This is a genomic window from Streptomyces sp. NPDC007983, from assembly GCF_042958345.1.
Taxonomy (GTDB): domain Bacteria; phylum Actinomycetota; class Actinomycetes; order Streptomycetales; family Streptomycetaceae; genus Streptomyces.
The window spans coordinates 230,687-287,288 of record NZ_JBIBJI010000008.1 but is presented as its reverse complement, the minus strand read 5'-3'; the positions used below and the strand labels follow the sequence as shown (position 1 = coordinate 287,288).

Here is a 56,602-nt window from a genome sequence, read left to right as displayed (position 1 = left end):
TGGCCAGCGCGGAGTCCGGCACCGTGTACAGGAAGGCCAGCTGGAGCCCGAGGTAGACCAGCACGGCGAGGCCGATGCCGGTGAGCACCGCGGCCGGTACGGTACGCCGCGGATTGCGGGCCTCGCCGGAGAAGTCCAGCGGGGCCTGGAACCCGTTGACGGAGTACACGATGCCGCCGCCGGCGAGGGCGGTCAGGCAGGCCACGTAACCGTACGGGGCGAAGCCGCCGTGTTCGGTGAGGCGCCCGGAGTGGGTGCCCGACAGGAACAGCGCGGCGACGGTGACGAGGGGGACGACGACCTTGAACACCGACACCAGGTTGTTGAGCCGGGCGAATATCCGCACGGCGAACCAGTTGAGCGCGGTGAGGACGACGCTCAGCCCGACGGCCACGCCGAGACCCGGCAGGGTGAGCCTGCCGCCGTCGTAGAGCCACGGCAGATAGTGCGCGGCGTACTGCATGATCGCGCTGATCTCCGCGGCCGTACCGCCGACGGACAGCACGACCGACCAGCCGACCATCGTGCCGACCAGCCGCCCGCTGGCGTACAGCGGCCACCGCACGGTGCCTCCGCCCTCCGGTCGGGTGGCGCCCAGCTCCACCATGACCAGGGCGATCAGGGCGCACAGCACCCCCGCCGCGATCCAGGACAGCAGCGCGGCGGGCCCGGCCGTCTGGGCGGCGTACAGGGCCGCGAACAGCCAGCCGGATCCCAGGATGTTGGAGAACCCGATCGCGGTCAGGCCCCAGAAACCGAGGTCCTTGTGGAGTCTGCGTTCCTCGGCGAGCACCGCCGGGGCGGCGATGGACTCCACCGACTGGTTCTGCGGCACGTGGCACGTCTCCTCGGGTGGTGCGGAATTCAACAGGAGCCAGGGTGCCACGCCTGCCGCCGTGCCTGGTCGCCGGATGCCGTGTGACGTGCGGATACGGCCGCGAGCGGCCGTGCCTCACCGAGCCGCGCCGCGCCGGGCCCTGAGCGGGACGTAGACGATGAGCGCCACGAGGAAGGCGGCGTAGTAGGCGAGGTCGGCGCCGTGCAGCGCGGCGGCCACCGGGCCCGTGTACAGGCTGGTGTCCATGAACGGCACCGCGGCGGCGAAGGCGGCGCCGAACGCCAGGAGCGCGGGCCACCACGGCTGCGGGCGGGCGCTCTCGGCGGCCAGGTCGACCGGCGCACCGCCCCGGGCCCGGGCGCGGGCGAACCAGTCGACGGCCACGACGGCGACGAAGCCGGGGATCCAGTAGCCGACGAACAGCAGCACGTTCTGGAAGCGGGCGGTGGTGTCGGCGGCGTGCATCCACAGCACCAGAGGGAAGCCGAGCGCGGCGGCGAGGGCCGCGGCCAGCGGCCGGGGGATGCGGACACCGGCGGTCTGCAGGGCCAGGGAGCCGCTGTAGTCGTTCATGGCGTTGCTGCACAGCGCGGCGAGCGCCACGGCCAGCAGTCCGAACGCGCCGAGCGCCCCTCCGCCCAGGGCCGCGTCGACGCCGCGGGCGGTCTGGTCGGTGAAGACGGAGGCCCCCCACAGCCCGAGCGCCTGCACGGCCACGAAGGACACGGTGACGCCGAGCAGGGTGCACCAGAACATGCGGGGCAGGGAGGTGGCGCGAGGCAGATAGCGGCTGAAGTCGCTGGCGTACGGCGCCCACGACAGCGCCAGGCTCAGGGCGATCGTGCTGGTCAGGACGAACGCGCCGACGCGGTCGGCGCCGTGGGCCGACCCGGTGGCGGCGGGGTGGACGCCGTCGAGCAGCCGGATGGCCAGGGTGGCGAAGGCGGCGGCGAGGACGAAGGTCATCAGCTTCTGCATCCGGTGGATGGCCTCGTAGCCCAGCACCCCGAGCGCCCCCTGGGCGGCCATCATGAGCAGCACCCCCAGCCAGAACGGCAGCCCGCACAGCCGGGCCAGCGCGTCACCGCCGAACAGGCCGATGAGCGCGTCCCAGGCGACCGAGGACAGCCACTGCAGGACGCCGGGCACCGCCACGCCCCGGCCGAACGCCAACCGCGCCAGGGGCAGCTGCCCGGCCCCGGTCCGGCTGCCCCACGTGCCCAGATACGCGGTGGGTACGGCGCCGATGAGGGTGCCCAGGACGACGGCGGCCAGCGCGGTGGCGAAGTCCAGGCCGAGAGAGATGCCGACGGTGCCGGTGAACACGCCGGTCATGGTCAGGTTCGGGGCGAACCACACGGTGAACAGGCGCCCCGGCCCGCCGTAGCGGTGGCTTTCCGGCACCGGCGCGATCCCGCGCGCCTCGACGCGCAGATCCCCGGGCGCGGTGGGCATCCGCCCGTCGAAGACGGATTCCGCGCCGGTGAACGCCGGATCGGTGGCAGCATGCGGCCGTGGCATCGATGACATCCCTCCGCCAGTATTAACTGGTTCAGGTTCGACGGGTGTGATCTCAGCCCCCGCGTGGGGGCACCCCGTGTCCGGTGGAGCGCCCTTAAGGCTAACCCCTCGCCCCGTGGTCCCGGCCCCGGGGGCGATCCAGGGGCCGGGCCGCGGCCGGGAGCGTGTCGAAGAACAGCGCCCCGGCCAGCAGCGCGGCGCTTCCCCGGGGCGCGACGCCCGTCTCGCGCAGCTCGGCGTCGAAGGCGGCGAGGGCGGCGGCGCCCGGGGCCGTCGCGGTGCCGCCCGCCTCCAGCACACCGCGCGCCCCGTCCTGCACCCTCCGGAGGGCGGGCGGCCCCGCCTGGTACAGCGGGCCGGTGTCCTGGAGGGTGCTCATCACGGTGAGCAGCGCGTCGAGGCGGGCCTGGGTCTCGGTGGCGCCCGCTGCGCGCGCCGCCGACAGGGCGTCCAGGGCGCGGCGTACGTGCGGGAAGGCGGCCCGCGCCTCGCCGCGCGCGCCCGCCGCCCCGTAGGTGGCGGAGACCTGCGACCCCGCCGAGGGCCTGCGCGGGGCGCCACGGTCGGCGTGGGTCGCGAGCTGCCGGGCGGTGGCGGTCAGCTCCCGGGGGGCTGCGCCGGGCTGCAGGGCGGCGGCCGCGACCAGCAGCCCCAGCACCCACAGCGCCCCGTGGTGCGGACGGCCGGTGGCCGGGCCGCCGCCGGCCCGCGCCATGGTCCACTCGGCGCAGCGGCCGATGGCGCCCAGCTCCTCGCGGAGCGCCCGGGTCGGCTCGCCGGGGCGGCGGGCGGCGGCGGCCATGGCCGTGAACCCGGGGGCCAGCGCCTTGGCCGACCAGCGCAGCGCGAGCAGATCGGTGCCGGTGGCGCGGGCCTGGAGGTCGCGGGTGTCCGCGAGGCCCGGTTTGGGGGTCAGCTCCGCCTGGGAGATCAGGGCTCGTACGGCGGTCCGCGCCAGTGCCTCGTCCATGGAACGCGTCGTGGGCATGCCCGGAGGGTAGGGGGCGAACCTTTCCCGGGCCTGGGCCCTTCCTGTGATTCCGCTGTGTGCGGGCCCGTCAGTGCGATTCCCTGGCCACGAAGGATCCGCGGGTGCCCGCGAGGAAGTCCAGTCCGGCGCCGCGGTCGGCCTGTTCGACGTGGTCGCGGTAGATCTGCTCCCATCCGCCGGTGGCCGGTGGCGCGGCGGCGGTCACGGGCTGCCGTGCGGCGAGTTCCTCGTCCGGTACGTCCAGCCGCAAGAGCCGCCGCTCGACGTCCAGTTCGACCCAGTCGCCGGTCCGCACCAGGCCCAGCGGGCCGCCCGCCGCCGATTCGGGCGCGATGTGCAGGACGACGGTGCCGAAGGCGGTTCCGCTCATGCGGGCGTCGCTGATCCGCACCATGTCCCGCACTCCGGCGCGCAGCACCGCGGGCGGCAGTGGCATGTTGCCCACCTCGGGCATGCCGGGGTAGCCGCGCGGTCCGCAGCCGCGCAGGACCAGCACATCGGACGCGTCGACCTCCAGGTCCGGGTCGTCGATGCGGGTACGGAAGTCCTCGATCCCGTCGAACACCACGGCGCGGCCCCGGTGGCGCAGCAGCTCCGGGGTCGCGGCGGCCGGCTTGATGACGGCTCCGTCGGGGCAGAGGTTGCCGCGGAGCACGGCGAGCCCGGCGTGGTGGGCGATCGGCTCCTCAGCGGTGCGGATGACGGTGAGGTCGGCGCTGGGCAGACCGGACAGCTGCTCGGTGAGGGGGCCGCCGGTGATGGTGACGGCCGGTTCCAGGTGGTCCCTGATCTGGCCGAGGACGGCGTCCAGGCCACCGGCGCGGTGGAAGTCCTCCATGAGGTGGGAGCCTGCGGGCTGCACATCGGCGAGCAGGGGGATGCCGCGGCCCGCGCGGTCGATGTCGTCCAGGCCGAAGTCCGCCCCGACCCGGCGGGCGAGGGCCAGCAGGTGGACGACCGCGTTGGTGGAGCCGCCGATGGCGGCCACCGCGCGCACCGCGTTGCGCAGCGCCTCCGCGGTCAGGACCGCGCTGGGCCGCAGGTCCTCGCGGACCATGTCGACGATGCGGTTGCCCGCCGCGTGGGACAGCTCCAGCAGCCGGCTGTCGGGGGCGGGGAGTCCCGCGTTGCCGGGCAGGGTCATGCCCAGCGCCTCGGCGGCACAGGCCATGGTGGACGCCGTGCCCATGGTGTTGCAGTGTCCCCGGCTGCGGATCATCGCCGACTCGGCCCGGCGCAGCTCGGAGCGCTCCATCCGGCCCGCCCGCACCTCCTCGCTCAGCTCCCACACCCCGGTACCGCAGCCCAGCGGGCGCCCCTGCCACGAGCCGTTCAGCATGGGGCCGCCGGTGACCATCAGGGTGGGCAGGTCGACCGACGCGGCGCCCAGGAGCAGCGACGGTACGGTCTTGTCGCAGCCGCCGAGCAGGATCACACCGTCGACGGGGTTGGCCCGGATGAGTTCCTCGGTCACCATCGCGGCCAGGTCGCGGAAGAACATCGCGGTCGGGCGCAGCAGGGTCTCCCCCAGCGACGGCACCGGAAGCTCCAGCGGCACCCCGCCGGACTCCCACACCCCCCGTTTCACATGGTCGGCGATCTCCCGGAAGTGGCTGTTGCAGGGCGTGAGTTCGGACCAGGTATTGCAGATGACGATCTGTGGGCGTCCGTCGAAGGCGTGGTCGGGGAGGCCGCGCCGCATCCAGGCGCGGTGGATGAACGCGTCGCGGGACTCGCCCTCGTACCACTGCCGCGACCGCTGCGTGCCACTCATACGAGCCTTCCGATCTGTCGACGATCCGTGCGGGGGAACGCTGCCCACAAACGCGCCGTTCAGGCCCCGGGGTGCCGGTCAGGCCCGGCGGTGGGCGTCCTCCAGGTAGTGCAGCACGGCGGCCACGCGCCGGTCGGTGCGGTCGGTGGGGGCCAGTTGGAGCTTGGCGAAGATGCTGCGGATGTGCTTGTGGACGGCGCCCTCGGTGACGACGAGCCGCTCGGCGATGGCGGTGTTGCCGAGCCCTTCGGCCATCAGCGCCAGGACGTCGCGTTCGCGCGGGCTGAGCCGGTCCAGCCGGGTGTCGGGCCGGGTGCGGGCGAAGAGCTGCGCGACGACCTCGGGGTCGATGGCGGTGCCGCCGTCGGCCACCCGGTGCAGCGCGGTCAGGAATTCCTCGACCCGGCCGACCCGTTCCTTGAGCAGATAGCCGAGCCGGGCGCTGCCGTCGGCGAGCAGGTCGGTGGCGAAGGCCTGCTCGACGTAGGCGGACAGCACGAGGACGGCCAGGTCCGGGCGGCGGCGCCGGGCCTCCACGGCCGCTGCGATCCCCTCGTCGGTGTGGGTCGGGGGCATCCGGACGTCGACGATGGCGACGTCCGGTGTGTGGGCCGCGACGGCGTCCAGGAAGTCGCCGGGGGTGCCGGTGGTGGCCACGACGTCGAGCGATTCGGCGCGCAGCAGCAGCGCGAGCCCTTCGCGCAGCAGCGGATCGTCCTCGGCGATCACAATCCGCATGGCAGGCTTACCTCCAGGGTGGTGGGCCCACCGGGTGGGCTGGTCAGGGCGAGTGTCCCGTCGTGTGCTCCGACGCGGCGGCGGATGCCGACGAGCCCGGATCCGCCGTGTTCGTCCGCTCCCCCGCGGCCGTCGTCGGTGACGCGCAGACGCAGTCGGCCGTCGTGGCGGCGGACGGTGACGGTGACGTTCCGGGCGTGGCTGTGCCGGGCCACGTTGGTCAGCGCCTCGGCCACCACGAAATAGGCGGTGGCCTCGACGGACGCGGCACACCGGCCGGGTACGCCGGCGTCGATCCGGCAGGGCACCGGGGAGTCGGCGGCCAGGCCGGTGAGCGCGTCGGTCAGGCTCCGGTCGGCCAGCACGGGCGGCAGGATGCCGCGGACGACGCCGCGGAGTTCGGCGAGCGCCTGCTCGGCGGCGCTCTGGGCCTGTTCGAGGATGGCGTCGGCGCGCGACGGGTCGCGGGCCACGGCGCGGCGGGCCGCGCCGAGCAGGACGGTGACGGCGACCATGCGGTTCTGCGTCCCGTCGTGCAGCGACCGCTCGATCCGCCGCAGCTCGGTGGCGTGGGCGTCCAGCGCGGCGGCCCGGGTCGCGGTGAGCTGGGCGACGCGCAGGGCGAGGTCGGTACCCGAGGCGGGGGTGAGCAGCCTCCGCCCGGGCCATGCCTGGAGCCACGCCAGGCTCGGTGCCACGCCCACGGCGACGGCCATCCAGCCCAGACCCAGCAGGCAGACCCCGAAGGCGCCGGGCCAGTCCGCCACGGTCCACAGCGGCAGGGGGGACGGGGTGGCCGCCTCCGGTGGCACCAGCCGCCACCACACCGGGAACGCGGCGTCGGTCGCCGCGCTGAGCGGCAGCGTCAGACCGGTCAGCGCGAGGAACAACCCGAGGGTGGCGTGGCAGACCACCCAGCGCAGCTCCCGCCGGGTGGCGGGATCCGCGACGGCGGCCCGCAGCCGGAGGGGCGCCGGGTCCGGGCCGATGATCTCCGGGCCCCAGCGGGACAGCCGGGCGCGCTCCCGGTCGGCGACGGCCCGCACCCCGCGCAGGGCGGTGGGCACCAGCAGCAGCCCCACCCCGACGAGGCACGCGAGCGCGGTGGCGATCAGCCACACCAGCATGACCAGGGCCAGGATCGCCGTGCCGAGCCCGCCGACGAGGTGTTCGAAGGCGTCCAGGGCGGTCCGGGCGCGGGCGAACACGTCCCATGGCCGGGTGGGTCCCGGGGGCGCCGAAGTGGCGTCGCGCGTGTCCATCCCCACCTCCTGGACCGCGACAATAGGGCACCGCGTGAGACGCCGTCACCTCGCCCCGGAGCGGGGTACAGCCTGCTGTACCCCGGGTCTCCCGCTGGCCGGATCGCCGGTGGCGGCGCCGCTTCGTAGCGTCGGTGTGCACCCAACCCACCGACATACGAGGAGCTTTACGTGACGGATGATCCCTACCGCGGTTTCGCGGCCCCGCAGGCACCGCGGCCCGAGCGGTCCGGCGACGGCGACGGGACCGGGTTGGTCCGTCCCGTGCTGTGGCTGCTGCTGGTGGTGTTCGCCGTCGCCAACATGGTGACGTCGTCCGTCGGGGGCCTGAACGTGTTCGTCGGCATCGGCTTCGGCCTGGCCACCCTGGCGTGCGGCATCGCGCTCGTCGTCCACCACCGCAGGCAGCGGCGGTCATGAGGCTCTTCCGCCCCCAGGACCACCAGACCCTGACCGCCCGCCGCACCCTGGCGGTGGAGCTGGACGGTGTCAGCAAGACGTATCCCGGCGGCGTCCGCGCCCTGGACGAGGTGTCGCTGGCCGTGGAGCGCGGCACGTTCCTCGCCGTGATGGGGCCGTCCGGCTCCGGCAAGAGCACCCTGATGCACTGCGCCGCCGGTCTGGACTCGCCGACCGGCGGACGCGCCTTCATCGACGGTACGGAGATCGGCGGGCTGGACGAGGCCCGCCGCACCGAGCTGCGCCGGCGCTCCGTGGGCTTCGTCTTCCAGTCCTACAACCTGGTGCCGTCGCTCACCGTCGAGGACAACATTCTGCTGCCGCTGCGGCTGGCCGGTGAGAAACCCGACCGGGCGTGGGTGAGCGGACTGATCGAGCGGGTCGGGATGGCGGGGCGGCTCGCACACCGCCCGGCCGAGCTGTCCGGCGGGCAGCAGCAACGCGCCGCGATCGCACGGGCGCTGGTGTCCCGGCCCGCGGTGGTGTTCGCCGACGAGCCGACGGGCGCACTGGATCTGCGGACCGCCCGTGAGGTGCTGGGGCTGCTGCGCGATCTGGTGGACGGCCTCGGCCAGACGGTGGTGATGGTCACCCACGACCCGGCCGCCGCCGCGCGGGCGGACCTCGCGATGGTCATGGCCGACGGGCGGGTCGTGGAGACGCTGAAGGCGCCCACCGCCGCCGAGTTGGCCCAATGCGTGACCACGCTGGAAACGGAGTGACGATGCTGTACCTCGCGTGGCACATGATGCGCCGCAGGATCGCCGCGCTGCTGGCCGTCACGTGCGCGACACTGGGCGGCGCGGCGATGGTCACCGGTATCGGTGTGCTGGCCGAGTCGGGGTGGCGTTCGCACGCGCCGGTCGACCGGCTGGCCGCTGCCGATGTCGTCGTGTCCGGCCGCCAGACCTTCCACCCGGAGGGCGATCTGCCGATCGCGCTGCCGGAACGGGCCAGGGTGCCGGGCGGTCTCGTCGGCCGGGTGGCGAAGCTGCCCGGCGTGGCCGGGGCGGTGGGCGACCGGAGCTTCCCCGCCGCGGTCGTCACCCGGGGCGGCGAGGCCGTACCGGCGGACGATCCGGGGGCCACCGGACACGGATGGTCCTCGACCGCCCTGCTGGGGCGCCCCCGTATCAGCGGTACGCCCCCGGCCGGTCCGCACGACGTGGCCCTGGACCGCCGCACCGCCGAGGCCGCGGACGTCGCGCCCGGCGACCGCGTCACGGTGGCCGCCGTCGGGCGCCCGGCCCGCTACCGGGTCTCGGCCGTGGTGGACGCCTCGGCAAGCGGTCTGTGGTTCGCCGACGCCACGGCGGCGCGGCTGACCGGCCACGGCTCGGGCTCCGACTCGGGCTCCGACTCGGGCTCCGACTCGCGATCCGGCTCCGGCTCCGTCGATCTGATCGCGGTACGTGCCGAACCGGGCGCCGGTGACTCGGTCGCCACCGAGGTCCGCCGCGCGCTGCGGGGCAGTGAGCTGACCGTGTCCACCGGGGCGGACCGCGGTGACGCCGAGGCGCCCGGCACGGCCGCCGCCCGCTCCCTGCTGCCCACCCTCGCGGGGTCGCTGGCCGGGATCACCCTGCTGGTCGTCGGGTTCATCGTGGGCGGCGCGCTGTCGGTGTCGATCGCGGCCCAGCGCCGGGAACTCGCCCTGATGCGCGCCGTCGGCGCGACACCGAAGCAGATCCGCCGCCTCGCCGGGGCCCAGGCCGCCATCATCGCGGTCACCGCGGCCGTGCCCGGTGCCGCCCTCGGCTATCCGCTGGCCGAGCGGTTCCGGCGACTGCTGGTCTCCAACGGGATGCTCCCGGACGTGCTGCCGCTTACCTTCAGCCCGCTTCCGGCGATCGCGGCCGTGCTGCTGCTGGTCGCCGTCGTATGGGTGGCGGCCCGGGGCGCCGCGTGGCGTACCTCGCGCCGGCCGGCCACCGAGGCCGTCGCCGAGTCGCGCAGCGAACCCCGCACCCCCTCGAAGGCGCGTGCCCACGCCGGTCTGGCGCTGATCGTCGCCGGCACCGGGGCGTCGGTCACTCCCCTGCTGGTCCGTTCGCAGGCCGGGGCGGCGGCCACCGCCATGGCCGGCCTCCTCGCGGCGATCGGGCTCGCCCTGGCCGGTCCCGCCCTGGTCGGCGGCGTGGGCCGGCTGCTGGCGCGGAAGCTTTCGGCGAGGGCCTCGGCGCCGACCTGGCTGGCCGTGGCCAACAGCCATGGATACGCGCTGCGCTCCGCGGCGGCCATCAGCACCCTCGCGATGGCCGTGGTGTTCACGCTCACCTACACCCTGACCCAGACCACGGTGAGGGCGGCCACCTCCGGTGACCTCCGCGACGCCACCCGGGCGCAACTCGGGGTGAGCGCACCCGCGCTCGGGGGCGTGCCCGCCGATGTACTCCCCGCGCTGCGGGACACTCCCGGCGTACGGGCGGCGGCCCCGGTCACCTCGACCACCGCCGTGTGGACGTACCGGCTGCTGGGGGAACCCGAGGTCGAGAGCAGTTCCGCGCTGGTGCTGACCCCGGAGGCCTCGGGCGTCCTCGACCTGGACGTGCGCGACGGCAGCCTGGCGGGGCTCACCGGCGCCACCGTCGCCGTCTCCACCGATGTCGCCGGGTCACGCGACGCACACGTGGGCAGCCGGGTGGACCTGGTGCTCGGCGACGGCGCCCGGGTCACCGCCCGGGTGGTGGCCACGTACGCGCGCGGGCTCGGATTCGGTCCCGTGGTGCTCTCCGGGGACCTGGCCGCCGGGCACACCACGGCGGGCCTCGACCAGAGCGTTCTGATCCGTACGGACGGCACCGAGGAGGCCCGCCACCAGGTGGCCGCGCTGGTCGCGTCCCGGCCGGGCCTGGCCCTGGACGACGACCGTTCCGGGCCGGGACTCGGAGGCGTGGGCGGCACCGCGCCGGAGCTGTGGATCAACATCGCGGTGCTCGCCGTGCTGCTCGGCTATCTGCTGCTGGGGATCGCCAACAAGCTGATCGCCACCACCACCCAGCGGCGCACCGAACTCGCCGCGCTCCGGCTGATCGGCGCCACGCCGCATCAGATCCGGGCCATGATGCGGCGCGAGGCGGCGCTGATCTCCGGTCTGGCGCTCATCACCGGGCTGGCGCTGTCCGTCGTCCCCCTGGTGCTGCTGTCCGCCGGTTTCCTGCACCGCCCGTGGCCCGCGGGTCCGGCGTGGCCGGCGCCGGTCGTCGCGGTCGTGGTGGCGGGCATCGCGTTCCTCACCATCGAGCTGCCCACCCGTCAGGCGCTGCGCGTCCCGCCCGCGCAGGCGCTCGCCCGCACCTGACGGGCCCACTAGTCCGGGTCGCCCTGGCAGATCCCGTTCTCCCAGGCCCAGGCCGCGATTTCGACACGGTTGCGGGCGGCGAGCTTGCGCTGCACATTGCCGAGGTGGGTCTTGACGGTCGAGAGGGTGACGTAGAGGTCGGCGGCCACTTCCTCGTTGGTGCGGCCACGGGCCACCCGGCGTACGACGTCCAGTTCGCGCTGGGTCAGCAGCTCGTTCAGCGCGTCCGGCCCGCCCCCTGGGGTGCGGTCAGGCCGGGTCTCGGAGGGGGCGGGGCCCCGGCGGTGGGGGGCCATCTGCGCGAGGAGACGGACGGTCACCGAAGGGGAGATCAGCGAGTTGCCCGCCGCCGCGGCCCGCACCGCCTCGGTGAGCAGCCCGGGGGCGCCGTCCTTGAGGAGAAAGCCGCACGCGCCGTTGCGCAGCGCGCGGTAGACGTATTCGTCGAGGTCGAAGGTGGTGGCGATGAGGATGTTCAGCGGGTCGGGGACGCCGGGTCCGGCGAGCAGCCGGGTGGCCTCCAGACCGTCCAGCCGGGGCATGCGGATGTCCAGCAGGCAGACGTCCGGGCGCAGGTCACGGGCCTGCTCGACCGCCTCGGCGCCGTCCGCCGCCTGGGCGACCACCCGCATGTCCGGCTGGGAGTCGATGATCATACAGAACGCGGCGCGGACCATCTCCTGGTCGTCGGCGAGGAGCACCCGGATCGTCATACCGGACATGATCGCAGGCGCCCCGGCCGTCAACCGTGCAGGGCTCAGGGGGCGTCCAGCGGCAGCACGGCCAGGACGTGCCAGCCGCCGCCGTCTCCCGGTCCCGCGGTGAGACGGCCACCGGCCCGCTCGATCCGCTCGGTCAGGCCGACCAGTCCGTAGCCGCCCCCGTTCCACGTGCCGCCCGTCCCCGCGCCGACCGCCTCCGCGCGGGCGGCCGGTGCGCCACCGCGGCCGTCGTCGGCCACCGACACCTCCAACTCCTCCGGCATGCCGGGGCGCAGCGTGACCCGCACCCGGACGCGGCCCGCCCCGGCGGCGTGTTTGCGAACGTTGGTCAGGGACTCCTGCACCACGCGGTGGACCGCGGTGGTGATCTCGGGCGGCAGCGGACGGTCGGCGAGCCGCGCGTCGAGGGTCAGTTCGGCGGAGGGGCCCACCGAGGAGAACTCCCGGGTGAGGTCGCGCAGTCCGGCCAGGCCGCCGGCGGGGCTGGTGGCGGCGGGTGCGGAGGGGTCCCGCAGGCTGGAGACCATGGCGCGCATCGACCCGAGCGCCTGCGATCCGGCCCGTTCGATGTGGGCGAGCATCTGGTCCAGGGCCTCCGGGGACTGGGTGTGACCGGCCGCCGCGGTGAAGCGCGCGGCCTTGGTCTGGGCGACGATCGCGGTGACGTGGTGCGCCACGAAGTCGTGCAACTCCCGTGCGTGTTCGAGTCGTTGGGCCTGGAGGATGGCCTCGCGCCGCCGGGCCCGGAGCGCGTCGTACAGGCGCAGGCACAGCCCCAGCACCGCCATGAACGGCACGAGACCGGCCGCGATGAGGACGATCACGCCGTTGATGTTCTCGCCCCGTTCGGCGATCCGCAGCGGAAGAACGACGGCGGCGAGGGCCGGGGCCGCGGGAAGCAGAATGGCCATCAGCGGGGAACAGCGCCGCACGACGCGGGTGACGAGCCACAGCAGGACGCACAGCTCGATCAGCCCCGGGGTGTTCTCGGGCCGCCGGGACATCCCGGCTTCCACCAGGGTCAGCGCGCCCGAGACGACCGTGGCGAGCACGGTGCACCGGACCATGAGGCGCTGCGGCACCCCCAGGGCGGCCAGGCACAGCGTCCCGGACATCGTCGCCGCCAACGCCACCGCGAGATAGGGGGCGTTCAGCCCCTCCAGGGCCATGAGGGCGACCGACACGGCACCGACCAGGCACAGCTGGACTTGCCGGAGACGGGAAAGGGCCCGGAACTCGGTGATCATGGCACGTCACGTTACGGCCGCGCCTCCCGCGCCACATCAGCCTTTCGGCCGAGGGAGAGGCGCGGCCCGGCTCGGTCATCCGGTGGATCCGGCGGCCCGTGTCCCCTCGGAAGGATCGGACCCGCTCGCACCACTGGACACCACGCTCTCCTCGAAGGCCGCCGATGCTCCGCACCGCACTGCGCACCCTCCGCTCCCACCGGCTCCGCTTCGCGATGCCCGCCCTCGCCGTCCTGCTCGGGGTGGCGTTCGTGACCGGTTCGCTGCTCTACGGCGACTCGGTGGAGGCGGCCTTCGCCCGGGCGCAGACCAACTCCCAACCCGATGTGTCGGTGACGGTCGAACCGGACTCCCCCGACCACGCCTCCCGGGTCGACGACACCCTGCTGCACAAGCTGCGGAAGCTGCCCTCGGCGGCCGCGGTCCGCGGCGTGGTGGAGGGCCGCTCCTTCGTCGCGGGCACCGACAGCGGCCTGGTGGGCGACCTGTCCCGGGCCGCGGGCGTCAACTACGTCCCCGACAGCCGTGGCGAGGACGCCCGCTATCCGCTCACCGCGGGCCGTGGCCCCCGTACCGCCGGGGAGATCGCCCTGGACCGGCGGACCGCCGAGCGGGCCGGGTACCGGGTGGGCGACCGGGCGCGCGTCGTGGTGGGCGGCACGGCCCGAAGCGCCCGGCTGGTCGGGGTCTTCACCGCCCATGACAGCCGGCTGGAGGCCGGCGGCACGCTCACCGCCTTCGACACCGCCACCGCCGAGCGGCATTTCGCCCCCGCCCCGGGCAGCTACTCCGCGATCACCCTGCGCGCGGCGCAGGGCACCTCGGACACCCAACTCGCCCGGCAGGCACGCACGTTGCTGCCGTCCGGGGTCGAGGCGGCCACCCGGGCGGAGCTGGAGTCCGCGGACGGCTCTCCCGGGGACGGCGGCAAGCTCACGCAGCTGCTGCTGAGCTTCGCCGGTGTCGCCCTGTTCGTGTCCACCTTCCTGGTCGCCAACACCTTCACGATGCTCAGTGCCGCCCGCGCCCGGGAACACGCGCTGCTGCGGGCCGTCGGCGCCACCCGGGGCCATGTGATGCGCATGGTGCTGACGGAGGCCGCCCTGGTCGGAACGGCCGCCTCGATCGCCGGATACGCGCTGGGCATCGGCGTCGCGACGCTGCTGCGCGGCCTGTTCGGCGTCACCGGAGGACCGGCCGCCCCGCTGCGGCTGCTGTCCGCCACTCCTCTGGTCGCGGCGTTCGCGGTCGGCATCGGCGTCACCGTCCTGTCGGCCTGGCTTCCGGCCCGCCGCGCGGCGGGGGTGCCGCCGGTGGCGGCGCTGCGCACCGTCGAGCCCTCGACGGCCGCCTCGCTGCGCCGCCGCACCATCGTCGGCGTGGCCGTCACGGTGTGCGGCGCGCTGCTGCTGGGCGCCGCCCTCGACGACACGGACGTGCTCTTCGGCGCCGTACCCGTCCTCCTCATCGGCCTGATCGCCCTCACCCCGCTGCTCGCCCTGGGCGTCACCGCGCTGCTGCGCTCCCCGCTGACCCGGCTGGCGGGCGTCCGCGGCAAGCTGGCCGTGGAGAACGCCCGCCGCAACCCGCGGCGTACGGCGGCCACCGCGACCACCCTCATGGTCGGGCTCGCGATGGTCACCGCCGTCACGGTGGCCGTGGCCTCGGTGAACCGCATGGACGAGCGGGAGGTCGACCGCTCCATGACCTCGGACCTGCGCGTCACGGCCGTCGACTTCGCGGAGGTCGGCGACGACACCGCCGCGCGGGTGGCACGGCTCGCCGACGCGGAGGCCGTCACCGCCCTCGTACCCACCTACTTCGACCTGTCCGGCCACGACTCCCTCCAGGTCACCGCCGTCAACCCCGCGACGGTGGAACGGCTGGCGCCGATCACCGTGCGGAAGGGCTCGCTGGCCCGCCTCGGCCAGGGCATCGCCGTCACCGAGGAGCTGGCCGCCGACCGCGGCTGGCGGATCGGCTCCCGCGTCAGCGGCGCCTTCACCGGCACGCGCAAGCGGACCACCCTGCCCGTCGTCGCGGTCTACGACGGTCCGGACGGCCTGGCGCCCGCCCTCGTCGCCGACCGGTCCCTGCCCCGCCCGGCCGGCGCCGAGAACCGGCCGTCCATCGAATCGGTGCTGGTCAAGGCCGCCCCCGGCCGTACGGACGCGCTCCAGCGGGAGATCCGGCGCGCCCTGGACAACCCCGCGCTGCTGGTGCAGCACCGCGCCGACGCCCGGGCGGCGGTCACCGCGCAGACGGCCCCGTTCCTCAACATCATGTACGCCATGCTCAGCGTCACCGTGCTGATCGGCGCCCTCGGAGTGGTGAACACCATGGGCATGGCCGTCTTCGAACGGGTCCGGGAGATCGGCATGCTGCGCGCCATCGGCCTGGACCGCCGGGGCGTCGCCTCCGTCCTGCGCATCGAGTCGGTGACCATCTCCCTCCTCGGCTCCGCGCTCGGCGTCGCCGTCGGCGGTGTCTTCGGCGCGGCGGCCGTCGCCGGCGAGGGCGTCCCCCTGGTCATCCCGTGGGGCAGGGTGGCCCTCTTCTTCGTCGCGGCCGCCGTGATCGGTGTGCTCGCCTCCCTGTGGCCGGGGCGCCAGGCCGCGCGGGTGCCGATGCTCCGGGCCATCGCCACGGACGCTTCGTAGAGCGTACGGACGTATCCTGAAATCCGAGGTACCGCGACCCGTGAGCGCGGGAGGTTGCGATGACCGTCGCCCGGAGCCTTCGTCCCTGCAGGGCGGATACACCCCGCTATCTGCCCATCGCTGAGCACGGCCTGATCGGCGATCTGCGGACCGCCGCGCTCGTCGGCACGAACGGCACGATCGACTGGTACTGCCCCACCCGGTTCGACGCGCCCAGCGTCTTCGCCTCGATCCTGGACGCCGACCGCGGCGGCGCGTTCGAGCTGGCCCCGGACGCCCCCGCCCGGACGAAGCAGTTCTACTTCCCCGACACCAACATCCTCATCACCCGCTTCTTCGCCGACGACGGGGTCGCCGAGGTCCAGGACTTCATGCCGGTCGAGGACGACTCCCGCGAGGCCGACCGGCACCGGCTGATCCGCCGGGTGCTGTGCGTGCGCGGTTCGCTGCCCTTCACCGCGCGGGTGGCGCCCCGCTTCGACTACGGGCGGCAGACGCACACGGTGAGCGACCGGCAGGGCCACCTCACGGTGTTCGACTCCCCGGACCTGTCCCTCGCGCTGACCTCCAGCGTCACGGTGGAGACCGACGGCGTCGACGCGGTGTCCTCGTTCAAGCTGGCCGAGGGCGAGGCCGCGGTGTTCGCGCTCGACCGGATCGGCGGCGCGGTGCGGCCACGGTCCTGTCCGCTGGCCGAGGCGGAGCACCTGTTCAACGCCACGGTGCGGTACTGGCGCCGCTGGCTCTCCCAGTCCCGCTACCGCGGCCGCTGGCGGGAGATGGTGCACCGCTCGGCGCTCACCCTCAAGCTCCTCACCTACGCGCCGACCGGCGCCATCGTGGCGGCTCCGACGGCCAGTCTGCCCGAGCAGATCGGCGGGGAGCGCAACTGGGACTACCGGTACGTCTGGATCCGCGATGCCGCGTTCTGCGTCTACGCGCTGCTGCGGCTCGGGTTCACCGACGAGGCCGAGGCGTTCGTGCGCTTCCTGTCCGAGGACATCCGGCTGCGGGACGGCACCGGCGGGCCGCTGCAGATCATGTACGGCATCGACGGCCGCAGCGAACTCACCGAGCAGGAACTCACTCATCTGGAAGGCCATCTGGGCTCGTCCCCGGTCCGGTCCGGCAACGGGGCCGTCGACCAGCTCCAACTGGACATCTACGGCGCGCTGGTGGACTCCCTCTACCTCTACGACAAGTGGGGGAAGCCACTGGCCAGCGACCACTGGGACACCGTGTGCGAACTGGTCGACTGGGTCTGCGACCACTGGGACCAGCCGGACATGAGCGTCTGGGAGACCCGCGCCGGACCGCAGTGCTTCCTGTACTCACGGCTGATGTGCTGGGTGGCGATCGAGCGGGCGATGCGCATCGCCACACACCGCGGCCTGCCCGCGAACATGCCCCGCTGGGCGCGGACCCGCGACCGGATCTACCGCAGGATCATGCGGCACGGCTGGTCCCCGCGGCGGCACGCGTTCGTGCAGCACGAGGGCGACGACGTACTCGACGCCTCCGTGCTGATGATGCCGCTGGCCAAGTTCATCTCCCCCGCCGACCCCAAGTGGCTGTCCACCCTGGACGCGCTGGGCGAGGAGCTGGTGTCCGATTCGCTGGTCTACCGCTATGACCCCCAGGCCAGCCCGGACGGGCTGCGCGGCGAGGAGGGCACCTTCTCGATCTGCTCGTTCTGGTACGTCGAGGCGCTGTCCCGGGCCGGACGGCTGGACGAGGCGCGGCTCGCGTTCGAGAAGATGCTGACGTACGCCAACCACTGCGGGCTGTACGCGGAGGAGATCGGCCGCACCGGTGAGCAGATCGGCAACTTCCCGCAGGCGTTCACCCATCTCGCGCTCATCAGCGCCGCGTTCAATCTCGACCGTGCCCTGGGCTGACCCGGGGGTGGTCATGCGCGTGGTGGTCAGGCGTTGGGGTCGAAGGGGATGCCCGACGGCTCGGCCTTCTGGAGGTGGGCGGCGAAGTTGCCGTCCTTCAGGCCGAAGTTGGCGCTGCCGAAATCGGCCTGGCTCAGCTTGTCGCGCAGGCCCGCGGGGTAGCCGTTCCAGCCGACCAGCGTGGGGAACTGCCAGGTGTGGTGGTCGTTCTCGGGCGGTTCGTCGCCTGTGTTCGCGGGGCGGAACGCGTGCGTGCTCACTCCGTCCTTGTGGTAGACGACCTTCGGGTGGTTTCCGTCCCACCGGATCTTGTCGCGGCTGTAGGTGGTGAACCCGCCGTGGGCGGAGGTGGAAACGTACTGGGCCTGGTTGTTCTGCACCCACACCACGACGTGTTCCCAGTCGTGGCGGTGTCCGCCGATCGACGCCTGGTCCTTCTCGAAGTAGAGGCCGTACATGACCGCGCACCACCCGTTGTTGCACTTCGAGCGCGCGTATCCGTTGGTGTTGTCGAGGTCCGGGGCGTCGTGGCACTGCCCGCTCGGTGACCCGGACGGGTTGAGCCCGCCGTTCAGCGCCCCGTCGGGGCCGATGGCGGGCGTGGGGTAGCAGCCGTCCGTGTCGTAGTCGTAGGCGGGCTGGAACGTCTGCTCCAGCGCGTCCGCGTTGCCCGGCAGGGCCTTCGGCGGGTCCGCGAGAGCGCTTCCGGGTAAGGCGACGACCAAGGCGATGGCGCTGCCGAAGACGAACGAGACCTTGCGGATGCGCGAGCTTCCGGGCACTGCGTCCTCCTGGTTGACCTCGTACCACACGGGCGGGAATGTCAACCAGGAGACTACGTCAACTACCCTTCGCACAGGGGATGTTCAGGACAGCTGGGGCGGGATGGGCTGTTCCGTCCAGATGCACTTGCCGTCGGCGGTGTAGCGCGTCCCCCAGCGCTGGGAGAGCGCGGCGACCAGCTGCAGGCCGCGTCCTCCCTCGTCCATCTCGGCGGCCCGGCGGATCCGGGGTGTCGTGGCGCTGCCGTCCGAGACCTCGCAGATGAGCGACCGGCCGCGGAGCAGGCGCAGATGGACGGGTCCCTTCGCATGCCTCACGACGTTGCCGACCAGCTCGCTGGCGAGGAGTTCGGTGGTCATGACCAGCTCGTCGAGCTGCCACTCCCGCAGCCGGCCGCGGACGTGGTCGCGCGCGAGGGAGGCCGCCACCGGCTCGTCGGGGAGCCGCCAGACGGCGATGTTCTCGGGGGCGGTGCGGTGCAGCCGGGCGACGAGCACGGCGGTGTCGTCCGCGGTCAGCTGCTGGGCGGGCAGCATGGTGTCGATGAGGGTGTCGCAGAGGCGGTCGAGCCGTCTGCGGTCCTCGCGGTGGTCCTCGCCCGGTCCGCAGACCGCGGGCGGCCCGCCGGGTACAGCGAGGCGGCGGCCGAGGTCGGTGGTGAAGACCCGGGAGCACTCGGCGATACCCACGTCGATGTCGCGGGTGACCGACTCGACCAGGCCATCGGTGTACAGCACCAGCAGGCCGTCTCCTGGCAGCCGCAGTTCGGCCGTGCTGAACGGGGGGTCGGCGGCGCCCAGGGGCGGGTCGGGCTCGATGTCCAGGCACTCCACGGTTCCGTCCGGGCTCACCAGGAGCGGCGGGGGATGTCCGGCGCGCGCCATGGAGCAGACCCCGGAGGCCGGGTCGTAGACGGCGTACAGGCAGGTGGCGAAGGAGTCGTCGCCGAGGTCGCCGACGATGTCGTTGAGGTGGGCGAGGACTTCCTCGGGCGGCAGCTCCAGGTTGGCCAGTGTGTGCACCGCGGTGCGCAGGCGTCCCATGGTGGCGGCCTCGGCCAGCCCGTGGCCCATCACATCGCCGATGACGAGCGCCACCCGCTCCGCGGACAGCGGGATGATGTCGTACCAGTCGCCGCCGACCTTCGTGCCGCTGCTGGCCGGCAGATACCGTACGGCCGCGGTGACGGCGGACGGCGTGGGCAGGTCCTGGGGCAGCAGATCGCGCTGCAGCGCCTGGGCGCGGGCGTGCTCGGCGTCGTAGAGGCGGGCCCGGGCCAAGGCGTGGGCGACCATGCCGCTGAGGGTGGTCAGCATGGTGCGCTCGTCGCCGGAGAAGCGGTGGGGCTCGGCGAAGGCGATGACGCACACGCCGTTCGGCTCGCCGGAGGCGATCAGGGGCAGCAGGGCCCAGGCGCTCTTCTCCGCGAGGGCCGGATAGCCGGCGAGACCGGGCGCCAGCTCGACGTACTCCTCGGCCGAGGAGATGAAGCGGGGCTGGCGCGAGGCGAGCACATCGTGGAGCAGCGGGTGGCTGTCGGCCGCCGCGATCCCGTCGACCTTGTGCAGGAACGCCTGCGGATACCCCACGGCCCCGACCACGTGCAGCCGCTCACCCTCCAGCACCTGGATCAGCAGGCCCGAGGCGGCGAACGGGGACAGCATGTGGGTGGCGGCCACACGGACGACGTCGTCGGTGGTCACCGCCTCGGCGAGCGCACTCGTCAGCCCGCGGATCCTGGCCGCCTGCTCGGCGGCGGACCGTTCGGCCGCCTCGCGCCGCGCCGCCCGGTTGCGGGTGTCGGTGACATCGGTGAGGTAGGCCGTCAGCCCGTCGGGCACCGGGACCAGCCGTATGTGGTACCAGCGGCCGTCGGTGGGCCACCGGAGGTCGAATCCGGTCGGTGTGCCGTCGAGCGCGGCGTGCCGGCAGCGGGCCTCCAGGCCGGCGACCAGGCCCGCGGGGCCGTCCCACAGCGGCCCGCCCAGCACGTCCACGGACGGGCCTACGAGGCGCTCGGCCTCGACGTTGAGGAAGGTGATCCGCCACTCCCGGTTCACCGCCAGGAACGCGTCGCTCATGAAGCGCAGCGCCTGCCCCACGGACTCCCGCGCGATGCGGCTCTCGGTGGTGTCCCACACCCGGCCGATCATGCGGATGGGTTCTCCGCGCCCGTCGAGCACCAGATGGGCGCGGCTCTGGACCCAGCCGGTGGTGCCGTCGGGGCGGCACACCCGGTACTCGGCCTCGTACACACCGTGCCCGTGCAGCGCCTCCTGCGTGGCGGCCATGACCCGCGGCACATCCTCGGGGTGGATCAGGCCGACCCAGCTTTCGACGCGGTGTTCGTAGTCCTCCGGTATGCCCAGGAGGGTGAGCCCCGCCGCGTCCCAGACCATCTCTCCCGTACGGATGTCCCACTCCCAGGAACCGACCTTGACCGCCACCAGGGCCTGGCGGAACCCGGAGGCGACCGGCTGCTGCTGCCACCACGGATGGGCCCGGCCCGCCACGGGGGAGAAAGCCGAAAGACGCCCGGAGGCCCAGCGGGCCATCTTCACCAGGAATCCGCGCTGCTCGGCGGTGGGCGCGCCGGGCCCGGTGAACACGGACAGCGCGCCGACGGGGGCGCCCTCGGCGAAGAGCGGGACGGCGGCCACCATGGTCGCCCGGGGAAGCCTCCCGTACGCGTACGGCCGGGCACTCCCGGTATCGGGACCGTGGCCGTCGAGGGCGGGCATCCAGACGAACGCGCCGTCCTGTACGGCCCGGGCGGGGGCGAGCGCCGGGTCGCCCTCCCGGATCTCCTCCCACTCCCGGAGGACGGACCGGGGCAGCCCCCCGGCGAGCACCAGGCGCAGCTCATGGCTGCCCGCGGGCCCGCACGACCAGTGCACCGCTCCCGCGATGCCGCCCAGCTCGGAGACCGCCTGCGTCAGGGCGTACTCCATCACCTCGCGGTCCGTGAGCTGCGCGCCGACCGCCGAGAGCAAGGGAAGCCGTTCGCCGCACCAGGTATGCGCGCGACCCACCGGATCCATTGACATATCGGCATATACCCTAAGGCGCGTTCGCGGTGCGATCGAGGGTCATGCGGCGCCCTGTCGAATTCTTAGCGCCCGGTCGGCCATGCCGAACGCCCCGGGCCGGCGGTTCGCAGAGCGGACCGGTCGCCTGGTGCCGCGCCCTGACGGCCGTCACAGTGTTCCCCATCGGCGCGCGCCGCCCGCTCCCTCCCCCCGATGGAACAGGCAGGTCACTCATGACGGACTCGTTGCTGCGCGGCTATGCGCCCAGCCCCTTCGGGCAGCTGCACTACGTCGAGGCGGGCACGGGCGAGCCGGTGCTGATGCTGCACCAGACGCCGCGTTCGTGGACCGAGTATCTGGGAGTGTTGCCGCTGGTCGGGGCCGTGCACCGGGGCATCGCCATGGACACCCTGGGCTTCGGCGCCTCCGCGAAGCCCGAGGAGCCCCATACGATCGAGCGCTTCGCCGACGCCGCCGGGGCCCTGATCGAGGCGCTGGGCCTGGAACGGTTCCACCTGGTGGGACACCACACGGGCGGCGTCATCGCGGTGGAGCTGGCCGCCCGCTACCAGGACCGCGTCTCCAGCCTGCTGCTCTCCGCCACGCCCTTCGTGGACGAGGAGAAGCGGCGCACCGCCGACCGGCGCAAGCCGGTCGACCATGTCGACCCCCGGCCCGACGGTTCCCATCTGCTGGAGCTGTGGAACCGGCGGCGCGGCTTCTACCGGGAAGGACAGGAGGCCGCGCTGCACCGCTATGTGATCGACGCGGTGACGGTGCTGGACCGGGTGGAGGAGGGCCATGTGGCGGTCCGCCGCTATCCGATGGAGCCGCGGCTGCCGCACATCACCGCGCGGACGCTCGCGGTGTGCGCCGCCGGGGACCACTACTCGCTGCCCGCGCTGGAGAAGTTCGCCGCGGCGCTCGGCTGCGATACGCGGGTCATTCCCGGCGGCCATGTCCCCGCGCCGGAGCAGCTGCCCGAGGAGTACGCCAAGGTCATCACGGACTGGGTGACGGGCGGCTGATCCGGGATGCCCCGCGCCGGGTGTCCCGGTCCCAGGTGTCCGCGGTGACCCCGCGCTCACGCAGCGCGGCCTTGCGGATCTTGCCGGTCGCGGTGAGCGGCAGTTCGGGGACGAGGTCGACGTACCGGGGCACGGCGAACGGCGGGAGTTCGCTCTCGCAGTGGCGTACCAGGTCCGGCGGGTCCAGCACCCGGCCCGGCCGGACCGTCACGGCCACCATGACCTCGTCCTCGGCCAGCTCGGATGCCACCGGGAAGGCCGCGGCCCCGGCCACCGCGGGATGGGAGCGGACCGCCGACTCCACCTCGGCCGAGGAGATGTTCTCACCGCGCCGGCGGATGACGTCCTTGATCCGGTCGACGAAGCGGAACCACCCGTCGGGTTCGCGGATCACCCGGTCGCCGGTGCGGCGCCACGCGTCGGGCGCCGGGGGCTCGGTGTCCCCCAGATAGCCGGTGCAGAAGGCGAACGGCTGGTGGCTGCGGACGAGCAGTTCCCCGGCCGTGCCGTCCGGGACGGGAGCGAGCAGGTCGTCCACCACGCGCGCGGAGAAGCCGTCGCGCACGGTGCCGATGTAGCCGGGCCGGTGGTCGGCGGGGGTCGACCCGAGAACGAGGTTGGTCTCGGTGGAGCCGAACCCGTCCACCAGGGTGACGCCGAACCGGGACAGGAACGGCTGGTACGCCGGGCCCGGGGTGGCCGGGGACAGGCCGCGCCAGGCCCGGTGGGCGCGGTCGTGGGGGCCGGGCGGCCGGGCCAGCAGCATGGGCACCATCGCGCCGAGCAGATACACGGCGGTGGCACCGGCCTCGGCCACCTCACCCCAGTACGCGCTCGCGGAGAACCGCCGCCCGAGCGTGTATGCGGCGCCCACGGTCATGGCGTGCGCCAGGGCGTTGAGGGCGTTGGTGTGGAACAGCGGCAGACAGGTGTGGAGCACGTCGTCGCCGGTGAGGCGTAGCGAGTCCGCGACGTTACGGCCCCACCAGACGAACTGGGCGTGGGGGCAGCGCACACCGCGCGAGGCGCCTGTGGTGCCCGAGGTGAACAGGATGGCGGCAGTGTCCTCGGGCCGTACAGGAGCCGGCGGCAGCGCCCCCGCCTCGCCCGGGGCCGGGGCGCCGTCGCCACCGACCGTCCACACCGGGCCCCGGTAACCAGCCGCCGTGACCCGCCCGGTGAACTCCTCCTCGGCGAGCAGGAAGGACGGCTCGGCCTGGCGCAGGACGTCTCGCAGTCCCTCGCCGCGCAGCCCGGTGTTCAGCGGCACCAGCACCGCGCCGAGCCAGGCGCAGCCGAGGATCAGATCGATGAACTCGGCGCGGTTGCCGGACATGACGGCGATCCGGTCGCCCGGGCGGCAGCCACGCGCGGCGAGCGCTCCCGCCATCGTGGCCGCCGCCTCGCGGGCCTGCCGATAGCCACGCGTCATCCCGTCGGCGCGCAGGAACACCCGGTCGCCGAATTCCCCGGCGGCGGCGTCGAGGAGGGCGGGGAGTGTCATCGCCGCGCCCGGTGCGCGCATCGGTGTGCTCACCGCAGCACCCCCGTGTCGCGCAGCCGCTGGATGTGTTCCGGCGTCAGCCCGGCCACTTCGCGCAGCACGGTGTCCGTGTCGGCGCCCAGTACGGGCGCGGGCCCGCGGATGGCGCCGGGGGTACGGGTGAGCCGGATGGGCAGGCCCTCGTGGAGGAAGGCGCCCGCGACCGGGTGTTCGGCCCGTACGTAGAAGCCGCGCGCCCGCAACTGCGGGTCGTGCTCCACGAGTTCCCGGCCGTCCTGCACCGCTCCGGCCGGTACGCCCCGTTCCTGGAGCAGTTCGGCCGCGGCGTCGGCGGGCATGCCGCGCGCCCATCCGCCGAGCGCGCCGTCCACCAGGTCCGCGGCCCGGCGGCGGTCCTCGGCGGTGCGGGTCCGCTCATCGGTGGCCAGCTCCGGGCGCCCGATCACCTCGCACACGGCCGCCCACTCCGCGTCGTCGCGGACGCTGACGGCCAGCCACCGGTCGGCGCCCAGACACCGGTAGACGCCCTGCGGGCTCCACCGCGGGTGGGCGTTGCCCATGGGCGTCGCCACGTCCGCGCCCGGGCGTGAGGCGGCGAGGAGGCTGGTCCCCATGTGGGCGGCGATGGCCTCCAGCTGGGACAGGTCGATGTGCTGTCCGCGCCCGGTCTCGTCGCGGTGTTCCAGCGCGGCCACGGTGGCGAGCGCGGCCTGCAGACCCGCGACGATGTCGCCGTGGCCGTAGATCACGCCGACCACGTCGTCCGGCCCCCAGCCGGTGAGGCCGGTCAGTCCGCTGCTCGCGGACACGGTGTCCGCGTACGACACCCAGCCGTTGCGCGGCCCGGTGTGGCCCATCCCGGACATGCTCACGTACACGATGCCGGGGTTGATCTCGCGCAGCGTGTCGTAGCCGAGGCCGAGTTTGGTCATGACCGTGGAGCTGAAGTTCTCCACGAGCACATCGCAGGACGCGATGAGTTCGCGGAGCACCGCGATGCCGTCCTCGGTCCGGGTGTCGAGGGCGATGCTCTGCTTGTTGCGGTTGACCTCGTTGAAGTAGCCGCCTGTGTTCGGGTCGGTGTGGGGCCCCCGGGAGAGGTGCATGAAGGGGGCGAACCGGGTGGGGTCCGGGCGGCCCGCGGACTCGACCTTGATGACCTCGGCGCCGTGGTCGGCCAGCACCTTGGTGCAGTACGGACCGGCCAGCACCCAGGTCAGGTCCAGGACGCGGACCCCGTGCAGGGCGGGGCGCACCGGCTCCTCGGCGGCGGCCACCGGGCGGGCCGGGCGGCGCTCGTCGAGCAGGCCCTGATCGGCGCCGGGGGCGGGGACGTCGAGTTTCCCGGGCCGGTGGCCCTCGGGGAAGGCGAAGGGGAAGCCGAGGTCGGTCCGCTCGCCCTGCGGAGTCCGCAGCCGGGTGAAGAAGCCGCGCGCGGCGAGCTGCGGATTGTCCGGCAGCTCATGGGGCAGGTCGACGGCCGCCCAGGGCAGCTTCCTGGCCTGGGCCCGCTCCGCGAACTCGGCCTTGGGCCAGTGGCTCAGAAAGTCCTGGACCACCGCGAACACATGCTCCTGGTGTTTCTTGCGCTCCACGGGGTCCTGCCACCGTGGCTCGGCGAGATCGGCCTCGGCGCCCTCCTCGCGCAGCCACTCCAGCAGCGCGTCCCACATGCGCGGACTGCCCCCGAGCCCGCCGCCCAGGTAGCCGTCGGCGGCCCGGAACAGCCCGTGCGGCACCAGCGGATGCACCCGCCCCGGGCGGCCCGGGACCCGGTCCTCGTGGAGGTAGGCGAGGGTCCCCGCCTCCAGGGCGGCCGCGACGCACGCCTGCGCGGAGACGTCGATGAGCTGGCCGGGGCCGCGCCGCCGGGCCCGCAGCCCGAGCAGGGCGGCGATGGCCGCGCCCACCCCGGCGAGGTGTTCCGCCTGACCCTCCGGCATCCGCAGCGGCGGCCCGTCGGGGTCGCCCACCTGCGCGAGCATCCCGCCCAGCGCCGCCACCACGAAGTCGCTGCCCTGCCAGTGGCCGCGCGGCCCGGCCAGGCCGAAGGGGGTGACGCGTACGTGCACCAGGTGGTCCAGGCCGTCGGCGCCGGCCTCCGCGCCGCCGGGGGTTCCGTCGAGCAGGATGTCGGCGCCCTCCAGCAGACGGCGCAGCCCCGCCGCGCCGCCGGGCGCGGCCGCGTCGAGGGTCACGACACGTTTCCCGGCGTGCCAGTGGGCGAACGCGTCACCGCCCTCCTCGCGCCGGGTGGCGTCGCCTTCGGGCGGTTCGACGAGCACCACCTCGTAGCCCAGTCCGACCAGCAGCCGGCCCGCGAACCGGGCGAACGGGCTGGTGAGTTCGACGACCCGCAGAGCAGGCTCGGTCACGTTTCCTCCGCGCTGTGTCAGCTGTTTCAGGCGTGCTGTTGGTTCAGGAAGCCGGAGACGACGGTGTAGTAGTCGTGGGGGCGTTCTTCCTGGAGGTGGTGCGAGACGTCGTTCATCACGTGCAGATTGCCCCGGGGGATCATGCGGGCCAGCATCAGCGGATAGTCCGGAGTGAGGAAGGCGTCGTACATGCCCCACATGAACAGCGTCGGTGCCTGGATGCGGCCGAGCGCGCCGGTGAGGTCCTGCCAGTCGCCGCGCGGGTTGTCGGAGGCCCCGGCGAGCGCCCTCTCCTCCGGGTCCAGGCTCTGTTCGTACCGCATCGTCACCGTGGCGTCGGGGATGGCGTCCGGGTCGTACCACTCCAGGCGCGCCATCAGCTCGCGCATCTTCTGCCACGACGGGCCGCTCCCCCCGTAGTACACGTCGCGGGCGTTGCGCCCGCGGCGGCCGCCTTCGGGCAGCGGGGCCAGCGGACCGTGGAAGACGGGCATGCTGCCGGTGATGACGAGGGACCGGACCCGCTCGGGGTACAGGGCGGCCAGGTTGAGCGCGATGGTGCCGCCCCAGGAGTTGCACACGAAGTCGGCGCGCTCCAGGCCGAGGGTGTCCATCAGCGCCACGGTCTTGGCGGCGTGGTAGTCCCACATCGGGCCCTTGATGACCGGCTTCGCCGACTTGCCGTACTGCAGGATGTCCACCAGGAAGCACCGGCGGTCCGCGGCGAAGAGCCGCGACACCTGGCCGAAGTCCGACCAGCCGGTGCACCCGGGGCCGCCTCCGTGGAGGAAGACGGTGGGGCTGCCCTGCCCCGTCTCGATGTAGTGGTACGTGACGCCGTCCGCCTCCGCGGCGGCCCCGGCCGGGGGTGCCTGGATGTCCATGAGGTCCATGCACCGATGGTGTGACGGCCGGGGCGTGCGCCCAAGCGATCCGGTCCGCTGAGCGGGCCGCCGGGGCAGGCCGCGGGTCAGGACAGGTCGAGCGCCACCTTGCCCACCGCGGCCCCGGTGCGCAGCCGCTCCACCGCCTCGGCCAGCCGGTCGGGGGTGTAGCGCTCGATCGGCAGGGTCAGCTCTCCGGACATCAGATCGCCGAGCAGCGCCTCGGTGTCGGCGGCCACCTCCTTGCCCCGCGACATCAGGTTGACGGGCAGCAGCGCCACGTCGGCCAGGAGCCAGTCCGCGAGGTCGACGGCGAGCTCCCGTCCGGCGGTGTAGCCGACCAGGGCCGCCCGGCCGCGCGGCCGGACCAGCCCGAGGGCGTCGCGCAGCACCGGACCGCCGACGGTGTCGATGAGCGCGTCGACCGGCCCGCCCACGGCCTCCGGCGACAGGTCCGTGGCCAGGACCGCCTTGCCGGGGGCCGGGACGTGGGCGAGCTTGGCCGGGCGGCCGACCACGCCGATGACCTCCGCCCCGGCCCGCGCCGCGATCTGCACCGTCAGGGCGCCGACCGCGCCCGCCGCGCCGGTCACCAGCACCCGCTCCCCCGGCTGTACGCCCGCGACCGAGTGCACCGCGGCCCAGGCCGAGCCCGCCGGGGAGAAGTAGCTGCACGCCAGCGCGGGGTCGGTGCCCTCGGGGACCGGGGACACGGCCGCGTCGGGCGCCACCACGTGGTCGGCCCAGCTGCCGTCCCGGCGCATCCCCAGACCCTTGCCGTTGATCTTGACCAGGGCGCCCTCGGGGTGGGTGTCGGAGGCCAGCACGACCCCGCACCCCGTGGTGCCGGGCACGGTGGGCAGATCGGGCAGGATGCCGAACGCGCCGTCCACGATGTTCAGGTCGAGGTGGCCCACTTGCGCGGCCAGGACCCGTACGAGGGTCTGACCGGGCCGCCGTTCCGGCACGGGCCGCTCCGCCGGCCGGGGCAGGGTGCCGAAGCGCTCCAGGACGAGGGTCCGTGACGTCTGGCTGCTCACAGTTTCACTCCATAACGACTCAGGGCACGGGAGGCGGCGACGCGGAGCACGCGATCGTAGACGAACCCGAGGATGCCCAGGGTGATGATCCCGACGAATACCCAGTCGATGCGACCGTAGTTGCGGGAGGTCCAGATGAGGGATCCGAGGCCCACCTGCGAGGCGACGATCTCCGCGGACACGATGGTCAGAAAGCTGTTGCCCATCGCCAGCCGCGCGCCGGTGACGATGTGGGGCACGGTCGAGGGCAGGACGACGCATCGCAGGATCTGGCGGCGGTTCGCGCCCAGGCTCGCCGCGGCGCGCAGTTTCGACTCGTGCACGGCCATGACGCCGGCGCTGGTGTTCAGGGTGACGATGAAGACCGACGTATAGAAGATGAGGACGACCTTCGACGACTCGCCGATGCCCAGCCACACCACCGCCAGGGTCACGAACGCGACCGGGGGGATGAACCGGAAGAACTCGATGTAGGGGTCGAGCAGATGCCGTACGAGCGGGATCTGCCCGATCAGCAGGCCGACCGGTACGCCCACGGCGAGGCCCAGACCCCAGCCGATCAGGATGCGGCGGCCGGAGGCGATGACCGAGTTGAACAGGGTGCCGTCGGCGGCCAGCTCCCTGGCCGCCGTCAGGGTCTCGCTCGGGGAGGCGACCAGGGCGGAGCCGTACGCCACCGCCAGCAGCTGCCACACGGCGATCCCGGCGAGGACGGACACCGCGTACAGCCCGGCCGCCCGCAGCGGCCCGGCGGCCACCCGGCCGGGGCGCCGCCCGGGGCGCGGGGTGGCGGAGGGGCCGGCCGTCACGGTGGTCATGGGGTCTCCTCGTCGAGGTCGAGTCCCTGGCCGCGCAGGGCCTTGCGCACTTCCTCGCCGATGTCCTCCCGCAGGGCGCGGCGGAGTTCGACGGCGGCCGGATCCGTCTCGTCGCGGGGCCTGGGCAGATCCACCGGGTAGACGGCCTTGACCGAGGCGGCCGGGCCCGCGGTCATCACGGCGATCCGGTCGGCCAGCAGGATCGCCTCGTCGATGTCGTGGGTGACGAAGACGACGGTGCAGCCCGAGGCCTTCCAGATGCGGCCCATCTCGTCCTGCATCACCTGGCGGGTCTGGGCGTCGAGCGCGCCGAACGGCTCGTCCATCAGCACCACCCGCGGCCCGCCCGCCAGCACCCGGGCGATCTGCACCCGCTGGCGCATGCCCCCGGAGAGCTGGCCGGGGAACCGGTCGGCGCAGTGGCGCAGCCCGACCAGACCGAGGTAGGTGTCGGCCAGCTCGGCCCGCTCCGCCCGGGACTGTCCGCGCATCCGCGGGCCGAAGGCCACGTTCTCGCGTACGGTCATCCAGTCGAACAGGGCCTCGCTGCTCTGGAAGACCATGCCGAGACCGGGGTCGGGGCCGGTGACCGGGGCGCCGTCGACGGTGAGGCCGCCCTCGTGCACCGGCACGAACCCGGCCATGGCGGACAGCAGCGTGGACTTGCCGCAGCCGCTCGGCCCGAGCAGACAGAGGAACTCACCGGCGGCGATGTCGAGCGAGATGTCCCGTACCGCCTCGAAGGAGCCGAACCGGATGCCGACCCCGGTGGCGGACACCGCCGCGCCACGTGTTCCGCCGCTCCCGGGCGCCGGGCCGCCCGGGAGCCGGGGGGTTGCGATGGTCTTCGTCATCGTGCTCCCTTCGCCGAATGGGCGCACGGTAGAACGCGGCGGCGCGCCCGCGCATGACCGGGGTTCCGCTCAGCGGGACGCCCACCGCCCGGCGCCCTGCCGGCGGGTTCCGCGCCAGGTGGACGCCGCCCCCGCGCACCTCCCGCGGCACCGGGTGTTCCGCTGAGCGGGACGAGTCCGTAGGCGAACGCGGCGGGCCCGCGCATTCTCGGTGCCACGGTTCGTACGGCAGCGGGAGGACACGCACGATGACGGTCGAGGGCTCGCCCGATACCCAACACACCGGCCGGGGCCGCGGCAGAGCTGCGGGGGAACCGGGCCGCCAGGACTGGGCCTCATGGCCCCATTACGACGCGGCGGGCTCGGGCTTCCGGGGCTACTGGTACCCGGTCACCTGGTCCAGCCACATCACCGGCAAGCCGCTCCCGTTCACCCTCTGCGGCGAGAAGATCACGCTGATCCGGGACGGCGGCACGGCGTACGCGCTGCACAACCGGTGCCCGCACCGCGGGGTGCCGCTGTCGGAGGGCGATCAGCAGTTTCCGGGCACCGTGAGCTGCCCGTACCACGGATGGACGTTCGACCTGCCCACCGGCAAGCTGGCCGCGGTCATCACCGACGGGCCCGGCTGCCGGCTGACCGGCAAGGTCGGGGTGCGGACGTACCCGGTGGAAGAGCGCCTGGGCATGGTGTGGGTGTACATCCCCCTCGCCGACGAGGAGCCGCACTCCATCGATTCACAGCTTCCCGAGGAACTCGTCGGCAACGGGTTCGTCATGGGCGGCCGGATAGAGCCGCGCGGTGGCAACTGGCGCTTCGCCTGCGAGAACGGCTTCGACGAGGGCCATGCGAAGTATCTGCACCGCACCGCGCTGTGGCGGCTGTTCAAGCCCATGCCCACCTGGAACATCACCCGGATCGTGCCCAAGGGGCGCTGGATCTTCCGGGTGCAGGACGAGGTGCACTGGGAGGCCGACTACCCCGGTGTCGGCCGCTGGTCCAACAAGCGGTGGTGGAAGATGCAGCCGCCGAAGGAGACCTTCAACATCGGCAACACCGGCAAGGCCGACAAGATCAATCCGACGATCGAGGCACAGGAGTTCCCCGGCTTCGCGTCCCTGTCGATGCCGGGTGTGCTGCGCATCGCCTATCCGAAGTTCATCCACTACGAGTTCTACGTCCCGGTGGACGAGGACAACCACCGCTACGTCGGGGTGATGGTCAACTTCACCGAGGGCTGGAAGACGCTCGGCTTCTACGCCAAGTACCTGGGCGCCGTCCGCTGGCTGTTCCACGGGCAGTTCTCCGGCCAGGACGCCTGGATGGTGGACGTCACCGACGCGCCCCCGGAGAAGCTCTACCGCCCCGATGTCTCGCTGACCTCGTGGCGGAACCTCAGCGAGGAGGAGTACGGCAAGAAGCTGGCCGCGGTCGGCGCCGACTCCCCCGAAGCCCCCTCCTCCACGAAGCCCACCCGCGAGAAGAAGGCATGACCATGGGCCGTACCCTGCTCACCCTGCTGGCCGGGGCCGCGATCGCCGCGAGTCTCCCCCTGGCCAGGAAGCGCGTCGCGCGCACCACCATGACCCAGGTCCACAGGATCAACCAGTGACCGGCGGCGGACCGGCGGGCACTGACGGACCCGACGGCCTGGCCGGACTGGACGAGCGGCGGCGCGCCTGGGTCGCCGAGGCCTGGCGCCACATCACCCCCGGCCGGCTGCGCGAGCTGATCACGGGTCTGGTCGACGCCCCCAGCCCGACCGGCGACGAAGGGCCGCTCGCCGCACACATCGCGGAGTCGCTTCGGGCCGCCGGATGCCACGCCCGAGTGCAGCCGGTCGACGACCGGCAGGCCAACGCCTGGGCCCGCCTCGACGGCGACGGCACAGGACCCGACCTCATGCTCTACGCGCCCATCGACACCCTGACGGTCGGCGAGGAGAGCGAGGACCTTCCCTGGATCGGCCCCGAGCTGCGCCCCGACATGCGCCCGCGCGCCACCGTCCACGGCGATCTGGTGACCGGGCTCGGGGCGTCCAATCCGAAGGGCCACGCCGCGTGCGTGATGATGGCCGCCGAGGCCATCCGCCGCGCCGGTGTCCCGCTCACCGGCGATCTCGTCGCGGCGTTCGGCGCGGGCGGCATGCCCACCAACGCCCGGCCCGGCGGGGTCCGCCACAACACGGGCCAGGGCGTGGGCTGTTCGTTCCTGCTGGAGCAGGGGGTGTGGACCGACTACGCGGTGATCGCCAAACCCGGCTGGACGGTGTCCTGGGACGAGGTCGGGCTCGTGTGGTTCGAAGTCACCGTGCGCGGCCTGCACACCTATGTGGGGTCGCGCCACCGCCTGCCGTACGACAACGCCATCGCGAACGCGGGCACGGTCGCGCTGCGCCTGGAGGAGTGGTTCGCGGCGTACGCGCTCCGCCACACCGGTGGCACGGTCGCGCCGCAGGGCGTGGTGGCCTCGGTCCGCGGCGGATGGCCGCGCATGGCGGCCACGACGCCGGCGGCCTGCACGCTCAGGGTGGATCTGCGGATCGGCCCGGACCTGGCCCCGATGCGGGCCAAGCGGGAATTCCTGGCCGCGCTCGACACGATCCGCGAGGACACCGGGATCGATGTCACCGCGGAGATGATCCTCGCCATCCCCGGGACCCGGACCGACCCGGACAGCTGGGTGTGCCGCAGCGCGATCGCGGGCTGGGAGGCCCTGGAGGGCCGTCCGCACGAGGTGATCCGTGGCAACAGCGGTGCCACCGACGCCAACATCCTGCGCGGCCGGGGCGTGCCCACGGTGCGCGTCGGCATGCCGAAGGTGAGCGAGGCACCCTTCGAGATCGACTTCGCGCGGGGGATGAACACGGTCGACGTCCGGGCCATGGAGGCGCTGACCCGCCATCTGATCCGCACCGCCGTCGACACCGTCACCCGCACGCGCGACGAGGTGGAAGGAGAGCCTGAATGACCGACATCGTTCTGGGTGTGGGCGCGTCACACAGCACGCTGATGAACACCCACTGGGAGGAGACCCTCCACAAGGACCGCGCCGAGCGGTTCCGGGACGCGCTGCGGGAGGCGCGCGACGAGATCGCGGCGGCCCGCCCCGACACCGTGATCCTGGTGGGCTCCAACCACTTCCGCGGCTTCTGGCTGGACCTCATCCCCAGCTTCACCATCGGCGTGGGCGAGTGCGTGGCCAGCGGCGAGTCCGGCACCCCGGAGGGCCCGCAGCCGGTGGACGTCCCCCTCGCCCGGCACATCGCGAACACCCTGGTGGAGGGCGGCCGTTTCGACCTGGCGTACTCGGCCAGACTGCAGATCGACCACGGCCAGTCGCACGCCGTCCAGTATCTGCTCGACGGTCTTGACGTGGAGATCGTGCCGCTGGTGGTGAACGTGTTCGCCCATCCGCTGCCCACCCTCGACCGCTGCGAGCGGCTGGGCCGGGCCATCCGGGACGCGGTGCTGGGGTTCCCCGAGGGCCGCCGGGTGGCGGTGATCGGCTCCGGCGGGCTCTCGCACCGGCTGCCGTGGCCGGACTGGCGCGATCCGCGCGGCGACGACGAGGAGTTCATGGTGGGCGCGTGGCTGAACGGCCGCGACCACTGGAAGGACTACGACGTCAGGCGCCGCGAGATCATCCGGGCCGCCGAGGCCGCGATCAACGAGGACTTCGACGAGGAGTTCCTGAACCTGGTGACCAGCGGCCGGACCCATGAGGTGACCCGGTACACCACCGAGGAACTCGAGAAGGTGGCGGGCAACGGCGCCCAGGAAGTGCGCACCTGGCTGCTCATGGCGGCCCTGCTCGGCCACGCCCCCGGACGGCGGCTGGCGTACGAATCCCTGCCCGAATGGCTCACCGGCATGGGCGTCGCCGTCCTCGACCCCGCACAGAATCACACCAGCGAAAGGCAGCCATGAGCATCTGGACGGAACTGTCGGGCATCGACTACCGGCACGCCTACGTGAAAACCGGCGACATCACCACCCGGGCCCTGCAGGCGGGTCCCGAGGACGGTGAGCACGTGGTGTTCCTGCACGGCACCACCGGCCACCTGGAGGCGTTCGTACGCAACATCCCGGCGTACACCGAGCGCGGCTACCGCTGCCACGCCATCGACATGCTCGGCCACGGCTATACCGGCAAGCCCGACCGGCCCGGGGAGATCCCGGCCTACGTCGAGCATCTGATGGCCTACCTGGACGCGGTGGGCGCCGAGCGGGCGCATCTGGTCGGCGAGTCGCTGGGCGGCTGGGTGGCGTCCTGGGCGGCGAGCGAGTACCCGGACCGGGTGGCCTCGCTCCAGCTGCTGTGCATGGGCGGCACCAAGGTCAACCCGGAGGTGATGGAGCGGCTGAAGACCTCGACCCGCGCCGCGGCGCTCGAGGACGACGTGTCCTTCACCCGGGAGCGGCTGCGGCTGCTGTGGGCGGAGTGGGACGAGGAGCTGGGTGAGGAGCTGACCCGGATCCGCTACGAGATCTACCACCGCCCCGAGTTCCAGGAGAACCTGCACAATCTGCTGGCGCTGCAGGAGGTCGATCGACGGGAACGCAATCTGCTGCGGCCGGACCGGATGGCGAGGATCAAGGCGCCGACCCTGGTGGTGTGGGGCAACAAGAACCCGTTCGGGGCCGTGCCGGAGGCGGAGGCCATCACCGCCGCCATCCCCGGGGCCCGGCTGGAGATCTTCAACGAGTGCGGGCACTGGCCGCAGCACGAGAAGGCCGAGGTGTACAACCCGCTCAGCCTGGCGTTCCTCGACGAGACGACGCGATGAGGGGGTGCCCGGCATGACCGTCGTCCCGCTCGACCACGCCACATCACCGTCCTGTCCCGACTCGATGAACTCCGTCCTCGGCAAGGTGCGCCCGATCCTGGAGGCATTCACCGCCGACGACAGCACCCTCTCCCTCGCCGACCTGGTGCGCCGTACGGGCGTGGCGAAGGCCACCGTCCACCGGCTCGCCCAGGAACTGGTCGTCTGGGGGCTGCTGGAGCGGGCGGGCTGCGACTACCGGCTGGGGCTGCGCCTGTTCGAGATCGGCCAGCGGGTGCACCGGCAGCGGATCCTGCGCGAGGTGGCGCAGCCGTACATGGAGGACCTGCTGCTGGCCACCCGGGAGACCATCCACTTCGCGATCCACGACGGCCTCGACGTCGTCTACCTGGAGAAGATCCTGCCGCATCGCGGGCTGAGCGAGGAGTCCCGGGTGGCGGGGCGGCTTCCGCTGTACTGCACCGCCACCGGCAAGGCCATCCTGGCCTTTTCGCCGAAGTCCCTGGCCGGAGAGGTGATCGGCAACGGGCTGAAACCCTTCACCCGGTACACGATCACCTCGCCCGCGCGGCTGCTGTGCCAGCTGGAGCGGGTCCGGGAGCAGGGCATCGCCACCGAGGCGGAGGAGATCCGGCTGGGCTATCTGAGCATGGCCGTACCGGTCTTCGCCGTCGGGGGCTCGCTGGCGGGCGCGCTGTCCATCACCGCGCCCACCTACCGTTTCGACGCCGCCACCCACACGGGGGCGCTGCGCACCGCGGGGCTGGGAATCAGCCGGGCACTGCGGGCCGCCCTGTGACGGCGCTGGAGGAGGTGGTGACGCGGGCACCGTCGCTGATCGGCCGGTGGGAGGCCGAGGACTGCGGGGTGCTGACGGTCAAGGAGTTCTGCCGGTACGCCACCGCGGTGGGCGATGACGCGTACGCGGCCCGGGCCCGCGCCCGGGAGGCGGCCGGGGAGCCCGTGGAGGCTCCTCCCCTGTTCCTCGCGGCGATGATGGGCTGGGAGGACGGTCCGCCCGAGGACGAGTTGCGCCCGGACGGCCTGGCCACCAGGGAGTCCCCGTGTACGCAGGGGTTGCCGGTGCGCCTGGTGCACGGCGGCCAGTCGGTGCGGCTCGCCGGGGTTCCGGTGGCGGGCGCCCGGATCACCGCGTCCCGGGCGCTGATGTCGGCGGACCGGAAGGGAGGCCGCTCGGGTGAGTTCGTCCTGCTGGGCGTGACCACCCGTTTCACCGCGGAGGACGGGACGGAGCTGATGGCCGTGGACGAGACGATCGTCGTGCTCGACGGGGGCACCGCCCCGGACGACGGGAAGGGGGGCGCCGCGTGAGCACCCCCACCGCCGGGCAGGTCTGCCCGCCACGCCGCTACACCCACAGCAGGGTGCGGCTGTTCCGGTTCAGCGCCGTGTCGTGGAACGGGCACCGCATCCACTACGACGCGGAGTTCGCCGCCTCGGAAGGCTTCCCCGATGTGGTCGTGCAGTCCACCCTGCACGGCGAGACGCTGGTCCAGTACGCCCTGGACTGGTCGGGCCCCGCCACGCGACTGGAGGGGGTGAGCTGGCGCAACCGGGCGACCGCCGTGGCCGGTGAACCGCTCACCTGCACCGCGACGGTCACCGCGGTCGAGCCCGCCGCCGGGGGGCAGCGGGTGTCGCTGGAGATGTCCGTCCTCAAGGAGGACGGCACCGCGTGTGTCACCGGGACGGTCGAACTGACCTGCCCGGTGCGCTAGGTGTGCTGTCCCGTCACCAATGTGCCGGGACAGCACACCTAGCCGGCGTACCGCTCGTACCAGCCCGTCAGCAGGGCGCGGTCCAGATCGGGCGACTTCTTGATGAGCTTCTGCCCGGTGAGGAAGTCGGTGATCTCAGCGGACTGGTCGATGTCGGCGCCGGTGAGTCCGCGGACGCGGAAGGTGATCTCCGGGAGCACCTTCCGCGTCTGCTCCGTGGGCAGTTTCACCTGCCGGTTGGTGGCCTCCGCGGCGGCGCCGGGGTCGCGGGTCACCAGCCGGTCCGCGTCGGCGAGGACCTTGAGCACCTTCGCCGCGACCTCCCGGTTGCTCTTCAGCCAGCGGTCTTCCGCCAGCAGCCACTGCACATAGGTCACCCCGAAGTCGCCGCTGTGGCCGGCGATGTGGCCGCCCGCGTCGGCGCCCTTGGCGGCCCACGGCTCGTAGAGGACGTAGGCGTCGATCGAGCCCCTCCGCAGCAGCCCGGGCATCTCGGGCGGGGAGCTCTGGTGGATCGTCACGGACGCCGGATCGATGCCGTGGTGGCGCAGATACGTATGGGTCGCGTACAGGCCGAGTCCCTGGATGGACGCCATCGTCCTGATCTGCCGCGGTGAGGTGATGCCGTCCCGCAGGACGACCTTCAGATAGCGGTCGGAGGACTGGAACACGCCCAGCGCCCGCAGGCCCGGATCGCCCGCCATCAGCGGCAGCGCGGTGGAGTCGGCGTTGGCCGCCAGCTGCGCGGTGCCGGCCGTCACCGCCTGGCCCGCCGTCGGCCCGCCCTCGGTCCGCATCAGCTCGACGTTCACCCCCGCCTCGGCGAACATCCCCCGCTCCTTGGCCAGGTAGAAGGGTGCGTACGAGGCGTCGACGCCGAGGGCGACGCGCACCGTGGGCGCGCCCTTCACCTCCCCCGCGTCGGAGTCCACCGTCCCCGCCATGCAGGCGGGGACGAGGAGGAGCGCCGTACAGGCGACGAGCAGCCGCCCCGCCCTGCCGTTGTCCGGGTTCATGAGTCGTGACCTCCCAGTGCGGGATCCCTGTGGATCGCGCCACGTTCCCAGTGGCGGGTGCCTTCGCCGTAGCGTGGTGTCCCGCCAGACGGAACGGTTTCATTGGGTCCGGCCACGGCGGTCCCTACGCTCCCGGCCCATGAGCGTTCTTACCGATGTTCCGGCCACCCCGTCCGCGTCGGACGTGGTGGACACCGACATCCTCATCATCGGCGCCGGTCCGTCGGGACTCTACGGCGCGTATTACGCGGGGTTCCGCGGGCTGCGCGTGGCGGTCATGGACGTCCTTCCCCAATTGGGCGGCCAGATCAGCGCGATGTATCCGGAGAAGCCCATCTTCGACATCGCCGGTTTCCCCTCGGTGCGCGGTCGCGACCTGGTCGACGCCCTGGCGGCCCAGGCGGAGCCGTACGGGCCCGTGTATCTCCTGGGTCAGCGGGCGGTCGAGCTGTCCCACGGGGAGGACGGGCGCCCCGTGGTGCGCGGCGACGCGGGGACCACGGTCCGGGCCGGAGCGGTGGTGATCACCGGCGGGGTGGGGACGTTCACGCCCAGGCCCCTGCCCGCGGGCGAGGACTATCTCGGCCGCGGGCAGGTGTACTTCGTACCGGACCCGGCCGTCCACACCGGTCACGACATCGTGATCGTCGGCGGCGGGGACAGCGCGTTCGACTGGGCGGCGACCCTCGCTCCCCTGGCCCGGTCCGTCACCCTGGTCCACCGCCGGGACAGATTCCGGGCCCACGGCTCGACCGTGGAGAAGGTGCGGTCCCTGGGCATCGAGATCATCACCGACACCGAGGTGACCGGGGTGCGCGGAGCGGAGCGCCTGGAAGAGGTGACGATCCGCCATCGCCTCACCAAGGACACCCGGACCCTGCCGGCGCAGACCGTCGTCGCCGCCCTCGGCTTCACCGCCGACCTCGGCCCGCTCCAGCACTGGGGCCTGGAGCTGCGAGCACGGCGGATCGCCGTGGACACCCGGATGGCCACCAGTGTGCCGCGGGTGTTCGCCGCCGGGGACATCACCGACTACCCGGGCAAGGTGCGGCTGATCTCCGTCGGCTTCGGCGAGGTCGCCACCGCGGTCAACAACGCGGCCACCGTGATCGATCCGGAGGCGATGTTGTTCCCCGGGCATTCCACAGAGAAGGAGAACTGACATGGCCTACGTCATCGGCCCGGCCTGCGTCGACATCATGGACCGCTCCTGCATGGAGGAATGCCCGGTCGACTGCATCTACGAGGGTGAGCGCAAGCTCTACATCAACCCGGTGGAGTGCATCGACTGCGGCGCCTGCGAGACCGCCTGCCCCGAGCAGGCGATCGCGGTGGACCGGCTGGCCGGGCCCGAGCACCGCGAGGACAACCGCCGCTTCTTCACCGAGCCGCTGCCCGGTCGTACGGAGCCGCTGGGCACCCCCGGCGGCGCCGCCGGGCTCGGCCCCGTCGGCGTCGACACCCCCCTCGTGGCGGGGGCCGGCGCATGACGGGCCGCGAACTTCCCCCGGAGGTGACGAAGGCGGCCGACACCCTGCTGGAGGCCACCCGCACCGGGCTGGTGTGCCCGCCGGTGCGCACGCTCCTCGCCGACGGCGACATCGGGGCCGCGTACGCGGTGCAGCGGGTGAACGTCGGGCGTGGGGTGGCCGCCGGGCGGTCGATCGCCGGCCGTAAGATCGGCCTGACCTCGCCCGCCGTACAGGCCCAACTCGGCGTGGACCAGCCGGACTTCGGGACGCTGTTCGCCGATATGGCGGTTCCCGAGGGCGGTGTGGTGGCGGCCGGGCGGCTGCTGCAGCCCAAGGTGGAGGCGGAGGTGGCGCTCGTCCTCGGCGCCGATCTGCCGCACCGCGACTGCACGGTGGCCGATGTGCTGCGGGCGGCCGATGTCGCGCTGCCCGCGCTGGAGATCGTGGACAGCCGGATCGCCGAGTGGAACATCGGCATCGTGGACACGGTCGCCGACAACGCCTCCTGCGGGCTGTACGTACTGGGCTCCACCTCCGTGCCACTGACCGGGCTCGATCTGCGCGAGGTGCGGATGACGATGACCCGCGGCGGCCGGACGGTCTCGGAGGGCACCGGCGCCGACTGCCTCGGCAGCCCGCTGCAGGCCGCGGCCTGGCTCGCCTCGGCCGTCGCCGCCCAGGGCGATCCGCTGCGGGCCGGGGAGGTCCTGCTGACCGGGGCGCTGGGGCCGATGGTGCCCGCGGCCCCGGGCGATCGGTTCGAGGCTCATTTCAGTCGACTGGGCCGGGTCACGGTCGAGTTCGCGACGGAGGGAGACAGGTCATGAGCAGCCGTACCAAGGTCGCCGTCATCGGCTCCGGCAACATCGGCACCGATCTCATGATCAAGGTGCTGCGGCTGTCGGAGACCCTGGAGATGGCGGCGGTGGCGGGCATCGACCCGGACTCCGACGGCCTCGCCCGCGCCCGCCGCCTGAAGGTGGCCACGACGCACCAGGGCGTGGACGGGCTGGTCGCGCTGGACGAGTTCGCCGATGTGCGGATCGTCTTCGACGCCACCTCGGCGGGTGCCCACCGCCGCCACGACGAGACGCTGCGCGCCCTCGGGCGTACGGTGGTCGACCTCACCCCGGCCGCCATCGGCCCCTATGTGGTGCCGCCGGTGAACCTCGACGCCCATCTGCACAGCCCAAATGTCAACATGGTGACCTGCGGCGGCCAGGCCACGATCCCGGTCGTCGCCGCCGTCTCGGCCGTCACCCCTGTGCACTACGGGGAGATCGTCGCCTCCATCGCCTCCCGCTCGGCCGGCCCGGGCACCCGGGCCAACATCGACGAGTTCACCGAGACCACCGCCTCCGCCATCGAGCGGGTCGGCGGAGCGGGCCGGGGCAAGGCCATCATCGTCCTCAACCCGGCCGAACCACCGCTGATCATGCGGGACACCGTGCACTGTCTGGTCTCGGAGTGCGACGAGGCGGCGGTCACCGCCTCGATCGAGGCCATGGTGGGCCGCGTACAGGCCTATGTCCCGGGCTACCGCCTCAAACAGAAGGTGCAGTTCGACCGGATCGACGGCGACGACCCGCTGCGCACCCTCCTGCCGCCCGGCGCGGGACGCGGCGCGGCGAAGGTGTCGGTGTTCCTGGAGGTCGAGGGCGCCGCCCACTACCTCCCGGCGTACGCGGGCAACCTCGACATCATGACCTCGGCCGCGCTGCGCACCGCGGAGCGCCTGGCCACCCACCACACCGGCGAGGAGGCAGCACGATGACCCCGGCCGCCCTGTACATCCAGGACGTCACCCTGCGCGACGGCATGCACGCCATCCGCCACCGCTACACCGTCGACCAGGCCCGCGCCATCGCCGCCGCCCTGGACGCCGCCCGCGTCGGGGCCATCGAGATCGCCCACGGCGACGGCCTGGCAGGCTCCAGCGTCAACTACGGTGTCGGCGCGCACACCGACTGGGAGTGGATCGAGGCGGTCACCGGCGCCGTCCGGCACGCGGTCCCCACCACCCTGCTGCTGCCGGGCATCGGCACCGTGCGCGACCTGCGGCGGGCCCACGCCCTCGGCATCCGCTCGGTGCGTATCGCGACCCACTGCACCGAGGCCGACATCTCCGCCCAGCACATCTCCGCCGCCCGCGAGCTGGGCATGGACGTCGCGGGCTTCCTGATGATGTCCCACATGGCCGAGCCCGCGGAACTCGCCCGGCAGGCGAAGCTGATGGAGTCCTACGGCGCCCACTGCGTGTACGTCACCGACTCCGGCGGGCGGCTGACCATGGACGGGGTGCGCGACCGCTTCCGCGCCTACCGCGACGTCCTCTCGCCCGACACCGAACTGGGCATCCACGCCCACCACAATCTGGGGCTCGGGGTGGCCAACAGTGTGGTCGCCGTGGAGAACGGCGTCACCCGCGTCGACGCCTCGCTGGCCGGACAGGGCGCGGGCGCGGGAAACTGCCCGCTGGAAGCGTTCATCGCGGTGGCCGATCTGCTGGGGTGGCCGCACGGCTGCGATCTGTTCCCGCTGATGGACGCCGCCGACGACCTGGTCCGGCCGCTCCAGGACCGGCCGGTGCGGGTGGACCGGGAGACCCTGAGCCTCGGCTACGCGGGCGTGTACTCCAGCTTTCTGCGCCACGCCGAGACGGCGGCCGCCCGCTACGGCCTGGACACGCGCACCATCCTCGTCGAGGTCGGACGGCGCGGCATGGTCGGCGGCCAGGAAGACATGATCACGGACGTGGCGCTGGACCTGGCGGAGGGGCGGGCATGAGTGCGGGGGCGCTCCGGCCGCGGATCGGGATCCGGGTACCGCCGTGCGACCGGGCGGACCGGGTGGCCCGGACCGTGCGGCGGGCCGAGGAGCTGGGCTTCGACCAGGTGTGGTTCCCCGACTCCCAGCTGCTGTGGCGGGACGTGTTCACCACCCTGACCGCGGCCGCGCTGGCCACCGAGCGCATCGGCCTGGGCACCGCGGTCACCAATGTGGCGACCCGGCATCCGGCCGTCGTGGCGTCGGCCGCACGCAGCGTGGCCGAGCTGGCCCCCGGCCGGTTCACCCTCGGCCTCGGCGTGGGCAACAGCTCGGTCGGCCCGATCGGGATGCGGCAGACCACCTCGGCGGCGATGCGCGAGGGGGTGGGCATGCTGCGGGCGCTGCTGGACGGGCGGGACTGGGACTTCGGCGGCGGTGTCCACTCCCGGCTGCGCGATCCCGGGCCGCGGATTCCGCTCCACCTCGCGGCGAGCGGGCCGAAGAACCTGCGGCTCGCCGGTGAGATCGCCGACGGCGCCATCCTGCTCAGCGGCGTGTCCCCGAAGACCCTGGCCGGGGCCGCCGCCCGGGTGTGTGAGGGCGCCGAGGCCGTGGGCCGGGCGGCGTCGGCGGTCCCGCTGACGGTGTCCGCGTTCTGCGCGGTGACCGACGACGTCGAGGCCGAGGCGCGGCGGATCAAACCGATCTGCGCGTCGATCGCGCAGAACGGCGGGGCGCCCTTCCTCGCCCTCGCGGGGATCGAGGTGGACGTCCCCGCCACGGTAGAGGGGGTCTACCCGGATCTGGTGCACGCCGATGACTGGGACGCGGCCGTCGCGGTGTGTTCGGAGTGGGTCAGCGACGAGGCGGCCGTGCGTTTCGCCCGGGAGTTCTGTCTGTTCGGCACCGCCGCGCAGATCGCCGAACGGCTCACGGCCCTGCACGACGCCGGGGTGTCCGGAGTCTTCCTCCAGCATGTGGGCTCCTACGATCCGCCCACCGAGCTGATCGAGGCGGTCGGATCCGCGGTATTGCCGGAAATCTCGTAGCCCTTCACGGGCATACACCGCCCGCGGAACGAAGGATTTCCGGGCATTGACAAAAATTGGCGAAAGGACTGCGGAACGGCTTGACGTCACGCTCCCTTCCGGCCTCCCCGAAAAGCGCCTATCGTTCTCTTCCTCGGCTCTGGTGGCCGCCCCGATACCGGCGCGGCCACGCAGATGAGGAGGTCAAACGCAGTGACTGGGTACGTGTATGCCGAAAAGGACACCGAGCCGCGGCAGATCCGCGAGACCCCCAAGTCGGTTCTCGGCAAGGTCGGCCTCATTCTGTCCGCTTTCCGGGACAACGACTTCGCCCTCAGTCTCGCGGAGTTGACGGCCCGTACCGGGGTCGCCAAGGCCACCGTCCACCGGCTGTGCCAGGAACTCGTCGACGGAAATCTCCTGGAGCGGGAGGGAGCCAAGTACCGGCTCGGGCTCCAGCTGTACGAGATCGGCCTGCGCGCGCCCCGCCAGCGCACCCTGCGCGAGGCCGCCAGGCCCGTCATCGAGAATCTCGCGCAGAAGCTCGACAACGCGGTGAACCTGGCCGTGCCCAGCGGTTCGGAGCTGCTGTGCATCGAGAACGCGGGCAGGCACCGCAACCGGGCCCGGTCCACCGCGGGCGGCCGCCGTCTCCGACTGCACTGCAGCGCCGCGGGGAAGCTCACCCTCGCGATGCTCCCCGAGCAGTACCCGCTGTCCCGGGTGATCCCGCTGATGGACCGCCGTACGCCCCGTACCCTCACTCCTGCCCGGCTGCCCGCCGAGCTGGCCCGGATCAGGGAGCAGGACTACGCCGTGGAGGTCGAGGAGGCCCGGCGCGGCTATCTCGCCGTCGCGGTGCCGGTGCGCGGTCTCGACCAGGCGTACCTGGCCGCACTGGCGGTCATCGCGCCCACGGCGGGCAGCAGCATCCCCCGGATGCACACCGCGCTGACCGAGGCGTCCCGCGCCATCACCTCACGCCTCGCCATCTTCGAGGCGCACCGCGCCCCGCTCTGACAGCGCTGGCGGGCGGCGAAACGCCGGACGGTGTCGCGGCGCTCATCCCGCCGGGCCGCCACGGCCGGCCGGCGCGATCAGGACGGTGGCGAGCAGCGCGGTGTGGCGCGGGCGCGCGGCGGGTCGGTGACGATGGCGCCGCTCATGCCAGCTCCCCCGTGACCTGCGGGTACGGGCGCATATAGGCCTCGGCGTACACCGTCGGCGGCAGGCCGAGGTTGGGACCGGCGTTGCGCGCCAGCTGGACCCCGCGCCGCTTGGCGAGGTCGGTGTAGCAGGACCTGCGGGGTGAAGTCGCACATCTCGGGCTGGTGCGGTTCGAAGAAGAACACCGGCGGCGCGCCCAGCACCTCTCCGGGGGTGGGGTAGCCGATCGCCCGGGCCAGCACTCTCGCGTCCAGCGCCATACGGGCCGCCACCGGATGGTCAGCGTTGTACGGATCGGCCGGAGGTGGGCGCCTTGCCGTGCGTCATAGCTGAAATCTCCTTGGTGGACGGGTCGGTGACCCGCCCCGGCCGCGCCACGCGCGCGGCGCGTCATTCACGCAACGCGTCGATCACGCCCTCGAGGTGGGTGCGGACGGCGGTCCCGGCCGCCTGCGGGTCCCGGGCCCTGATCGCTTCGATCATGGCCAGATGCTCGCTCAGGGACTGCTGGGGGCGCCCCGGCCGCAGAGCGAGCTGGAAACGGTGGCGCACCAGCTGCGCGTTGAGCCGTTCCAGCAGTTCCACGGCCACCTGCTGGCCGGAGATCTCCCTGATCCGGGCGTGCAGTTCGTGGTTGAGCCGGGAGTACGTCATGGGTTCGCCGTCGGCGACGGCCTTGGACATCGCCGTGCCGAGATCGGCCAGTTCGGTCAGCTGCTCCTCAGTCGCCTCGACGGCCGCCTTGGCCGCGCACAGCCCTTCGAGGACCATGCGGCATTCGGTGATGGCCACCGCCTCCTCGACGGACACCACCCGCACCCGCGATCCGCGGTTGCGGATCCGTTCCACCAGCCCTTCCGACGCCAGATCGATCAGGGCCGCGCGGATGCTGGCCCGGGTCACACCGAACTGCTCGGCGAGTTCGTTCTCCACCAGCCGCTGGGCGGGTGCCATCTCGCCGCGCAGAATCGCCTGCCTCAGCTGGGTCAGCGCGTGCTGCTTGGCCTGCTCTCCGGTGCCTGGACGGGCTTCCTTCGGCATCGTGCTCTCCCTGAGTGAGTGCGTGTCGAAGGTAAATCTAGGCCAACAAGATTGTCAACGATTTTGTTCGCCACATTGCCGACAGCAGTCGCCGCATCGCCCGACTATGCTGATCACGCGCTGATACGCGCGACGGAGTCGGCCACTTCGGTGGCGGGAAGGTGGGACGTGCCCAAGCCTGTGCGTGCGACACTCGGGGACCGATGGATCACGTGCATGTTCTGCGAGGGGAGCTTCTTCCGCGACCGCAAGGTGAAGCTCAACAGCTCGGGGGCGGAGTTCCTCAACCTCGCCTGGGCGGACGAGTCCGCGACGGGGCTGATCTGCTGGGACTGCGGCTATGTCCATCTCTTCTCGAACAAGGACATAGAGCTGTACAAGACGAAGAAGGGCGAGGTCTGACGCCCGCCACCCGGCGCGGTGCTCAGACCGGGTGGATGGCCAGCTTGAACTCGGCGAGCACCAGCCTCGCCGAGGAGCTGCTGTTGTGAGAGACCATCAGCGCCAGCGGCGTCCGCGGATGGACGAACATCTCGTGGTGCTTGGTGAAGCACTGCACGCCGGGGCTCGGGGGCCGGTGGTCGGTGGCGGTCGAGTCCGCGCCTGTCGACAGCCCGAGCGGATCCCGTACGAACCGGTCCCGTAATTCGCCGTACCCCCCGGCCTCCCACTGGATCATCGCCGTCAGCGCACCCCATCCGCCGGCCGAGGGCCAGATCAGCCCCGCGCGGTCATCGGTACGCCAGTTCTTGATCGTGTAGCCGTCGGGCTGGACCACCTGATGCATGCCCAGGGCGTCGTAGGACTCGGCGGTGCCGAAGGGGAACCGCACCACGCGATACCCGCCGGGCGGGATCACCTGCGGCTCGGCGACGATCAACGAACAGATCTGCACGGCCACGACGCCTCCAGCGGGTCGGCCGGGGCGAGCCCCGGGGTGTGCGGGGTGATCCTGAAGCGTGGGGTCAGTCTGCGTCGGCGCGTGCCGCCTGTCCAACGAACCCCGCCGCACAGACCGAAGAGCGGATGTTCCCAGGTGTATCAGGTCTTTACAACGATGTAATCGGGTGATGGCATACCCCTGCCCGCCGAACCGCTCTTCCCCGCCCCGGAGTTGACCATGTCTCGCCCCGCCACACCGCCGCCCGATATCCCGAACAACGTTCTACGACCCGAATACCCGCACCCGTCGGGCGCGGAGGAACGATGACCGGCCTCACCAGGCGCGGGCTGCTGAGAGGGGCGGTGTACGGCGCGGGCGCGGCCGTCACCGGGTCCGCGCTCAGCGGCTGCGGTTCGATCGCCGGGAGCGTGACGAGCGGGGACGAGATCCGTTACTGGAACTTGTTCACCGGCCCCGACGGCGGGTTGATGAAGGACATGACGCGGAGCGTCGAGAAGCGCGTACCGGGTCTCAAGGTCAGGACGACGGTGCTGGAGTGGGGCCCGCCGTACTACACCAAGCTCGCGATGGCCTCGGCCGGCGGCCGCTCACCGGATGTGGCCATCCTGCACCTCACCCGGCTGGCGGGCTACGCCCCCGGCGGTCTGCTCGACCCCTGGGACATGGACCTGCTGGCCGAGTTCGGTCTGAGGCAGGACGACCTCAACCAGACGCTCGTCAAGCGGAGCCTGTACCAGGGCACTCCGTACGCCATCCCGCTGGACACCCACCCGTTCGTCGTCTTCTTCGACCGGGACGTCCTGGACAAGGCGGGGCTGCTCACGGGCGAGGGTCGGCTGGTACCCTTCGAATCGCCGAAGCACGCCCTGGAGCTGATGGACAAGCTCCGCAAGGATGGCGGCAAGCTCGGGCCCGTCTTCGGCCATGCCAACGACCCGGCGATGAGCTGGCGGATGTTCTGGTCGCTGTACAGCCAGACCGGCGCCACCTTCGACCTCTCGGGCGAGCGGGCCGAGATCGACGAGGACACCGCCGTGGAGGTGGTGGGCTTCATGGCCGAGCTGGCGCGCGACAGCCGCACGATGGACGTCCAGACGGCGGTCGCCGCCTTCGCCAACGGCCGGTCACCGATGATCTTCTCGGGCGAGTGGGACATGGCCACCTACCGGACCACCCTGAAGGACCGGTTGGGCGGCGCCCCCATCCCCCCCTTCTACGACCGTCCGGCGGGCGCGGCCGACAGCCACGCACTGGTGCTGCCGCACCAGGACAACCCGGATCCGGAGCGCCGGCGGCGCACCCACCAGTTCGTGGCGGAGCTGGTCCGGTCCGGGCTGACGTGGGCGACGGCCGGCCATATCCCGGCGTACCTCCCGGCGGTCTCGTCCGCCGCGTACGCCAAGCTGCGGCCGCAGTCCGAGTACGCGGACGCCGCGAAGCAGCTCGCGCTCGACCCGCCCGTGTGGTTCGCGGGCTCCGGATCGGACTTCCAGACGCGGATGTCCCAGGCCCTCGACCCCGCGATCGGCGGCTCCTCCGCGGCGAAGGCGGTACGCACGATGGTCTCCCAGATCAACACCCTGCTGGCCCAGCCGAATCCGGCCTGATGGCGACGGCACCGCAACGGAAAGGAGCATCGTCATGACGTCCGTCCCCACCCCCTCGCGGCGGGCCGCGTCCGGGTCCGGGTGGCTCTTCGCCACCCCCTTCCTGGTGTTCTTCGGCCTCTTCCTCGTCGTGCCGCTCGGTATCGGCCTGTGGATGAGCCTCACCGACGCGAGCCTGACCGGCTCCGGTGGCAGCGCCTTCGTCGGCCTGGACAACTACACCGAGGCGCTCGGCGACAGTCAGGTGTGGCAGACCCTCGGCAACACGGTCTGGTTCACCATCCTGTCCACCGTCCCCCTCGTACTCATCGCCCTGGTGATGGCCCTGCTGGTGTACACGGGGATGCCGGGGCAGTGGCTGTGGCGGCTGTCCTTCTTCACCTCGCATCTGCTGCCGGTCGCGGTGGTCTACCAGATCTGGAACATGCTGTACCAGCCGGACCGGGGGATGCTCAACGGGCTGCTGAACGCGGTCGGGCTCGACGGGATCGGCTGGCTGACGGACGAGAAGTACGCGATGTGGTCCATGGCGCTGGTCACCCTGTGGTGGACGGTGGGCTTCAACTTCCTGCTCTACCTGGCCGCGCTGCAGGCCATCCCCGACCACCTCTACGAAGCGGCCGCGCTCGACGGCGCCGGGGCGTGGCGCCGGCTGTGGTCGGTCACGCTGCCGCAGCTGCGCCGGACCACCGGGATGATCGCCGTGTTGCAGGTGATGGCGTCGCTGAAGGTGTTCGACCAGATCTACCTGCTGACCAGGGGCGGCCCCGACGGGACCACCCGGCCGATCCTGGAGTACATCTACGACACCGGCTTCACCAACTACCGGCTGGGCTACGCCTCGGCGATCTCGTACGTGTTCTTCGGAGTCATCATCATCCTCTCGCTCGCCCAGTTGAAGATCTCCTCGCGCAGGGAGGACTGATCGCGCCATGGCCCCCGACACACTCTCACCCCGTACACCGGGAAAGAGGCGCTCGACCATGCCCCGGGAGGTGGCCCGGCGGCGCCGCCACGGCGGCGGCCGGGCCTGGCACCCCACGCTCGGCACCGGGCCCCTCCCCCGCGTGGTGACCCTGCTGGCGCTTGCACTGATGGCGGTGGCCTGGCTGGTGCCGTTCGGCTGGGGCGTGGACACGTCGTTCAAGTCGGAGGTCGACGCGAGCGCGTCGGGCGTCGACTGGCTCCCCGACGCGGGCTTCACCCTCGACGCCTACCGGACCATCTTCGGCCAGGGCAATCTCCCGGTGTGGGCGGTGAACAGCGTGGTGATCGCCGTGTGCGTCACGGCGATCACCGTGGCCGTCTCGGCGATGGCGGCGTACGCCTTCTCGCGCACCCTCTTCCGTGGCCGCCGGGTGGTCTTCGCCGTCACCGTGGCCTCGATCATGGTGCCGCCGCAGATCCTGATCGTGCCGCTGTTCCGGCAGATGCTCGCCATGAACCTCGTCGACACCTACGCTGCGGTGATCCTGCCGCAGGTGGTGGCGCCCGCGATGGTGTTCATCCTGAAGAAGTTCTTCGACGGCATTCCGCGCGAGCTGGAGGAGGCGGCCCGGATCGACGGGGCGGGCAGCTTCCGGGTGTTCTGGAACGTGGTCATGCCGCTGTCCCGGCCGATCCTGGCCGCGGTGGCGATCTTCGTCTTCATCAACACCTGGAACAACTTCCTCTGGCCGTTCATCAGCACCAGCGATCCTCAGCTGATGACGCTTCCGGTGGGGCTGTCGACCGTGAAGGACTCCACCGGGCTGCGGAACGCCCAGGAGTCCGCCGCCTCGGTCCTCGGCTCCCTGCCGCTGCTGATCGTCTTCATGCTGTTCCAGCGCCGCATCGTGAAGTCGGTGGCCACCACCGGCCTGGGAGGTCAGTAACCCTCAGGCGCCGCCCTCGGTGGACTCGCGGGTGCACAGCGTGTGCCCGACGACGACCCCCTGGGGCGGCCGGCCCGGCGCGTCGATCCGCTCCAGCAACAGGCTGACGGCGTGCCGGGCGATCGCGCCCTTGTCGGGTGCGACGGTGCTCAGGCTGGGCGTGCTGTAGCGGGTGGCCTCGATGTCGTCGAAGCCCATCACGGCCACGTCCTCGGGGACCCGCAGCCCACGCTCGTACAGGGTGCGCAGCGCGCCGAGGGCCAGCGCGTCGTTGAAGCAGAACACGGCGTCCGGTGGTTCGGGCTCGTCCAGCAGCGCGTCCATGGCCCGTGCGCCCTCCCGCAGGTGGTAGCGGGGGGTCTCGCGCTCCAGCCGGGGGTCCAGCGGCAGCCCGGCCGCCTCCAGCGCCTGGCGGTAGCCGGTCCTGCGCAGCAGGGGTGTGCCGAGGTACGGCTCGGGCCGCGGGCCGACGACGGCGATCCGGCGGCGGCCGCCGCGGATCAGATGGGTCACCGCCTCCCGGGCGGCGGCCACGTTGTCGATGACCACGTGATCGGTGAGGCCGCCGCTGGGGCGTTCGCCGATGAGCACGAGCGGCACCGCGCCGAGATGGCTCGCGAGGGCGCTGCCGTGCGGGGCGAGCGGGCTGACCACCAGGCCGTCCACGAGCTGGTCGCCGAGGCCGTGGACGACGGACGCCTCCCGGTCCCGGTCGCCGAGGGTCTGCTCGATGAGCAGGGTGCGGCCGTGTTCCTCGGCCGTGGTGAGGAAGTGGCGCCCCAGCTCGGCGAAGTACGGGACGTCCAGCTCCGGCAGTACCAGCGCGATCATGCCGGTGCTGCCGCGGCGCAGATTGCGGGCGGCCCGGTTGGGCCGGTAGCCGAGCTGCCGGATGGCCCGCTGCACCCGCTCCCGGGTCGCGGGCGACACATGGACGAAGCCGTTGATGACGTTCGACACGGTCTTCGGGGAGACCCCGGCGAGCGCCGCCACATCCTTGACGGTGGCGCTCCGGGCCGCGCCCGCACGCGTCTCGCCCGGTGACGCCTCACTCTTCGCGGTCTGCTGGTTGGCGGCGGTCACCGGGCGATCCTAGGCGCTGCCGGTGGCGCACGGCACTCCGCCGGGGCGCCACGGTCACTTGAGGGCGCCCAGGGTGACGCCGGTGCGCCAGTAGCGGCGCATCGCGGTCATCATGACGGCCAGCGGCACGATGGACAGCAGCGCGCCGGTCAGCACGAGGCTGGTCAGATCGATGCCGGACTCCAGCCGCTTGCCGGTCCAGTTGTACAGGCCCAGGTTGAGGGTCCAGTTCTCCTCGCCGCGCAGCACGGTCAGCGGCAGGAAGAAGGCATTCCAGGTGTTGACGAAGGCGAGCAGGAACACCGTGGCGCCACCGGTGACCATCATCCGCAGCACGATGCTGAAGAAGATCCGCAGCTCCCCGGCGCCGTCCAGCCGGGCCGCCTCCAGCAGTTCGAAGGGGACCGTGGACTCGGTGTAGACCTTGGCCAGGTACACGCTGAACGGGTTGATCAGACACGGGACGAGCATGGCCCAGGGGGTGTCGACCAGTCCGATGGACGAGAACAGCAGATACAGCGGGAGGGTGAGCAGGGCGATCGGGATCAGGAAGGAGCCCACGACGCACGCGAACACCACGCCGCGCCCGGGGAAGTCGAAGCGGGCGAGGCCGTATCCGGTGGCGAGCGCGATGAGGGTGCCGCCCAGGGAGCCCACCCCGGCGTACAGGAACGAGTTGGCGGTCCAGCGCAGGAAGATGCCGTGGTCGTAGGTGACCAGCTGACGCAGGTTGTCCCACAGGTGCATGCCGGAGAACCACAGGCCGCCGGACTGGTACAGCCCGGTGCGGTCCTTGGTGGCGGCCACGATCAGCCACCACACCGGGAAGAGGCTGTACCCGCCGGCCAGGATCAGGCCGAGCAGCAGGAAGCGCTGGCCGCCCCGCCCGCGCGCGGCGGCGTCGGGGCGGGCGAGCCGCCGCACGGTGCGCGCCCCGGGCCGCTCGGTGGCGGATTCCGTCATCAGCATCAGTCGGTCTCCTTCGAGGTCAGCCGGTAGAAGAGGAAGGAGGCCACGCCGAGGACGAGGGCGAGCAGCACCGACAGGGCCGCGGCGTAGTGGTAGTCGCCCGCGTTGAACGCCTGGTTGTAGACGATCATGATGGGGGTGAAGCTGTCGCTGACCGTCTGCGGTGTGACGTTCCGGAACAGCGCGGGCTCGTTGAAGATCTGGAGCATCTGGATGATGGAGAGCATGCCGGTCAGCACCAGCGCGCCGCGCACATGCGGAATCTTGATGCTCAGCGCGATGCGCGTCTCGGAGGCGCCGTCCAGCCGCGCGGCCTCGAACAGCTCGCGGGGTACCGCCTGGAGCGCCGCGTAGATGATCACCATGTTGTAGCCGATGCCGTGCCAGGTCAGCAGGTTGCCGATGGACGGCCAGACCATCGAGGGCGCGAAGAAGTTCCAGGAGAGCCCGAAGACCTTGCCGAGCGAGGTCAGCGGGCCGACCTCGGGGCTGTAGAGGTTGATCCATACGATGGCGGCCACCACCCCGGGGATCATGTACGGGATCAGCAGCAGCATCCGGAACCGGCTCGCCGCCCGCGCGGTGAGCGCGTCCAGGCACAGGGCGAGCAACAGGCTGATGACCAGCATCACCGGGATCTGGACACACGCGAACAGGACCACTCGCAGGACGGAGGACAGGAACGCCGGGTCGGTCAGGCCGTGCCGGTAGTTGTCCAGTCCGGCGAACGTCACCGTGGCGCCCCCGAGTCCGAGTCCGGACCGCTGCTCCCGGAACAGGGACTGGTGGACCGCGTAGCCGATCGGGATGAGGTAGAGGAAGACGAAGCCGAGCTGGAAGGGCACCGTGAAGGCGGCTCCCTTCCAGCGCTGGGAGCGGATCATGCGGGCCCTCAGCCCTTGACGCCGATGCCGCGGGACTTCAGGTCCGCCACCGTCCACTTCTGCATATGGGCCAGCAGGTCGGTGACCTTCTGCTGCTTGTTCATGACCTTGGCCCAGCCGGTCTGCAGTTCGGTGAACATCGCGGTCCAGTCCGGACCGAAGACCCAGTCGGTGGTGACGGTGTTCAGACTGTTGGTGACCACCTTCTTGCCCGGCTCGTAGTTCTTCCCGAGCAGCTTGGCGGAGAGCGACTTCTCGACGTACGACGCGCTGTCGGCCAGCGCGGGCATCACACCGTTGCCGGTCTCGGGGCTCGCCAGGGTGGACACGGCGCCGGTGTCGGTGGACATCCACAGCGCCGCCTCCGCGGCCTGCTCCTGGTGCTCGCACTCCTTGGTCACCAGGGTCAGCCCGCCGCTCTGGTTGGTACCGGCCGGTGTCCTGGCGGGCTCGCCCGGGAAGGCGGGCCACGGCGACAGCGCCCACCGGCCGTTCGACTTCGTGAAGTTCTGGACCATGCCGGCCATCTGCCAGGTGGAGATCTGCCGGGTCGCGGTGCGGCCGTTGTCGTAGTTGCGCTGGACCGCCGCGTAGTCGGCGAAGGAGAGCGAGGAGTTCAGATCGTTGTCGATGATTTCCTGGATCACCTTCGCCGCCTTGAGGCTGCCGGAGTCCTGGAAGTTCACCCGCCAGGCGTCGCCGTCGATGGCGTACCAGTGCGCCCCGGCCTGCATCGCGAGGACTTCGAGGGTGCTCGGGTCCTCCCCCGCGTAGTTGGTGATGCGAATGCCGTGCTTCTTCAGCACCTTGCCGGCGGCGATGAAGTCGTCCCAGGTTGCGGGGGCTTTGAGGCCATACTTGCGGAAGATGTCGGTGCGATAGATGGTGAAGGCGGGCGCGGAGCTGGTGGGAACGCCGTAGACCTTGCCCTGCACCCCGGCGCCCGCCCACGCACCGGGGTTGAACTTCTTCTTCGCGGACCCCACGTACCGGGTGATGTCGGCGAGCACGCCCTGCGAGACCAGGGTGGTCACGTATTCGGCGGTGTTCTGCACCAGACAGGGGGCGTTGCCCGCCTTGACGGCGTTGGTCAGCTGCTTCTGCATCGTCAGCTGGTCGGTGACCTTGGTGTATTCGAGCTTGATGTTCCGGTGGCTCGCGTTGAACGCCTTGACGACGGCCTCCTGGCCGTTGGCCCAGCCCCAGTAGGGGAGGGTGACCGGGCCGGAGTCCCCGGAGGACCCGGGGTCCCCGGAGCCGGATCCGCCGCAGGCGGAGAGCAGACCTGTCAGCGCGAGACCCGCGACGGCGGCGCGGGCGAACCTTCTCCGGGGCAGGGTGAAGTTCATCTGACCGTGATCCTTTGGATGTTGGCGTTCTCGGAACGCGAGGACGGCGGCTCGGTGATGGCCAGGATCGGCGGACGGAGGCCGAACGAGGGAAAGCGGTAGTAACCGGTTGCTGTGGACGGTAGGCCGGTTGGTCCGCACTCGACAAGGGGCCGGACGCGGTGAGTTGGAGAAACCGTTTACGACAGTGGTACGTCGCGGTCGTCAGGAACGGCGGACCGGCGGCTGGACGGAGTTCCGTACGACGACATGGGTGCCCAGCACCAGATGGGCTCCGTCGCCGCCCGCGCGGCGGCCCGTGCCGCCCTCGCGCCGATCGGCCACCGCGCGCAGCGCGGCCCGCCCCATCTCCTCGTACGGCACATGAACGGTCGTCAGCTGCGGGGTGAGCTGGGAGGCCAGCGGAATGTCGTCGTAGCCGACGATCGAGACGTCCTCGGGGACCCTGAGCCCGGCGGCGCGCAGGGCCTGCATGGCACCCGCCGCGACCACATCGGTCCCCGCCAGCACCGCCGTGAAGTCCAGCTCGCGCCGCAGGCCCTCCTCGACCGCCTGATACCCGTGGCCGTAGTCGTACGGGCCGTGGAGCACCATGTCCGGGTCGAACGGGACGCCGTACGCCTCGAAGGCCCGCCGGGCGCCCCGCAACCGGCCCTGGGCCGTGGTGAGTTCGGCGTGTCCCGGCAGTACGAGGACCCGGCGGTGCCCGGCGGACAGCAGGTGGCTGGCCATGGCGTAGGCGCCGCCCTCGTTGTCGTAGTCGACCGTGGTGGCCGCCACGTCGCCCTCCAGCGGCGGCCTGCCGACCAGGACCAGGTGCGATCCGGCGGCGTCGAGGGAGCGGGCGAACCGGGCCATCCTCAGCTGGTATTCGTCGAAGTCGTACGCGCCGCCGAGCAGGACCACCGCGGCGACGCCCTGCTGCCGCATGAGGTTGACCAGCGCGAGTTCCCGCTCCGGGTCGTCTCCGGTGGTGCCGACCAGCGAGAGCCAGCCGCGCAGCGTGGCCGCGCCCTCGACTCCCTTGGCCACGTGGGCGAAGGCGGCGCCGGTGATGTTGTTGATGAGGATGGCCACGGTGGGCGTGCCGCCGCCGGCCAGTGAGCGGGCGTGGGCGTTGGTGACGTAGTCCAGGTCCCGTACGACCTTCATCACCCGGCGGCGCAGCTCGTCCGACACGGGGTAGTTGCCGGACAGGACGCGCGAGACGCTGGCGACGGAGACGCCCGCGCGCTCCGCCACGTCGCGGATGGTGGCCCGTCCGGCGCCGCCCGACGCCTTGCGCTCGCTCACCGTAGCGACTCCTTCACCGTAGCGACTTCCCCACCGGCCCGGGCCGGGTCCCGTGGCTTGCGCCGGTGCGGGAAACCGTATCCCATCGTTACTCCCCTCAGGTGGGCCGCCGGGGCGGCCTTCAGGCGACGCGGGCCAGATCCGCATGCCGCACCTCGTGGGCCAACGGCAGCCCCGCCGCCACGCGTTCCAGCTCCTCGGCGACGACGCGGCCGAGGCGGGCCAGCTCGTTGCCGAGCGAACCGGCGATGTGCGGGGTGAGGAAGACGTTGGGGAGCGTGTACAGCGGGGAAGCGGCGGGCGGTGGTTCGGGGTCGGTGACGTCCAGCACCGCGCTGAGGCGGCCCGCGACCAGCTCGTCGGTGAGGGCGTGCGTGTCGACCAGCGCGCCCCGGGAGGTGTTGATCAGCACGCCGCCGTCCCGGATGAGGGCGAGCCGCTTGCGGTCCAGCATGCGGTGGGTCTCGGGGATGTCGGGGGCGTGCAGGCTCACGATGTCGCTGCGGCGCAGCAGGTCCTCCAGGGGCAGCGGTTCGGCGCCGAGCGCGGCGGCCTCGACGGCGTCCACGTAGGGGTCGTACAGCGAGACGGCGAAGTCGAAGGGCCGCAGCAGTTCCAGCAGCCGGCGGCCCACGCGTGAGGCGCCGATGACGCCGACCCGGCGGCCGAGGTTGCCGATGGCCGCGGTCTGGGCGGGGGACGGATGGGTGTGGGTGTCGCGGAAGCGTTCACGGTGCGCGAAGGCGTCCTTGCCCGCGAGCAGGATCATGGCGAGGGTGTATTCCGCGACCGGCAGCGCGTTGCCGGTGACCGCGCTGGACACGGTGATCCCGCCGTCCCACAGGGCATCCCCGATCAGCGAGCGGACCGAGCCCGCCGCGTGCAGGACGGTGCGCAGCCGGGGCGCCGCGGCGAGGGTGCCGGCGTCGAGGCGGGGACAGCCCCAGCCGGTGATCAGTACGTCGGCCCGGGCCAGCGCGGGGGCGGCGGCGGGGTCGCTGAGGTCCCGTACGACGAGGGCGGTGTCGATCTCGGCCACCTGCCGCAGCCGCTCCATGAGCGGTGGCGGGAAGAGCAGGGGCAGGTGCACCGGGTCCATGGCGAACACGGCTCTCGGCGGCTGGGCAGTGGGCATGACTCTCCTGGGGCGCCGGGGAAACGGTTTCAGAAAGCGCCTTCTAACGTAGATCTGACGGGAAGGCGGGTCAATCGGCAGGCCGTACGTCGCCGAGGGCGACCGATCCTTTCGAAAGTGCACCCAGACCCTTGACTCCGTTTCCGGACAGGGCCGAAGCTCTGCCCACGTGGCCGCAGTAACCGGTTTCCGTTTTCCACTGCGCAGGGAGTCAGCCATGAACCCACCCTTGTCCCGCCGCGCCACCCTTCAGGCGGCAGGTGCCGGCGTCCTCGCCGCGGGCCTGACCGGCCCCACCGCCAGGGCCGCCACACCCGCCACGTCCACCACATCCACCCGGGGCGGGGGCCCGGCAACGCTCGTCACGTATCCGGTGCCGGCGGGAGCCCCCGTGAAGAGCGACAGCTTCACCGTCAAGGTCCGCAATCCGGGCGGCAGATGGCGCAGGCTCGGGACCTATCTGGCCACACTGAACCTGGTCGACACCACCACCGGCAGCGGCCGGCAGCAGAACTCGACGCTCGCGTACTTCGACTTCTCGGGCACCGTCGACATCGAGGTGACCCGCCTCAAGGGCGGCGTCGGCACGGTGCGGATCCGGCCCGACTCGTACGGCATCACCCCCCGGGTACGCGGCAACACGGCCCGGTTCCGGCTCACCGAGCCGCGCAACCTCATCGTCCAGGTCGACGACGAGATCTTCGACTGTCTGCATCTGCTCGCCCGCCCCCTGGAGACGGACCGCCCCGCCGCGGAC

At 72.4% G+C, this 56,602-nt stretch carries 51 protein-coding genes, 1 pseudogene and 1 riboswitch (2 of these 53 cut by a window edge); of the genes and pseudogenes, 26 read left to right on the top strand and 26 right to left on the bottom strand.

Annotation, left to right across the window (positions count from 1 at the left end; genetic code table 11):
- The 6 genes from ACFZCY_RS25815 to ACFZCY_RS25790 form a co-directional block, all read right to left on the bottom strand.
- On the bottom strand, positions 1-835 hold the 5' portion of the coding sequence (locus tag ACFZCY_RS25815) for an amino acid permease (protein ID WP_391177773.1). Its footprint begins 788 nt before the window's first position; only the first 835 of its 1,623 coding nucleotides appear in the window; it begins with the start codon at positions 833-835; its stop codon lies beyond the left edge, outside the window.
- Between the two features lie 117 nt (positions 836-952).
- Positions 953-2,368 carry a cytosine permease gene (locus ACFZCY_RS25810; protein ID WP_391177771.1) on the bottom strand — a complete coding sequence of 472 codons (1,416 nt, stop codon included), beginning with the start codon at positions 2,366-2,368 and terminating at the stop codon, positions 953-955.
- A riboswitch (TPP riboswitch) is annotated at positions 2,351-2,446 on the bottom strand. (Overlaps the previous gene by 18 nt.)
- 13 nt (positions 2,447-2,459) lie before the next feature.
- On the bottom strand, positions 2,460-3,347 hold the full coding sequence (locus tag ACFZCY_RS25805; RefSeq protein ID WP_391177767.1) for a triphosphoribosyl-dephospho-CoA synthase: 888 nt from the start codon (positions 3,345-3,347) through the stop codon (positions 2,460-2,462).
- 70 nt (positions 3,348-3,417) lie between these two features.
- Positions 3,418-5,124, bottom strand: a complete 1,707-nt coding sequence (locus tag ACFZCY_RS25800; RefSeq protein ID WP_391177763.1) for a dihydroxy-acid dehydratase — start codon at positions 5,122-5,124, stop codon at positions 3,418-3,420.
- Between the two features lie 78 nt (positions 5,125-5,202).
- On the bottom strand, positions 5,203-5,862 hold the full coding sequence (locus ACFZCY_RS25795) for a response regulator (RefSeq protein WP_391177760.1): 660 nt from the start codon (positions 5,860-5,862) through the stop codon (positions 5,203-5,205).
- Positions 5,850-7,124: a sensor domain-containing protein gene (locus tag ACFZCY_RS25790; RefSeq protein ID WP_391177758.1), complete on the bottom strand. Its 1,275-nt coding sequence runs from the start codon at positions 7,122-7,124 to the stop codon at positions 5,850-5,852. Before ACFZCY_RS25790 ends, ACFZCY_RS25795 begins: the two co-directional genes overlap by 13 nt.
- 171 nt (positions 7,125-7,295) lie before the next feature.
- Between ACFZCY_RS25790 and ACFZCY_RS25785 the strand changes: the two genes are divergently transcribed.
- Genes ACFZCY_RS25785 through ACFZCY_RS25775 form a run of 3 tightly spaced genes read left to right on the top strand, consistent with a single transcriptional unit; the run spans position 7,296 to position 10,884 of the window.
- The gene (locus ACFZCY_RS25785) at positions 7,296-7,544 is read left to right on the top strand and encodes a hypothetical protein (protein ID WP_391177755.1); all 249 of its coding nucleotides are present in this window, start codon (positions 7,296-7,298) and stop codon (positions 7,542-7,544) included.
- The gene (locus tag ACFZCY_RS25780) at positions 7,541-8,305 is read left to right on the top strand and encodes an ATP-binding cassette domain-containing protein (RefSeq protein ID WP_391177751.1); all 765 of its coding nucleotides are present in this window, start codon (positions 7,541-7,543) and stop codon (positions 8,303-8,305) included. The genes ACFZCY_RS25785 and ACFZCY_RS25780 overlap by 4 nt, the downstream gene beginning before the upstream one ends.
- Positions 8,306-8,307: 2 nt before the next feature.
- Complete coding sequence (locus ACFZCY_RS25775; protein ID WP_391177747.1) at positions 8,308-10,884, top strand: FtsX-like permease family protein; 2,577 nt, start codon at positions 8,308-8,310, stop codon at positions 10,882-10,884.
- Between the two features lie 8 nt (positions 10,885-10,892).
- On the opposite strand, the gene ACFZCY_RS25770 is transcribed toward ACFZCY_RS25775, so the two are convergent.
- On the bottom strand, positions 10,893-11,597 hold the full coding sequence (locus ACFZCY_RS25770) for a response regulator (protein WP_391177744.1): 705 nt from the start codon (positions 11,595-11,597) through the stop codon (positions 10,893-10,895).
- A gap of 44 nt (positions 11,598-11,641) precedes the next feature.
- A complete protein-coding gene (locus ACFZCY_RS25765; RefSeq protein ID WP_391177740.1) occupies positions 11,642-12,853 on the bottom strand; it encodes an ATP-binding protein in 1,212 nt (403 codons plus the stop codon).
- Positions 12,854-13,017: 164 nt separating this feature from the next.
- Here ACFZCY_RS25765 and ACFZCY_RS25760 point away from each other — a divergent pair, with 164 nt between their 5' ends.
- Together ACFZCY_RS25760 and ACFZCY_RS25755 are read left to right on the top strand one after the other, a co-directional pair.
- Positions 13,018-15,513 (top strand): FtsX-like permease family protein, encoded by a 2,496-nt coding sequence (locus ACFZCY_RS25760; RefSeq protein WP_391177738.1) that lies wholly within the window; start codon positions 13,018-13,020, stop codon positions 15,511-15,513.
- Positions 15,514-15,572: 59 nt separating this feature from the next.
- Positions 15,573-17,411 carry a glycoside hydrolase family 15 protein gene (locus tag ACFZCY_RS25755; RefSeq protein WP_391177735.1) on the top strand — a complete coding sequence of 613 codons (1,839 nt, stop codon included), beginning with the start codon at positions 15,573-15,575 and terminating at the stop codon, positions 17,409-17,411.
- Positions 17,412-17,437: 26 nt separating this feature from the next.
- Here ACFZCY_RS25755 and ACFZCY_RS25750 read toward each other — a convergent pair whose 3' ends face one another.
- Both ACFZCY_RS25750 and ACFZCY_RS25745 read right to left on the bottom strand, forming a co-directional pair.
- Positions 17,438-18,193, bottom strand: coding sequence for an NPP1 family protein (locus tag ACFZCY_RS25750; protein ID WP_391178315.1), 756 nt, complete (start codon positions 18,191-18,193; stop codon positions 17,438-17,440).
- Positions 18,194-18,277: 84 nt separating this feature from the next.
- A complete protein-coding gene (locus tag ACFZCY_RS25745; RefSeq protein WP_391177732.1) occupies positions 18,278-21,226 on the bottom strand; it encodes a SpoIIE family protein phosphatase in 2,949 nt (982 codons plus the stop codon).
- A 230-nt stretch (positions 21,227-21,456) separates the two neighbouring features.
- On the opposite strand from ACFZCY_RS25745, the gene ACFZCY_RS25740 reads away from it, so the two are divergent.
- Positions 21,457-22,251, top strand: coding sequence for an alpha/beta fold hydrolase (locus ACFZCY_RS25740; RefSeq protein WP_391177730.1), 795 nt, complete (start codon positions 21,457-21,459; stop codon positions 22,249-22,251).
- On the opposite strand, the gene ACFZCY_RS25735 is transcribed toward ACFZCY_RS25740, so the two are convergent.
- The 6 genes from ACFZCY_RS25735 to ACFZCY_RS25710 form a co-directional block, all read right to left on the bottom strand.
- Positions 22,226-23,788 (bottom strand): AMP-binding protein, encoded by a 1,563-nt coding sequence (locus ACFZCY_RS25735; protein ID WP_391177726.1) that lies wholly within the window; start codon positions 23,786-23,788, stop codon positions 22,226-22,228. The two genes, ACFZCY_RS25740 and ACFZCY_RS25735, sit on opposite strands and share 26 nt — an antisense overlap.
- The gene (locus ACFZCY_RS25730; protein ID WP_391177724.1) at positions 23,785-26,130 is read right to left on the bottom strand and encodes a CoA transferase; all 2,346 of its coding nucleotides are present in this window, start codon (positions 26,128-26,130) and stop codon (positions 23,785-23,787) included. The genes ACFZCY_RS25735 and ACFZCY_RS25730 overlap by 4 nt, the downstream gene beginning before the upstream one ends.
- 26 nt (positions 26,131-26,156) lie before the next feature.
- Entirely contained in the window at positions 26,157-27,023 is an 867-nt protein-coding gene (locus ACFZCY_RS25725; RefSeq protein ID WP_391177721.1) for an alpha/beta fold hydrolase, read from the bottom strand.
- Positions 27,024-27,100: 77 nt separating this feature from the next.
- A complete protein-coding gene (locus tag ACFZCY_RS25720; protein WP_391177717.1) occupies positions 27,101-28,054 on the bottom strand; it encodes a zinc-binding dehydrogenase in 954 nt (317 codons plus the stop codon).
- Complete coding sequence (locus tag ACFZCY_RS25715; protein ID WP_391177714.1) at positions 28,051-28,872, bottom strand: ABC transporter permease subunit; 822 nt, start codon at positions 28,870-28,872, stop codon at positions 28,051-28,053. The genes ACFZCY_RS25720 and ACFZCY_RS25715 overlap by 4 nt, the downstream gene beginning before the upstream one ends.
- Positions 28,869-29,726, bottom strand: a complete 858-nt coding sequence (locus ACFZCY_RS25710) for an ATP-binding cassette domain-containing protein (protein WP_391177711.1) — start codon at positions 29,724-29,726, stop codon at positions 28,869-28,871. Before ACFZCY_RS25710 ends, ACFZCY_RS25715 begins: the two co-directional genes overlap by 4 nt.
- A gap of 248 nt (positions 29,727-29,974) precedes the next feature.
- Here ACFZCY_RS25710 and ACFZCY_RS25705 point away from each other — a divergent pair, with 248 nt between their 5' ends.
- Genes ACFZCY_RS25705 through ACFZCY_RS25670 form a run of 8 tightly spaced genes read left to right on the top strand, consistent with a single transcriptional unit; the run spans position 29,975 to position 36,254 of the window.
- Positions 29,975-31,219, top strand: a complete 1,245-nt coding sequence (locus ACFZCY_RS25705; protein WP_391177708.1) for a Rieske 2Fe-2S domain-containing protein — start codon at positions 29,975-29,977, stop codon at positions 31,217-31,219.
- Entirely contained in the window at positions 31,216-31,338 is a 123-nt protein-coding gene (locus ACFZCY_RS25700; protein ID WP_391177705.1) for a hypothetical protein, read from the top strand. Before ACFZCY_RS25705 ends, ACFZCY_RS25700 begins: the two co-directional genes overlap by 4 nt.
- Positions 31,335-32,696: a M20 family metallopeptidase gene (locus ACFZCY_RS25695; protein WP_391177703.1), complete on the top strand. Its 1,362-nt coding sequence runs from the start codon at positions 31,335-31,337 to the stop codon at positions 32,694-32,696. Before ACFZCY_RS25700 ends, ACFZCY_RS25695 begins: the two co-directional genes overlap by 4 nt.
- A complete protein-coding gene (locus ACFZCY_RS25690) occupies positions 32,693-33,655 on the top strand; it encodes a catechol 1,2-dioxygenase (protein ID WP_391177700.1) in 963 nt (320 codons plus the stop codon). The genes ACFZCY_RS25695 and ACFZCY_RS25690 overlap by 4 nt, the downstream gene beginning before the upstream one ends.
- The gene (locus ACFZCY_RS25685; RefSeq protein ID WP_391177696.1) at positions 33,652-34,515 is read left to right on the top strand and encodes an alpha/beta fold hydrolase; all 864 of its coding nucleotides are present in this window, start codon (positions 33,652-33,654) and stop codon (positions 34,513-34,515) included. Before ACFZCY_RS25690 ends, ACFZCY_RS25685 begins: the two co-directional genes overlap by 4 nt.
- Positions 34,516-34,528: 13 nt before the next feature.
- Positions 34,529-35,314, top strand: a complete 786-nt coding sequence (locus ACFZCY_RS25680; RefSeq protein ID WP_391177692.1) for an IclR family transcriptional regulator C-terminal domain-containing protein — start codon at positions 34,529-34,531, stop codon at positions 35,312-35,314.
- Between the two features lie 17 nt (positions 35,315-35,331).
- Positions 35,332-35,847: a MaoC family dehydratase N-terminal domain-containing protein gene (locus ACFZCY_RS25675; RefSeq protein WP_391177690.1), complete on the top strand. Its 516-nt coding sequence runs from the start codon at positions 35,332-35,334 to the stop codon at positions 35,845-35,847.
- Positions 35,844-36,254 carry an acyl dehydratase gene (locus tag ACFZCY_RS25670; RefSeq protein ID WP_391177687.1) on the top strand — a complete coding sequence of 137 codons (411 nt, stop codon included), beginning with the start codon at positions 35,844-35,846 and terminating at the stop codon, positions 36,252-36,254. Before ACFZCY_RS25675 ends, ACFZCY_RS25670 begins: the two co-directional genes overlap by 4 nt.
- 38 nt (positions 36,255-36,292) lie before the next feature.
- Here ACFZCY_RS25670 and ACFZCY_RS25665 read toward each other — a convergent pair whose 3' ends face one another.
- Entirely contained in the window at positions 36,293-37,270 is a 978-nt protein-coding gene (locus tag ACFZCY_RS25665) for an ABC transporter substrate-binding protein (protein WP_391177684.1), read from the bottom strand.
- 139 nt (positions 37,271-37,409) lie between these two features.
- On the opposite strand from ACFZCY_RS25665, the gene ACFZCY_RS25660 reads away from it, so the two are divergent.
- The 7 genes from ACFZCY_RS25660 (at position 37,410) to ACFZCY_RS25630 (ending at position 43,559) form a co-directional block, all read left to right on the top strand.
- Entirely contained in the window at positions 37,410-38,432 is a 1,023-nt protein-coding gene (locus ACFZCY_RS25660; protein ID WP_391177681.1) for an FAD-dependent oxidoreductase, read from the top strand.
- 1 nt (position 38,433) lies between these two features.
- A complete protein-coding gene (gene fdxA, locus ACFZCY_RS25655) occupies positions 38,434-38,760 on the top strand; it encodes a ferredoxin (RefSeq protein WP_391177677.1) in 327 nt (108 codons plus the stop codon).
- Positions 38,757-39,569 (top strand): fumarylacetoacetate hydrolase family protein, encoded by an 813-nt coding sequence (locus ACFZCY_RS25650; RefSeq protein WP_391177674.1) that lies wholly within the window; start codon positions 38,757-38,759, stop codon positions 39,567-39,569. The genes fdxA and ACFZCY_RS25650 overlap by 4 nt, the downstream gene beginning before the upstream one ends.
- Positions 39,566-40,516, top strand: coding sequence for an acetaldehyde dehydrogenase (acetylating) (locus tag ACFZCY_RS25645; RefSeq protein WP_391177672.1), 951 nt, complete (start codon positions 39,566-39,568; stop codon positions 40,514-40,516). The genes ACFZCY_RS25650 and ACFZCY_RS25645 overlap by 4 nt, the downstream gene beginning before the upstream one ends.
- Positions 40,513-41,529, top strand: a complete 1,017-nt coding sequence (gene dmpG / locus ACFZCY_RS25640; protein WP_391177669.1) for a 4-hydroxy-2-oxovalerate aldolase — start codon at positions 40,513-40,515, stop codon at positions 41,527-41,529. Before ACFZCY_RS25645 ends, dmpG begins: the two co-directional genes overlap by 4 nt.
- Positions 41,526-42,560 (top strand): LLM class flavin-dependent oxidoreductase, encoded by a 1,035-nt coding sequence (locus ACFZCY_RS25635; protein WP_391177666.1) that lies wholly within the window; start codon positions 41,526-41,528, stop codon positions 42,558-42,560. The genes dmpG and ACFZCY_RS25635 overlap by 4 nt, the downstream gene beginning before the upstream one ends.
- A 192-nt stretch (positions 42,561-42,752) precedes the next feature.
- Complete coding sequence (locus tag ACFZCY_RS25630; protein ID WP_391177664.1) at positions 42,753-43,559, top strand: IclR family transcriptional regulator C-terminal domain-containing protein; 807 nt, start codon at positions 42,753-42,755, stop codon at positions 43,557-43,559.
- Between the two features lie 142 nt (positions 43,560-43,701).
- On the opposite strand, the pseudogene ACFZCY_RS25625 reads toward ACFZCY_RS25630, so the two are convergent.
- A pseudogene (locus ACFZCY_RS25625) lies at positions 43,702-44,011 on the bottom strand (PIG-L family deacetylase); the annotation flags it as partial.
- 85 nt (positions 44,012-44,096) lie between these two features.
- A complete protein-coding gene (locus ACFZCY_RS25620) occupies positions 44,097-44,747 on the bottom strand; it encodes an FCD domain-containing protein (RefSeq protein WP_391177661.1) in 651 nt (216 codons plus the stop codon).
- 216 nt (positions 44,748-44,963) lie between these two features.
- Here ACFZCY_RS25620 and ACFZCY_RS25615 point away from each other — a divergent pair, with 216 nt between their 5' ends.
- Positions 44,964-45,149 carry a hypothetical protein gene (locus tag ACFZCY_RS25615; protein ID WP_391177658.1) on the top strand — a complete coding sequence of 62 codons (186 nt, stop codon included), beginning with the start codon at positions 44,964-44,966 and terminating at the stop codon, positions 45,147-45,149.
- A 22-nt stretch (positions 45,150-45,171) separates the two neighbouring features.
- Here ACFZCY_RS25615 and ACFZCY_RS25610 read toward each other — a convergent pair whose 3' ends face one another.
- Positions 45,172-45,648 carry a hypothetical protein gene (locus ACFZCY_RS25610; RefSeq protein WP_391177655.1) on the bottom strand — a complete coding sequence of 159 codons (477 nt, stop codon included), beginning with the start codon at positions 45,646-45,648 and terminating at the stop codon, positions 45,172-45,174.
- A gap of 305 nt (positions 45,649-45,953) precedes the next feature.
- Here ACFZCY_RS25610 and ACFZCY_RS25605 point away from each other — a divergent pair, with 305 nt between their 5' ends.
- Genes ACFZCY_RS25605 through ACFZCY_RS25595 form a run of 3 tightly spaced genes read left to right on the top strand, consistent with a single transcriptional unit; the run spans position 45,954 to position 49,132 of the window.
- Complete coding sequence (locus tag ACFZCY_RS25605) at positions 45,954-47,258, top strand: extracellular solute-binding protein (protein ID WP_391177653.1); 1,305 nt, start codon at positions 45,954-45,956, stop codon at positions 47,256-47,258.
- A 34-nt stretch (positions 47,259-47,292) separates the two neighbouring features.
- Entirely contained in the window at positions 47,293-48,183 is an 891-nt protein-coding gene (locus ACFZCY_RS25600) for an ABC transporter permease subunit (RefSeq protein WP_391177649.1), read from the top strand.
- A 58-nt stretch (positions 48,184-48,241) separates the two neighbouring features.
- Positions 48,242-49,132, top strand: coding sequence for an ABC transporter permease subunit (locus ACFZCY_RS25595; protein ID WP_391177645.1), 891 nt, complete (start codon positions 48,242-48,244; stop codon positions 49,130-49,132).
- A 3-nt stretch (positions 49,133-49,135) separates the two neighbouring features.
- On the opposite strand, the gene ACFZCY_RS25590 is transcribed toward ACFZCY_RS25595, so the two are convergent.
- From ACFZCY_RS25590 to ACFZCY_RS25565, 6 genes are all read right to left on the bottom strand, one after another.
- Positions 49,136-50,215, bottom strand: a complete 1,080-nt coding sequence (locus tag ACFZCY_RS25590; RefSeq protein WP_391177643.1) for a substrate-binding domain-containing protein — start codon at positions 50,213-50,215, stop codon at positions 49,136-49,138.
- 54 nt (positions 50,216-50,269) lie between these two features.
- Entirely contained in the window at positions 50,270-51,184 is a 915-nt protein-coding gene (locus ACFZCY_RS25585; protein ID WP_391177642.1) for an ABC transporter permease subunit, read from the bottom strand.
- The gene (locus ACFZCY_RS25580; RefSeq protein WP_391177639.1) at positions 51,184-52,068 is read right to left on the bottom strand and encodes an ABC transporter permease subunit; all 885 of its coding nucleotides are present in this window, start codon (positions 52,066-52,068) and stop codon (positions 51,184-51,186) included. The genes ACFZCY_RS25585 and ACFZCY_RS25580 overlap by 1 nt, the downstream gene beginning before the upstream one ends.
- An 8-nt stretch (positions 52,069-52,076) precedes the next feature.
- Entirely contained in the window at positions 52,077-53,417 is a 1,341-nt protein-coding gene (locus tag ACFZCY_RS25575) for an extracellular solute-binding protein (RefSeq protein WP_391177637.1), read from the bottom strand.
- Positions 53,418-53,621: 204 nt separating this feature from the next.
- On the bottom strand, positions 53,622-54,710 hold the full coding sequence (locus tag ACFZCY_RS25570) for a substrate-binding domain-containing protein (protein WP_391177632.1): 1,089 nt from the start codon (positions 54,708-54,710) through the stop codon (positions 53,622-53,624).
- Positions 54,711-54,831: 121 nt separating this feature from the next.
- Positions 54,832-55,845, bottom strand: coding sequence for an NAD(P)-dependent oxidoreductase (locus ACFZCY_RS25565; RefSeq protein ID WP_391177631.1), 1,014 nt, complete (start codon positions 55,843-55,845; stop codon positions 54,832-54,834).
- 217 nt (positions 55,846-56,062) lie between these two features.
- On the opposite strand from ACFZCY_RS25565, the gene ACFZCY_RS25560 reads away from it, so the two are divergent.
- A protein-coding gene (locus ACFZCY_RS25560) for a glycosyl hydrolase family 28 protein (RefSeq protein ID WP_391177627.1) crosses the window boundary here: on the top strand, positions 56,063-56,602 show its start. Its footprint extends 996 nt past the window's final position; the window shows 540 of its 1,536 coding nt (coding positions 1-540); its start codon is at positions 56,063-56,065; the stop codon falls past the right edge of the window.

Coding starts and splice junctions, on each gene's coding strand:
- ACFZCY_RS25780 (WP_391177751.1), top strand. CDS start 7,541: ATGAGGCTCTTCCGCCCCCAGGACCACCAGACCCTGACCGCCCGCCGC.
- ACFZCY_RS25805 (WP_391177767.1), bottom strand. CDS start 3,347: ATGCCCACGACGCGTTCCATGGACGAGGCACTGGCGCGGACCGCCGTA.
- ACFZCY_RS25665 (WP_391177684.1), bottom strand. CDS start 37,270: ATGAACCCGGACAACGGCAGGGCGGGGCGGCTGCTCGTCGCCTGTACG.
- ACFZCY_RS25600 (WP_391177649.1), top strand. CDS start 47,293: ATGACGTCCGTCCCCACCCCCTCGCGGCGGGCCGCGTCCGGGTCCGGG.
- ACFZCY_RS25810 (WP_391177771.1), bottom strand. CDS start 2,368: ATGTCATCGATGCCACGGCCGCATGCTGCCACCGATCCGGCGTTCACC.
- ACFZCY_RS25620 (WP_391177661.1), bottom strand. CDS start 44,747: ATGCCGAAGGAAGCCCGTCCAGGCACCGGAGAGCAGGCCAAGCAGCAC.
- ACFZCY_RS25660 (WP_391177681.1), top strand. CDS start 37,410: ATGAGCGTTCTTACCGATGTTCCGGCCACCCCGTCCGCGTCGGACGTG.
- ACFZCY_RS25795 (WP_391177760.1), bottom strand. CDS start 5,862: ATGCGGATTGTGATCGCCGAGGACGATCCGCTGCTGCGCGAAGGGCTC.
- ACFZCY_RS25705 (WP_391177708.1), top strand. CDS start 29,975: ATGACGGTCGAGGGCTCGCCCGATACCCAACACACCGGCCGGGGCCGC.
- fdxA (WP_391177677.1), top strand. CDS start 38,434: ATGGCCTACGTCATCGGCCCGGCCTGCGTCGACATCATGGACCGCTCC.
- ACFZCY_RS25595 (WP_391177645.1), top strand. CDS start 48,242: ATGCCCCGGGAGGTGGCCCGGCGGCGCCGCCACGGCGGCGGCCGGGCC.
- ACFZCY_RS25585 (WP_391177642.1), bottom strand. CDS start 51,184: ATGCTGATGACGGAATCCGCCACCGAGCGGCCCGGGGCGCGCACCGTG.
- ACFZCY_RS25710 (WP_391177711.1), bottom strand. CDS start 29,726: ATGACGAAGACCATCGCAACCCCCCGGCTCCCGGGCGGCCCGGCGCCC.
- ACFZCY_RS25765 (WP_391177740.1), bottom strand. CDS start 12,853: ATGATCACCGAGTTCCGGGCCCTTTCCCGTCTCCGGCAAGTCCAGCTG.
- ACFZCY_RS25800 (WP_391177763.1), bottom strand. CDS start 5,124: ATGAGTGGCACGCAGCGGTCGCGGCAGTGGTACGAGGGCGAGTCCCGC.
- ACFZCY_RS25715 (WP_391177714.1), bottom strand. CDS start 28,872: ATGACCACCGTGACGGCCGGCCCCTCCGCCACCCCGCGCCCCGGGCGG.
- ACFZCY_RS25575 (WP_391177637.1), bottom strand. CDS start 53,417: ATGAACTTCACCCTGCCCCGGAGAAGGTTCGCCCGCGCCGCCGTCGCG.
- dmpG (WP_391177669.1), top strand. CDS start 40,513: ATGACCCCGGCCGCCCTGTACATCCAGGACGTCACCCTGCGCGACGGC.
- ACFZCY_RS25685 (WP_391177696.1), top strand. CDS start 33,652: ATGAGCATCTGGACGGAACTGTCGGGCATCGACTACCGGCACGCCTAC.
- ACFZCY_RS25580 (WP_391177639.1), bottom strand. CDS start 52,068: ATGATCCGCTCCCAGCGCTGGAAGGGAGCCGCCTTCACGGTGCCCTTC.
- ACFZCY_RS25770 (WP_391177744.1), bottom strand. CDS start 11,597: ATGACGATCCGGGTGCTCCTCGCCGACGACCAGGAGATGGTCCGCGCC.
- ACFZCY_RS25635 (WP_391177666.1), top strand. CDS start 41,526: ATGAGTGCGGGGGCGCTCCGGCCGCGGATCGGGATCCGGGTACCGCCG.
- ACFZCY_RS25755 (WP_391177735.1), top strand. CDS start 15,573: ATGACCGTCGCCCGGAGCCTTCGTCCCTGCAGGGCGGATACACCCCGC.
- ACFZCY_RS25775 (WP_391177747.1), top strand. CDS start 8,308: ATGCTGTACCTCGCGTGGCACATGATGCGCCGCAGGATCGCCGCGCTG.
- ACFZCY_RS25650 (WP_391177674.1), top strand. CDS start 38,757: ATGACGGGCCGCGAACTTCCCCCGGAGGTGACGAAGGCGGCCGACACC.
- ACFZCY_RS25690 (WP_391177700.1), top strand. CDS start 32,693: ATGACCGACATCGTTCTGGGTGTGGGCGCGTCACACAGCACGCTGATG.
- ACFZCY_RS25790 (WP_391177758.1), bottom strand. CDS start 7,124: ATGGACACGCGCGACGCCACTTCGGCGCCCCCGGGACCCACCCGGCCA.
- ACFZCY_RS25680 (WP_391177692.1), top strand. CDS start 34,529: ATGACCGTCGTCCCGCTCGACCACGCCACATCACCGTCCTGTCCCGAC.
- ACFZCY_RS25740 (WP_391177730.1), top strand. CDS start 21,457: ATGACGGACTCGTTGCTGCGCGGCTATGCGCCCAGCCCCTTCGGGCAG.
- ACFZCY_RS25760 (WP_391177738.1), top strand. CDS start 13,018: ATGCTCCGCACCGCACTGCGCACCCTCCGCTCCCACCGGCTCCGCTTC.
- ACFZCY_RS25565 (WP_391177631.1), bottom strand. CDS start 55,845: ATGCCCACTGCCCAGCCGCCGAGAGCCGTGTTCGCCATGGACCCGGTG.
- ACFZCY_RS25605 (WP_391177653.1), top strand. CDS start 45,954: ATGACCGGCCTCACCAGGCGCGGGCTGCTGAGAGGGGCGGTGTACGGC.
- ACFZCY_RS25615 (WP_391177658.1), top strand. CDS start 44,964: ATGTTCTGCGAGGGGAGCTTCTTCCGCGACCGCAAGGTGAAGCTCAAC.
- ACFZCY_RS25645 (WP_391177672.1), top strand. CDS start 39,566: ATGAGCAGCCGTACCAAGGTCGCCGTCATCGGCTCCGGCAACATCGGC.
- ACFZCY_RS25725 (WP_391177721.1), bottom strand. CDS start 27,023: ATGGACCTCATGGACATCCAGGCACCCCCGGCCGGGGCCGCCGCGGAG.
- ACFZCY_RS25700 (WP_391177705.1), top strand. CDS start 31,216: ATGACCATGGGCCGTACCCTGCTCACCCTGCTGGCCGGGGCCGCGATC.